At 61.1% G+C, this 49755-nt stretch carries 42 protein-coding genes; 35 read left to right on the top strand and 7 right to left on the bottom strand.

The genetic code is table 11. The features are described from left to right. On the bottom strand, positions 1-10446 hold a 10446-nt coding region (locus Q0K43_RS01860; RefSeq protein WP_297288868.1), incomplete at its 3' end, for an InlB B-repeat-containing protein. A gap of 921 nt (positions 10447-11367) precedes the next feature. Between Q0K43_RS01860 and Q0K43_RS01855 the strand changes: the two genes are divergently transcribed. From Q0K43_RS01855 to Q0K43_RS01810, 10 genes are all read left to right on the top strand, one after another. Then, on the top strand, positions 11368-11757 hold the full coding sequence (locus Q0K43_RS01855) for a GntR family transcriptional regulator (RefSeq protein ID WP_297288867.1): 390 nt from the start codon (positions 11368-11370) through the stop codon (positions 11755-11757). Continuing rightward, on the top strand, positions 11754-12656 hold the full coding sequence (locus Q0K43_RS01850; RefSeq protein WP_297288866.1) for an ABC transporter ATP-binding protein: 903 nt from the start codon (positions 11754-11756) through the stop codon (positions 12654-12656). The genes Q0K43_RS01855 and Q0K43_RS01850 overlap by 4 nt, the downstream gene beginning before the upstream one ends. Continuing rightward, positions 12631-14532, top strand: coding sequence for a hypothetical protein (locus tag Q0K43_RS01845; RefSeq protein ID WP_297288865.1), 1902 nt, complete (start codon positions 12631-12633; stop codon positions 14530-14532). The genes Q0K43_RS01850 and Q0K43_RS01845 overlap by 26 nt, the downstream gene beginning before the upstream one ends. Positions 14533-14698: 166 nt before the next feature. Next, on the top strand, positions 14699-16165 hold the full coding sequence (locus Q0K43_RS01840) for a pyridoxal-phosphate dependent enzyme (protein WP_297288864.1): 1467 nt from the start codon (positions 14699-14701) through the stop codon (positions 16163-16165). A gap of 14 nt (positions 16166-16179) precedes the next feature. Continuing rightward, the gene (locus Q0K43_RS01835; protein ID WP_297288863.1) at positions 16180-17418 is read left to right on the top strand and encodes a threonine synthase; all 1239 of its coding nucleotides are present in this window, start codon (positions 16180-16182) and stop codon (positions 17416-17418) included. Between the two features lie 29 nt (positions 17419-17447). Then, the gene (locus Q0K43_RS01830; RefSeq protein WP_297288862.1) at positions 17448-17786 is read left to right on the top strand and encodes a hypothetical protein; all 339 of its coding nucleotides are present in this window, start codon (positions 17448-17450) and stop codon (positions 17784-17786) included. Between the two features lie 19 nt (positions 17787-17805). Beyond that, on the top strand, positions 17806-19188 hold the full coding sequence (gene hydA, locus Q0K43_RS01825; RefSeq protein ID WP_297288861.1) for a dihydropyrimidinase: 1383 nt from the start codon (positions 17806-17808) through the stop codon (positions 19186-19188). After that, entirely contained in the window at positions 19185-19751 is a 567-nt protein-coding gene (locus Q0K43_RS01820; RefSeq protein WP_297288860.1) for a nucleotidyltransferase family protein, read from the top strand. The genes hydA and Q0K43_RS01820 overlap by 4 nt, the downstream gene beginning before the upstream one ends. Positions 19752-19914: 163 nt before the next feature. Beyond that, entirely contained in the window at positions 19915-20292 is a 378-nt protein-coding gene (locus Q0K43_RS01815) for a lipocalin family protein (RefSeq protein WP_297288859.1), read from the top strand. Between the two features lie 99 nt (positions 20293-20391). Further along, positions 20392-20766, top strand: a complete 375-nt coding sequence (locus Q0K43_RS01810; protein WP_297288858.1) for a hypothetical protein — start codon at positions 20392-20394, stop codon at positions 20764-20766. 413 nt (positions 20767-21179) lie between these two features. On the opposite strand, the gene Q0K43_RS01805 is transcribed toward Q0K43_RS01810, so the two are convergent. Then, positions 21180-21623 carry a nucleoside deaminase gene (locus tag Q0K43_RS01805; RefSeq protein WP_297288857.1) on the bottom strand — a complete coding sequence of 148 codons (444 nt, stop codon included), beginning with the start codon at positions 21621-21623 and terminating at the stop codon, positions 21180-21182. Between the two features lie 88 nt (positions 21624-21711). On the opposite strand from Q0K43_RS01805, the gene Q0K43_RS01800 reads away from it, so the two are divergent. The 6 genes from Q0K43_RS01800 to Q0K43_RS01775 all read left to right on the top strand — a co-directional run bounded on the left by Q0K43_RS01800 (position 21712) and on the right by Q0K43_RS01775 (position 26517). Further along, positions 21712-22281, top strand: a complete 570-nt coding sequence (locus Q0K43_RS01800) for a manganese efflux pump MntP (RefSeq protein WP_297288856.1) — start codon at positions 21712-21714, stop codon at positions 22279-22281. A 2-nt stretch (positions 22282-22283) separates the two neighbouring features. After that, positions 22284-23000 carry a selenium cofactor biosynthesis protein YqeC gene (gene yqeC / locus Q0K43_RS01795; RefSeq protein ID WP_297288855.1) on the top strand — a complete coding sequence of 239 codons (717 nt, stop codon included), beginning with the start codon at positions 22284-22286 and terminating at the stop codon, positions 22998-23000. Then, positions 22988-23791, top strand: coding sequence for a selenium-dependent molybdenum cofactor biosynthesis protein YqeB (yqeB, locus tag Q0K43_RS01790; RefSeq protein WP_297288854.1), 804 nt, complete (start codon positions 22988-22990; stop codon positions 23789-23791). Before yqeC ends, yqeB begins: the two co-directional genes overlap by 13 nt. Beyond that, complete coding sequence (locus Q0K43_RS01785; protein WP_297288853.1) at positions 23779-24534, top strand: XdhC family protein; 756 nt, start codon at positions 23779-23781, stop codon at positions 24532-24534. The genes yqeB and Q0K43_RS01785 overlap by 13 nt, the downstream gene beginning before the upstream one ends. 121 nt (positions 24535-24655) lie before the next feature. Then, the gene (locus Q0K43_RS01780) at positions 24656-25033 is read left to right on the top strand and encodes a BlaI/MecI/CopY family transcriptional regulator (protein ID WP_297288852.1); all 378 of its coding nucleotides are present in this window, start codon (positions 24656-24658) and stop codon (positions 25031-25033) included. Further along, positions 25030-26517: a M56 family metallopeptidase gene (locus tag Q0K43_RS01775; RefSeq protein ID WP_297288851.1), complete on the top strand. Its 1488-nt coding sequence runs from the start codon at positions 25030-25032 to the stop codon at positions 26515-26517. Before Q0K43_RS01780 ends, Q0K43_RS01775 begins: the two co-directional genes overlap by 4 nt. Before the next feature lie 105 nt (positions 26518-26622). Here the strand turns inward: Q0K43_RS01775 and Q0K43_RS01770 are convergent, their stop codons facing one another. The 5 genes from Q0K43_RS01770 to Q0K43_RS01750 form a co-directional block, all read right to left on the bottom strand. Beyond that, positions 26623-27612: an ABC transporter permease gene (locus tag Q0K43_RS01770; RefSeq protein ID WP_297288850.1), complete on the bottom strand. Its 990-nt coding sequence runs from the start codon at positions 27610-27612 to the stop codon at positions 26623-26625. Continuing rightward, entirely contained in the window at positions 27609-28697 is a 1089-nt protein-coding gene (locus tag Q0K43_RS01765; RefSeq protein ID WP_297288849.1) for an ABC transporter permease, read from the bottom strand. The genes Q0K43_RS01770 and Q0K43_RS01765 overlap by 4 nt, the downstream gene beginning before the upstream one ends. Beyond that, the gene (locus Q0K43_RS01760) at positions 28690-30279 is read right to left on the bottom strand and encodes an ABC transporter ATP-binding protein (protein WP_366086121.1); all 1590 of its coding nucleotides are present in this window, start codon (positions 30277-30279) and stop codon (positions 28690-28692) included. Before Q0K43_RS01760 ends, Q0K43_RS01765 begins: the two co-directional genes overlap by 8 nt. 97 nt (positions 30280-30376) lie before the next feature. Further along, entirely contained in the window at positions 30377-31642 is a 1266-nt protein-coding gene (locus Q0K43_RS01755; RefSeq protein ID WP_297288847.1) for a BMP family ABC transporter substrate-binding protein, read from the bottom strand. 102 nt (positions 31643-31744) lie between these two features. Further along, complete coding sequence (locus tag Q0K43_RS01750) at positions 31745-32317, bottom strand: xanthine phosphoribosyltransferase (protein ID WP_297288846.1); 573 nt, start codon at positions 32315-32317, stop codon at positions 31745-31747. A 258-nt stretch (positions 32318-32575) separates the two neighbouring features. On the opposite strand from Q0K43_RS01750, the gene Q0K43_RS01745 reads away from it, so the two are divergent. The 19 genes from Q0K43_RS01745 to Q0K43_RS01655 all read left to right on the top strand — a co-directional run. Beyond that, positions 32576-34231, top strand: coding sequence for an S-layer homology domain-containing protein (locus Q0K43_RS01745; RefSeq protein ID WP_297288845.1), 1656 nt, complete (start codon positions 32576-32578; stop codon positions 34229-34231). A gap of 33 nt (positions 34232-34264) precedes the next feature. Next, a complete protein-coding gene (locus Q0K43_RS01740) occupies positions 34265-35122 on the top strand; it encodes a YitT family protein (RefSeq protein WP_297288844.1) in 858 nt (285 codons plus the stop codon). Between the two features lie 132 nt (positions 35123-35254). Continuing rightward, positions 35255-36490, top strand: a complete 1236-nt coding sequence (locus Q0K43_RS01735; protein ID WP_297288843.1) for a peptidylprolyl isomerase — start codon at positions 35255-35257, stop codon at positions 36488-36490. Between the two features lie 182 nt (positions 36491-36672). After that, the gene (locus tag Q0K43_RS01730; protein WP_297288842.1) at positions 36673-37362 is read left to right on the top strand and encodes a response regulator; all 690 of its coding nucleotides are present in this window, start codon (positions 36673-36675) and stop codon (positions 37360-37362) included. 100 nt (positions 37363-37462) lie between these two features. Then, on the top strand, positions 37463-38269 hold the full coding sequence (locus tag Q0K43_RS01725) for a ParB/RepB/Spo0J family partition protein (protein WP_297288841.1): 807 nt from the start codon (positions 37463-37465) through the stop codon (positions 38267-38269). Positions 38270-38434: 165 nt separating this feature from the next. Then, a complete protein-coding gene (locus Q0K43_RS01720) occupies positions 38435-39220 on the top strand; it encodes a ParA family protein (RefSeq protein WP_297288840.1) in 786 nt (261 codons plus the stop codon). A gap of 2 nt (positions 39221-39222) precedes the next feature. Continuing rightward, a complete protein-coding gene (locus tag Q0K43_RS01715; RefSeq protein WP_297288839.1) occupies positions 39223-40113 on the top strand; it encodes a ParB/RepB/Spo0J family partition protein in 891 nt (296 codons plus the stop codon). Continuing rightward, positions 40110-40661 (top strand): hypothetical protein, encoded by a 552-nt coding sequence (locus Q0K43_RS01710; protein WP_297288838.1) that lies wholly within the window; start codon positions 40110-40112, stop codon positions 40659-40661. Before Q0K43_RS01715 ends, Q0K43_RS01710 begins: the two co-directional genes overlap by 4 nt. An 83-nt stretch (positions 40662-40744) precedes the next feature. Continuing rightward, positions 40745-42046 (top strand): serine--tRNA ligase, encoded by a 1302-nt coding sequence (serS, locus tag Q0K43_RS01705; RefSeq protein WP_297288837.1) that lies wholly within the window; start codon positions 40745-40747, stop codon positions 42044-42046. Positions 42047-42056: 10 nt separating this feature from the next. Beyond that, on the top strand, positions 42057-42476 hold the full coding sequence (mscL, locus tag Q0K43_RS01700) for a large-conductance mechanosensitive channel protein MscL (protein ID WP_297288836.1): 420 nt from the start codon (positions 42057-42059) through the stop codon (positions 42474-42476). Then, positions 42469-42822, top strand: coding sequence for a hypothetical protein (locus Q0K43_RS01695; RefSeq protein ID WP_297288835.1), 354 nt, complete (start codon positions 42469-42471; stop codon positions 42820-42822). Before mscL ends, Q0K43_RS01695 begins: the two co-directional genes overlap by 8 nt. Positions 42823-42882: 60 nt before the next feature. Next, a complete protein-coding gene (locus Q0K43_RS01690) occupies positions 42883-43338 on the top strand; it encodes an S-layer homology domain-containing protein (protein ID WP_297288834.1) in 456 nt (151 codons plus the stop codon). Continuing rightward, entirely contained in the window at positions 43235-44152 is a 918-nt protein-coding gene (locus Q0K43_RS01685; protein WP_297288833.1) for a WG repeat-containing protein, read from the top strand. Before Q0K43_RS01690 ends, Q0K43_RS01685 begins: the two co-directional genes overlap by 104 nt. 60 nt (positions 44153-44212) lie before the next feature. Continuing rightward, positions 44213-44974 carry a 16S rRNA (guanine(527)-N(7))-methyltransferase RsmG gene (gene rsmG, locus Q0K43_RS01680; RefSeq protein ID WP_297288832.1) on the top strand — a complete coding sequence of 254 codons (762 nt, stop codon included), beginning with the start codon at positions 44213-44215 and terminating at the stop codon, positions 44972-44974. 88 nt (positions 44975-45062) lie between these two features. Beyond that, entirely contained in the window at positions 45063-45806 is a 744-nt protein-coding gene (gene minD, locus Q0K43_RS01675) for a septum site-determining protein MinD (RefSeq protein WP_297288831.1), read from the top strand. 31 nt (positions 45807-45837) lie between these two features. Then, entirely contained in the window at positions 45838-46254 is a 417-nt protein-coding gene (locus tag Q0K43_RS01670) for a methylglyoxal synthase (protein ID WP_087187280.1), read from the top strand. 307 nt (positions 46255-46561) lie between these two features. Then, the gene (gene hisS / locus Q0K43_RS01665; RefSeq protein WP_297288830.1) at positions 46562-47911 is read left to right on the top strand and encodes a histidine--tRNA ligase; all 1350 of its coding nucleotides are present in this window, start codon (positions 46562-46564) and stop codon (positions 47909-47911) included. Between the two features lie 70 nt (positions 47912-47981). Beyond that, positions 47982-48911 (top strand): S-layer homology domain-containing protein, encoded by a 930-nt coding sequence (locus tag Q0K43_RS01660; protein ID WP_297288829.1) that lies wholly within the window; start codon positions 47982-47984, stop codon positions 48909-48911. 125 nt (positions 48912-49036) lie between these two features. After that, the coding region (locus tag Q0K43_RS01655; protein ID WP_297288828.1) for an amino acid--tRNA ligase-related protein at positions 49037-49755 on the top strand (719 nt) is incomplete at its 3' end.

Below are 49755 nucleotides of genomic sequence, written 5' to 3'. Positions count from 1 at the left end.
GGTCACCAGGGTGGCCTCGTCGCCGGACTTGTACATGGTGCTGTCGGTGGGGGCCGCCACATCACCGCCGTTGATGTCGTAGGTCAGGCGGAACTGGGCGCCCTCCATAATGTCGGGGATTCCGCCGCCGTCACTGTCGTAGCCCCAGACGGCGTACACGGTGATGCTTCTGTCGGTAAAGGTCACATTGTCCGCCAGGTTCGCATCCAGCGCCGCCCAGTCGTCGGTGCCGGAGTAAATCTTGCTGGTTGCCGTGGCCTCATCCTTGGTCCAGCCAATGAACACCACGTCGGTGCCGTCGCCGGGATGGGTGGGCTTGGGCTCGGTGACCAAGGTCACGACCTGATTGGCCACATACTTGTTGGTATCGGTGGGTACGCTGTCGGCATTGCCGCCGTTGGCGTTGTAGGTCAGGGTGTACTTGCTGCCTTCAGGCTTTTCCACGTCGGCATCGCCGTCGCCGTTGCGGTCATAGCCCCAGACGGCGTACACGGTGATGTCATCGTCCACAAAGTCCACTTCGGTCAGGACCGCAGGCTTGCTATCCTTGGCCTCGTAGATCTTGGTGTCCTTGGTTGCGGTCCAGCCGATGAAGGCCACCTTGGCGCCGTCCTGATCGGCATGGGAGATGAGTGCGGCCACCTCGCCCTTGGTCTTGAGGTCGACATTGCTGCCCGCCACATACTGGTTGTTGTCGGTGACGGAACCGATGCCGCCGTTGACGTCATAGGTCAGGGTATACTTGCCGGCGTTCACGTCGGGGTCGGTGCCGTTGGTACTCTCGCCCCAGACAGCAAACACTTCGATGTTGCTGTTGGAGAAGGAGACCTTATCCGTCACACTGGGCGCGGGATCGTTGGCGGTCAGCACATCGTACTTGGTCAGGCTCCAGCCGATGAACACAACCTTCTTGCCGTTGGCGGCGTTGGTGTGGGTCAGGCCGGTGCCGTCCTTCAGGGTGACCTCGTCGCCGGACTTGTACATGGTGCCGTCGGTAACGGAACCGCTGCCGCCGTTGACGTTATAGGTCAGAGTGAACTGGGCGCCCTCCATAATGTCGGGGATTCCGCCGCCGTCACTGTCGTAGCCCCAGACGGCGTACACATCCGTATCGGCGGTGATTACCACCTCGGTGGACATCTGGCGGTTCAGTTCATCCAGATCGTCAGTACCGGAATACACCTTGTTCAGCTGGGTGGTGCTCCAGCCCACGAACAGGATCTTCTTGCCGTCCACCTCGGTGTGGGTGGGCTTCTGGGTACTGAGCGTCACCTTCTGCCCCTCAACATACTTGTTGCTGTCGGTGGGCATGCCGCTGACGATGCCGCCCTGGGCATTGTCGTGGTAGGTGATGCTGAACTTGTTGTCCTCGCCCTCGTCCACGTCGGGAGTTTTGTTGCCGTTGGCGTCCAGGCCCCAGACGGCATACACCGTCTCGTTGCCCTCGCCGAAGGTCAGGGTGGGGATGATGTCGCCAGGCATGCTGTCGTTGGCGGTCAGCACATCGTACTTGGTCTTGCTCCAACCCATGAACAGCACCTTGGCGCCGTCCTGGTCGGGGTGAGAGAGCAGGTTGGTTACCTCATCCTTGGTCTTGAGGGTGGCCACACTGCCGTTGACGTACTTGTTGCCGTCGGTGACAGAACCCACGCCGCCGTTGGGATCGTAGGTCAGGGTGTACTTGGTCTCGTCCACATCCGGGGTGGTGTTGTCCTTGTCGGTATCCAGGCCCCAGACCGCATATACGACAATATTACCGTTGGAGAAGGAGACCTCGGTCACGATATCAGGCTTGGAATCGTTGGCAGTGAGTACACCGCACTGGGTCAGGCTCCAGCCGATAAAGAGTACAGGGATCTCACCCACAGGATCATGGGTCATGCTGCCCTGGCCCGCCAGCGTAGCGGTAGCGCCCGCGCTGTACTTGAAGGAATCGGTGGGCGGGTTGCTGCCGGTGTTGGCATTGTAGGTCAGGGTGAACTGGCCCTTCTCCAGCACGTCGGGGATGTCGTTCTTGTTCTCGTCGTAGCCCCAGGCCGCATACACGGTCTTGTCGCCCGCGCCGAAGGTAATCTCGGTAGCCACAGTGGGAGCGGACTCGCCGCTGGCATAGATCGTGCTGTTCTGGCTCTCAGTCCAGCCGATGAACAGAACCCTCTTGCCGCCCACATCCTCATGGGTGGGCTCCTGGGTGCTGAGGGTCACCTTCTGGTTGACCACATACTTGTTGCTGTCGGTGGGCATGCCGCTTACGGTACCCTCAATGGCGTTTTGGTCGTAGATCAGGTCATACTTGCTTCCTTCAGGCTCCTGCACGTCGGGCTTGCCGTCGCCGTTGCGGTCGTAGCCCCAGACGGCGTACACGGTAATGTTGGCCCCGTTAAACGTCACCTCGGTGACGATGGTGTCGGGCAGGGTATCCTTGGCCTCGTAAATGGTGTCGTAGGCCTTGTCGCTGGTCCAGCCCACGAATTCCACCGGCACGCCGCCCACAGGCAGGTGGGCCAGAGAACCCTGAATGCCTTTCTTGTCCAGCAGGGTCACTGTGTTGCCGTCCACATAGGCCTTGGTGTCTGTTACCGTACCTACGCCGCCGTTGGAATCGTAGGTCAGGGTGCGCTTGTCACCATCAATATCCGGGGTGTTTCCGTCGCTGCTCTCCGCCCAGACGGCAAACACCTCGATGTCGCCGTTGGAGAAGGCCACCTTATTCGCCATGTCGCTGGGTACGGTGTCGTTGGCGGTGAGAATGTCCACATGCTGGGACCGGCTCCAGCCGTAGAACAGGACCTTCTTGCCGTTGGAATCGCTGTGGGTCAGGCCTGCGCCCTCGTCCAGCGTCACCTCGTCGCCGGCCTTGTACAGCTTGCTGTCGGTGACGGAACCGCTGCCGCCGTTGACGTTATAGGTCAGGCGGTACTGGGCGCCCTCCAGGATATCGGCGATCTCGTTGTCGTTGGTGTCGTAGCCCCACAGGGCGTAGACCGTGATGTCGTTGTCTGTAAAGGTCACGTCGGCCTTGATCTTGGCCTGCACCTCCTGGGCATTGTCAACGGTGCTGTCCCAGATCTTTTCATCGGTGTCCTCAGTACTCCAGCCGATAAAGACAACCTTTTTCCCATCCGCTTTCGCATGGGTGGGCTTGCTTTCGCTCAGAGTCACCGTCTGTTTGGACACATATTTGTTGCTGTCGGTGGGTGCCCCGGAACCGCCGTTGGCATCATAGGTCAGCCTATACTTGTCGGTCTCCTGGACGTCGGCGGTACCGTCGCCATCGGTATCCAGGCCCCAAACCGCATACACCGTGATGCTGCTGCCAGTGAAGGACACTCTGGTTTTCAGCTCGGGCAGGGTGTCGTTGGCAGTCAGGACCTTGTCCTGCTGGTCGGTCAGGGTCCAGCCGATGAGTGCCACTTTGACGCCGTTTACCTCATCGTGGAAGATCTGTTCCTTAGCGGCCTCCGTGTCCACCAGGGTGGCGGTGCTGCCGCTGACATAGTTGTTGCTGTCGGTCACGGTGCCTCTGCCGCCGCTGGAGTCATAGGTCAGGGTGAATTTCTTGGGTTCCTTGACGTCGGGGGTGCCGTTGCCGTCGGTATCCAGGCCCCAGACCGCATACACGGTGATGTTGTTGTTGGTGAAGGTGACCTTATCCGTCACACTGGGCGCGGGATCGTTGGCAGTCAGCACGCCGTACTGGGTCCGACTCCAGCCCATCCAGACCACGTTTTTGCCATCCTGCGGGGCATGGGTCAGAGTGCCCTTACCCTTCAGGGTAGCGGTGGCACCTGTGCTGTACTTGAAGGAATCGGTGGGTACATCGCCAGTGCCGCCGTTGGCGTCGTAGGTCAGGGTGAACTGGCCCTTCTCCAGCACGTCGGGGATGTCGTTCGTGTTTTCGTCATAGCCCCAAGCGGCGTACACGGTGTTGCCGCCGGCCACCATAGTGACCTTGTCCTTGGTCTCAGGCATGGCGTCGCTGTCGGCGCTGGTGTAGATCTTGCTGTTCTGGGTCTCGGTCCAGCCCACGAAGAGGACGGTCTTGCCGCTGACAGAATCGTGGGTGGGCTTCTCGGTGCTGAGGGTTACCTCCTGGCCGACCACATAGGTATCGCCGGCAGGCATACCGCCTACGGTACCATCAATGGCGTTTTTGTCGTAGCTCAGAGTGACCTTCTTGTCATCCTCCGTAACGTCAGCCTGGCCGTTGTTGTTGCGGTCGTAGCCCCAGACGGCATAGACCTTGATGTCCGCATCGGCAAACGTCACTTCGGGGATGGTGGTGGGCTTGCTGTCCTTGGCCTCGTAGATCTTGGTGTCCCTGGTTGCGGTCCAGCCGATGAACACCACGGCGGTGCCGCCGTCGGCAGCGTGGGTGGGCACCGTCTTGGTATCCAGGGTCACCTTCTGGTTTTTCACATACTTGTTGGAGTCGGTGGGCCCGTTGATACCGCCGTTGGTGTCGTAGTTCAGGCTGTAGCTCTTTTCGTTCACGTCGGCCACGTTGTCACCGTTCAGGTCGTAGCCCCAGACCGCGTACACGGTCTTGTCGCTGTTGGACATGGTCACCTGATCTCTGAGCATGGCGGTGCTGTCACCGGAAGAGAGGATCTTACCATCATCACCGATATTCTCGCTCCAGCCGGCAAACACGATTTTGCCGGTGCCGTCCGGATCGTGGCTCATGCCCTCGCCGTCATGCAGTTCCATGACGGTACCGGACAGGGCCTTTACAGCAGAAGGCGTGGCGCCGGTATTGCCCGTGGCCTGATAGGTCAGGGTATACACGCTGCCTTTTTCGTTGACGTCGGGGATGCCGTTGTTGTTGGTGTCGTAACTCCAGACAGCATAGACTTCCTTGTGCTGATCCATGACAATCTCAGTGATGAGATCGGGATCGGTTTCGCTGTCAAAGGCGTAGATGGTTTCATCCTTGGTAGCGCTCCAACCCACGAACACGATGGCGGTTCCATCCTCAGGATCGTGGGTGGGTGCGGTGACGGTTCCCAGATAAGCTGTGGTGCCCTTGCTGTAGGTCTTCTCGCTGGGCGGATTCTTACCGCCGTTGGCATTGAAGGTCAGCGTGAAGGTCTCCACGCCCACAGTGATGGTGACACGATCGGAGTCGACGGTCACAGCGTGGGACACGCCGTCCACGGTGCGGGTGCTGGTGATCTTGACATAGTAGTAGGTGGTGCCAGCACTGTTCGTGGGGGGCGTATAGGTGGCGTCTTTGGCGCTGCCGATGCTGTTGTAGCTCTCGAAATCAGCATTGGGATCGGTGCTGGAATACCACTGATAGGTGATGGTGGTGTTGTCTTCCACCGCACTGACGGTAGCATCCAGGGCCGTCGCAGCTGCGCCAACGTTGTAACTGGCATCGCTCAGTGTCGGCTTTGCGGGGGCGGTGTGGATCAGCCACTGGACAGGAACCTCGCCCACGGCGGTGGCGGTGGCGGTGCCGGAGGCGCCGGTCTTGGTATTGGTGACCTTGACGTAGTAGTACACCGTCGTGTCGGCGTTCTGACTGTCGGACCGGGTCACCTGATAGCTTTCGCTGGTGGCAGAATCGATCTTGGTGGCGCCGTTACCCTCCAGGTCATCCAGCTGCTCACCAGACAGCTTGGTATCGCTCTTGTACCACTGATAGGTCAGGGTGCCGTTGTCGCTGACTCTGGCATCCACCGTCAGGGTGGGCTCGCCGGAGGTGGCAAAGAACTGGGTCACCTTTTCGGGGTTCATGGTGAGCATAGGAGTCTCGGCGCTCGTCTTCGGGTTGATCCGCACCTTGACAGAGGTGTTGACCGTGTCGAAGGTACCGTCGGACTCGCGGATCAGATACACCGTTACAGGCCCGGTGGTGCCGTCCTCGCTGTCCTGGGAATAGACCCAGCTGGCAGTCTGTCCCTTGGTGGCGTTTTCGGAACCAGCAGTAATGGTGCCGGACAGGCCGTCCTCGGGATTCACCGTATAGGCCCACTGGCCGGACACGGTGGCGTCGGAGTCGGTGGCTACAAACCTGAGTTCCTGGTTATAGTTAATGGTGTAGGTATCGCCCATGGGGCTCAGAAGTTGCCAGGCTTCGTCACCCTGGCCCTTGTCCCGATAATATACCTGGGCGGTAATGTTGTGGGTCCGCTCAGTGGGCTGGAAGGCCTGGGCGGGGGAGTTGGTGGTCTCGTAGAGGGCCACCTGGGAATCATCGGGTACATACTTGGTGAGGCAGATGTTGTCGCTGATGTACTCGTAGGTAATGGCCAGGCCGAAGCTGGAGTTTGCCATGTTCCAGAACTTCTTTGAGGGATCCGTGCTGTTCAACCGATTGAGGATCTCCTGCTTGATGTTGGAGAAGTCGGCCTCATAGCTTACGCCGGCCTGGGGATCATTCACGTTGCCGATGTTATAACCGTTATCGGTAGTGATGGACTTCCAGGTGCCGTCACCCTGCTTCTCATACACTTCCACGTCGGAGTAGGTCATGGTGCCGCCGTACTTACAGTTGTCGTCCAGAAGTTCACCCAAGGTCACGGCAGTGCTGCTGCCGTTCTTCAGGGTGGTGTACTCATAGGTGCGGACCACCTTGTACTTGGCGGAGCTGGCGTCAGGCACCGCATTCTCCGGTGTAAAGTTGCCCAGCGCGCTGTCATTATAATAGGTGGTAATGTCGTTGCCGATGGCGATACGCACGGGCAGGGCCAGCAGCTCGGCGGGAATGCTGACAAACTCACCCTCGCTCTTGTAACTATCCTCGTTGGCGAAGGTAATGTCGGCGGGGATCAGGTCGGCATAGCCGTTGAAGTATTGGGACGGATTTTGGGCCTTCTCTTCCGTCCAGGCCTCGCTGCTGTCCATAACCCGGGTAATGGTGGCAGCATACCTATCCACTTCCGCCTGGTCGTCCAGATCTACGCTGCTGCCAGTCAGATCGCCGCTGAACATGAAGAACACGTCGCCCACAGGTACCTCGTCGTTGCCGGTGACGGTACCGATGACGAGCAGGGGGTCGTTGTTCTTGGTGGTGGTCTTGCCGGAAGCCTGCTCGTAGGTAACGCTTACTTTGCCCGCTTCGCTGACGGCGGTATAGGTTATGTCGCTGTTTGCAACGGTAGCCATCAGCGCATCCGTAGTCATGACGGGTCCGTCGCCGGTTTTCCATCCGCTGTGGAAGTAGCCGGTGTTCGTGGCAACCACGGGAGCGGAATCCTTCAGCGCGGCGCCAATGGTCTGTCCCTTAAACACCTTGGTGCTGGTGGGGTCAACAGAAGTGACGTTGGCGTCGTGATCAAACTGGACTGTGAGCGGGGGCATCAGGCCTACATGGGCGTAACCCTTGCCGCCCACGATACCGCTCAGAGAATAAATGGTGATAACGCCGGTCGCCTGATCCTCGCTGGGTACAGCGTCGCTGTTTACGCTTGGTGAACCCGCCGGAGTGGCCTTATAGGGGCTGAACCAATAGGGCGTTTTATCGGTGGCATTGGGATCCGTGCTGCCGGGGTTGGTCACCGTAATCTCCACCTGGCTCTTGCCGGGCAGATTGTCAAACTCATAGGTGCCGTCCGGCCCGGTGGTCACGGTGTAGATACGGCCAAACTGGTCCTCGGCCTCCAGGGTAACGCCGGCCATGCCGCTTTCGCCGTCGTCTTTCTGGCTGTTGCGGTTGGTATCCTCGTAGACAGTACCGGTGAGAATACCATTCTGTACGATAGTACCAAAGTTGTAGATCTTGGAAGAATCATACATACTAACGGTCCCCTGGGCGGAGAAGGACCACCAGCTCTTGAAGAGGTTGCGCTGATCCATCTGCTCCTCAATGTCGGAGGCGCGGAACTTCAGCACGAACTCCTCGCTGGTCGCGTTGGGCATGGTGGCATTTGAGTCGGTATTCAGGGACAGCTTGATCATATTGTCGGTGTTGCTGGGTGTGGTCTCCCAGGCGTCGACATTAAATGTCAGTCCCGTTGATGGATCGCCGGAGATGCTGCTGACGGTGGCATACTCCACCTTCCAGCCATCAGGCACGGCACCCTCGACGCCTTCCGCGTACATATCGAAGCCAAAGTCTCCGGATTTGAAGGCGTCACTAAAGATACCGTTATCCTTTACCTTGGGGACGGGGATATAGACCTCAACATGGTCAGCACTATATCCGCTGTAGTTGGTCACCGTCACCTTGATGTTGGCCGTGTCGTTTCTGGCAAAAACAGCACTGGTACCGTTGGGATTCTCGGGGTCAAACGCATAGTAATCGTCCTCGCCCTCGATCTGAATAGCGGAGGAGATCTCAAAGGCGGCAGCCTGCTGGATGGAAATGGTGCCAGGCACCGTCAGCATTGGTTTTCCACCGTTGAGATTATACGTGTCAGCTGCCAGTCGATTGGCGGCATCGCTGGTGGCCATATACTTCATACCCAGGCTCGATTTACAGAATACCAGCTCTGAAAGATTGTGGCTAACACTGGAGATAGACGACAGCACCGTCAAGTCATAGTTGACGACGATATTATCCGTATTCCAGTCTTTATCATAGCAACCAACCAGGAGCTTCCCGCCTTCAGCATCCGTCAGATGATATTCCCACATTTTAGCGCCTGCTGGCAGCCCGGACGGAGAGATTTCTTTATTCTCCGAAACAGTGAGAGGCTCGCCACGCAGAGTAAACGTAACATTTTCCATCAGGATATTAGCCGGCTGCACAAGGTAAATTACAGGATCATAAAGTATCGTTTCACTGGCGTGGTAACCAGCATTGTAATTACCTGCGCCCAACTCATACTCTACATTAATAACATCACCGGCGGAAGCAGTCACGGTAGTACCGCTGACCGGAACATCATCCACCTTAAATTTGACAGCAGACGCACTTACCATGATTTGGGCTTTATTCGTATCGGTGGAAATCGTCGTTGTGGCAACTTGAGTTACATTTCCGCCATCCCACGTCACGGAATAGGTGTTGTTCGCAACAGTCTTATCAGGGGCAGTATCGCGAATGCGGCCCCAGGCCGCCGCCCGGTCAGTATCCGAGACATTGCCCTGCTTAAAGTCATACCCGGCGGTGGACGCATAGCCAGCAGGGTATCCAGGCAGGGATACTTCCACGGCTTTGATACTCTTTGAGGTATCAAAGCCAGGAATGTCCGAAGCGCAAATGGCAAAACCGCGCTGCTCAAATGGAATGGACAACACCGCCCGGATGTTGTCTACGCCGTCAATAGTATACTGTTTACCGTCCTCGTCGGTTACCACAATTTTGGTGGGCATCCAGGTGTCGTCGGTCTCGCTATAATAGCAGGGGACAGAGACCCGGGTCACAAACTGATAGGTCGTATCCGCCTCCAGCTTATAAGTAAGAGGGATATCAATATCAGTGATGTTTTCGTTTACAATTCGGACAGAACCAAACTGGGTCTGGTAATTGTCAGTATCGTATTTGAAGACGTTAACCGCGCTTCTGTCAATCAGATTCAGATGAATCACATCAGGGTCCATCGCAATAATGTTCAACCTTACTCTGCTAATTGGATAATCATAGCTCTGAGTTGAACCGTATGGCGCAACGGTGACTTTAGTAATACTTATCTGGTAGGTGGCTCCATCACTTGCGTCGGCAGGAATCCCAACGCGAAAATCACCGAGTTCTGCACTACTGGAAAAATAATTTTGTTTGACCGCAGTCCAAGTCGTCGTGCTTCCGGAGGTGCTGCCTTTTGTTACCGTCCAGCCGCTGCTCTCTATACCTTCAATTTTTGTAATTGTGCTGGGCGCAGTAAATGTAAGAGTCAGCTCCTTCATTGCTCGGCCAGGCGAGTTCTCGGTAATTCTGCCCAGCAAAAAATTGCCGCTCAGTCTAACCGTATCGCCAATCACACCCGATCTGCTTTCCGGGACATTTACAGCAGTTAAATTTGAGGCTACGGAAGCAATGCTTGCCACTGCATTCATGGTCCGAACCGTGCCGTCTAGCTCCACTTTGATGGCAGTATTGATTGCATATCCGTCCTCTACTTCTTCATAAGGAATAAGCCCCTCGTCTGGCTGAACCAGCACACTGAACGGGGTAGACTCCGTACCAGGGTCAAACTGAACCGTCAGCGTCCCGTTGTTAGGCCGATAACCATAGACCGAGGCGCCCTTCTGCCAGGTCACATCTGTGACGGCAGAATAGCTGTCCTTCAGAGTCTCCTCATCCAGGCTGACAAACTTCATGCCCTCAGGCAGCGTAATTGTCAGCGTTGAGGGATGATCCAGCTGCATACTTAATGTATACGTTGTCGCAACATCCAGGTTTGCCGTACCGCCGCTACTGGCCAGCATGTCCAGCGTTACAGAATCGCCCTGCATGAGCTTCAGTTCCGTAATGCTGCCAGCCGCGAACGCAGTTGTCGGCAGCAAGGATATAATCATCATCACAGCCAACAATATAGCCAACATCCGTTTTCGCATTTCTCTTCCTCCAAACTTTGTTTTGCCGTATGCTGTAATTTACTCTTACCGTCTCTGGATTGCTTTGTTCTGCATCACCGCCTGAACGCCGCCCTCCAGAGCCGGACACACGTCCTACAGCAGTGTGAGACCTCCGCCGGCCGCCGGCCGGGCGGCCTCGTTGGGATCTCTCGCCCGGGCTGGGAATTCAGGTCCCGCCCTGGCCCCATTCGCCATTCTCATAGCCGATAAAATCCCCTCCCTTTTGCATTGAGAGGCCGCAGCCACGCTCGCGCGGGGCCCGGCCTTTCCTGCTTGTTTTGCTACTCGCCATTGTGTTTTTGGGCAACTTGTTGTATTTGTACCCGTTGTTTCACTATTTTATCATTCACCTTACTAAATTTCAAGGGCAACATCGCCAAATATACGTCCATTCTCATAAAATTTTACATGTATGTATTTGTATTTGCTGTGTTTTTACATCCAGTTCTGCATTGTTTTGCATTATTTTATTCATGCGTAATTTTATTGAGTCGCATTTTTATCATTAACCTCGTTATTCCTCTTGCAGCGCACAAATTTATTTTGATTGTCCTCTCTTTGCGCACAAAAAAGTTTCTTTAGGCAACATTTTTTATTTCTCGATATTTTTGCAGGGACAACTTGCATTTAAAAAATTTTTATTTTTACTCCGTCACACGCTTAAAGTTTCGCCGATCATCCATTATCAGTAAAATTATTTCATAATCTTACAGTTTTTTGCCTATTTTTTGCTTTTCCTACCACTTTACTTTGGTGAATTTAAACAATTTTAAACAAAAGGCCATCTTTTTACCAAAGGGCCGGAAAATCGTCAGACTTTTTTAAAGATTTTCTTTTCAGAGATAGGTATACTGACTGTACTAATGCAAGTGATACACTTCCCGGAAAGGAGATGCCAGGATGATCCAACTGAATTACCGGGACGCCCGGCCCATCTACGAACAGGTAAAGGATGGGCTGCGGCACCTGGTGGTCACGGGGGCCCTCCAGGAGGGGGACAAACTACCCTCGGTACGGGCGCTGGCCACTTCGCTGGCCATCAATCCCAACACCATCCAGCGGGCCTATGAGTCCCTGGAGCAGGAGGGTTATCTGTATACGGTGGCGGGCAAGGGTTCCTTTGCCGCCCCCCAGGCCGACGTGAAGTCCGCCCGGCGGGAGCTGCTGCTCAGGGACTTTGATTCCTCCGCGGCAGAACTGCTCTTTCTGGGCATGACGGCGGGGGAACTGGCCCGCCGCCTGGACGAGGCCGCCGCCCGTCAGGCTGCCAGAGAGGAGGGCAACCCATGATCGAAGCCAAAAATGTGATCAAGACCTTCGACGGCTTTCGCGCCCTGGACGGGCTGACCATGACGGTACCCCAGGGTTCCATCTACGGCCTGGTGGGCCCCAACGGGGCGGGCAAGTCCACCCTGCTGCGCCATGTCACCGGAGTGTACCGGCAGGACTCCGGCTCGGTGCTGCTGGACGGCAACCCCATCTACGAAAACCCCGCCGCCAAGGCCCGCATTGCCGACATCCCTGACGAGCTGTACTATTTCCTGTCCGCCTCCACCCGGGACATGATGCGTTTTTACAAGGGTTTTTACCCACGGTTCGACATGGCTCGATACAAGGCCCTCAAGGACGTGTTTACCAATGTGGACGAGCGCCAGCCCATCCGCCGCCTGTCCAAGGGCATGCAGAAGCAGTCCGCCTTCTGGCTGGCCCTGTGCTGCCGGCCGGAGGTGTTGGTACTGGACGAACCGGTGGACGGCCTGGACCCGGTGATGCGCCGGCAAGTGTGGTCCCTGCTCATGGGGGACGTGGCCGAGCAGGGCACCACGGTGCTGGTGTCCTCCCACAACCTGCGGGAGCTGGAGGATGTGTGCGACCATGTGGGTATCCTGTCCCACGGCAAGGTACTCATTGAGCGTTCCCTGTCCGACCTGCAGGAGAACGTGGTGAAAATGCAGATCGTGTTTCAGGAGCGGGAGATGCCCCAGATGCCGGAGGATCTGGAGGTTCTTCACGTCTCTCAGGTGGGCCGCATCCACACCCTCATTGTCCGCGGCAACGCCACCGACGTTACCAACCGGCTGGCCGCCTATGCCCCCATCCTGATGGATGCCCTGCCTCTGACCTTGGAGGAGATCTTTATTTACGAGTTGGGAGGTGAGGACTATGGGATCCGGGAAATCGTACTTTAATCCTACCCTGTTTGGAAAGAATCTGGCCCGGTTCTGGCCCATTTGGGGATTGTACGCCCTGATCTGGGTGGTGCTGCTGCCGGCGGGAGTGCTGCTGCGCCGGGACGTCTGGAACAAGGGGAACGCCTGGGAATTCCCCCTGACCCTGCTGGACGGCAGCCGGAACATGGCCCTGGTGCTGGCCTTCCTCTTTGGTATCCTGTGCGCCATGGCGGTGTTCTCCTACCTCTACTCCGTCCGCTCGGTGGGGATGCTCCACGCCCTGCCCATGCGGCGGGAGGGCCTGTTCCTCACCAACTATCTGTCCGGACTGGCCTTTCTGTGGGTGCCCAACTTCGGGGTCTTTCTGCTGGCCCTGGTGGCGGAGGCCCTCAACGGCTCGGTGGTGTTCAGTTCCCTGTTCACCTGGCTGGTGGTCACCTGCCTTCTGTGCCTGTTCTTCTACTCCTTCGCCGTGTTCTGCGCCATGTTTACCGGCCACATCCTGGCCCTGCCCGCCTTCTATCTGATCCTCAACTTCCTGGCCGCCGTTATCACCTATCTGTTAGAGAACATTGCACGGGAATTTCTCTTCGGCTTTAACGGCGCGGAGTGGGCCGAGAAGTGGGCCATGTGGTTTACCCCCGCTCTCAAGCTGCTTCGAGCCACCGGCCTGGACTACATGAGCAGCACCCCCCGCTACTGCGGCCTGGGTCTGGTGGTCCTCTACGCCCTCATCGGCCTGGTGCTGGCGGGGATCGCCCTGGCGGTCTATAACCGCCGCCAGCTGGAGCGGGCGGGCGACGTGATCACCGTGGGCTGGGTGCGCCCGGTGTTCCGCTACGGCATGGCCCTGTGCTGCGCCATTACCCTGGGGGCCTTCTTCTACTCCATCTTCTACACCCTGCTGCCCCAGGGGGCCTGGACCCTGCTGGGCTGGATGCTGCTGTGGGGCGCCGTGGGCTGCTTCATCGCGGAAATGCTGCTGAAAAAGCGGCTGTGGGTATTCAAAACCAGCTGGAAGGGCTGCGTGATCTTTCTGGTGTGTCTGGTGGCCGCCATGGCCACCCTGGAGCTGGACCTGCTGGGCTTTGAGCGGAAGGTGCCCGACGCCGCTCAGGTCAAGTCGGTGCAGATCAGCGGTATGAACAGCGCGCCCTATGACACCGGCAGCTACCCCAGCTTCACCGCCACCGACCCCCAGACCATTGGGGAGATTACCGCCCTTCATTCCGCCATCACCGACCGCAAGGATGAACTGGAGGCGGTGCAGGCCAGCGGAATCAGCACCGAGTCCTGGATCACCCAGTCCAACGGCCTGGACCTGCAGGTGGAGACCAACACCTCCGTCCGCCTGTGGTATGAGCTGACCGACGGCACTGTGCTGGAGCGGAGGTATGATCTGCCCATCCGGGCGGAGGATCTGGAGGACCCCTCCACCCCCGCCGCCCGGCTGTCCCAGCTCATCAACCAGCCCCAGGTGACCAGCGAGATCTATTTCGGCTCCATTGGGGAGACCGCCCGGCTGGTGGACGCCTGCCTGATGAACCTGTACAACCCGGAGGACGACAGCTACGGCTTCGAGTACCTGCCCGCCGACCTGCTGGAGCCTCTGCTGGAGGCGGTGCAGACCGACCTGGCCCAGGGCAATCTGGGCCGCCGCTACCTGCTGGAGGACCAGGAGCGGATGGATAACTGCTGCTATACCGACCTGGAGCTGACCTTCCGGCTGGACCAGACCGGCGTCTCCGGCGGCACCGCTTCCTCCTCCGCAGCCACCACCTACACCGTCACCATCACCCTGCAAAAGAGCGCCGTCCACACCATGCAGGTGCTGAGCGACTACCCTCATGCCTTCCTCTCCCAGACAGAGGTGCATCAGATGAGCAACCAGTGATCCCCCCATCCCCCTTCAAGGACGGGCTGCTGTTTTTGCAGCCCGTCCTTTTGATTGCTTTGACACCATATCCCCACTTTTTCCCTTTTCTGCGGGATACTTTTCCTTGATTTCTCAGCGTCATGTGCTATCATGTTGGTAAGTATCTCTGTAAGGAGGCGTGTACATGATTGACCTGACCGTTCATCGCCAGACCCTGGAGCATAACATCCGCATTGCCCGGGAAAACGGCGTGGTGATCCCCACTTTTGAGAATATGATCCATCCTGAGACGGTGCCTCAGCCCATCCAGGACCGGCTGACCCATGTGGGCCTGTGGGACGTGGACCCGGCCAACCTCTTCCGCATTACCTGGAAGAACCAGCCGGTTGCCAGCGGCGGGTTGTACCGCTCCGCCCCCAACTATATCGAGCTGCCTCCCGCCCTCACCGGCGTGCCCGCCCGCATCCTGTGCCTGGTGGGCAAGTGGTTCCCCACCGGCTGCCACAAGGTGGGCGCCTCCTTCGGCTGCCTGGCGCCCCGGCTGGTCACCGGCCAGTTCGACGCCGCCGCCCAAAAGGCGGTATGGCCCTCCACCGGCAACTACTGCCGGGGCGGCGCCTTCAACTCCCGGCTGCTGGGAGTCCACGGGGTGGCCATTCTCCCCGCCGGCATGAGTCAGGAGCGGTTTGACTGGCTGGCCTCCATCGACGCCGAGGTCATCAAGACCCCCGGCTGCGAGTCCAACGTGAAGGAGATCTTCGACAAGACCAATGAGCTGAGCCGGGACCCCAGCTGCATGATTTTTAACCAGTTTGCCGAGATGGGCAACCATCTGTGGCACTACAAGGTCACCGGCGCGGCGGTGGCCGAGGCCTTTGAGGACGCCAAGCGGCCAGGCGACCGGCTGGCGGGCGCCTGCTTCACCTCCGGCTCCGCCGGCACCATCGGCTGCGGCGACTACCTGAAGGAGGTCTACCCCGCCATGAAGCTGGCGGTGGGCGAGGCCGTCCAGTGCCCCACCATCCTGAACAACGGCTTCGGCGACCACCGGGTGGAGGGCATCGGCGACAAGCATGTGCCCTGGATCCACAATGTGAAAAACACCGATATGGTCATCGACGTGGACGACGCCGACGCTATGGCTCTGCTGCGGCTGTTCAACGAACCGGCGGGCAAGGCCCAGCTGGCCGAGGCGGGCGTGGACCCGGCGGTGGTGGAGGTTCTGTCCTTCATGGGCATTTCGGGCATCGCCAACGTGCTGTGCTGCATCAAGCTGGCCAAGTATTACGAGCTGACCGAGCATGACGTGGTGTGTACCGTGCTGACCGACTCGGCGGATATGTACCGCTCCCGCCTGGCGGAGCTGACCGAGCAGCTGGGCGAATACGACGCCAAGACGGCCGCTTTTGACTTCGCCCTGCACCTGATGGGCCTGAAGACCGACTGCATGGCGGAGCTGGGCTACTACGACCGCAAGCGGGTCCACAACCTGAAGTATTACACCTGGGTGGAGCAGCAGGGCAAGACCGCCCAGCAGCTCAACGACCTGTGGTACGGCTCCGAATGGGCCGACGTCCACAGCCAGGCCGACGCGCTGGATGAGCTGATCCGGGCCTTTAACGAGGAGACCGGGGTGCTGAAGGGCCTGTAAAAGGAGGCTGCTTCATGAAATACGTTCTGGGCGCCAAGTGCGTCAAATGCGGCAGGGAATACGCCGCCGTCCCCAACCTCACCACCTGCTCCTGCGGGGGCATCCTGGATATCCGGTACGACTACGCCGCCCTCCGCCGGGATCTTTCCCGGGAAAAGCTGGCCCAAAACCCGGATCGCTCCATGTGGCGGTACCGGTCTCTGCTGCCCATCGAGGAGGACTCCGCTCCCCCGCCCCTGCGGGTGGGCTGGTCCCCCCTCTACGAGGCCGGCCGGCTGGGGGCGGAACTGGGGCTGAAACAGCTGTACATCAAGGATGACGGCCAGAACCCCACCGCCTCCCTGAAGGACCGGGCCTCCGCCCTGGCGGTGGTCAAGGCAAAGGAGGCGGGGGCGGATACCATCGCCTGCTCCTCCACCGGCAACGCCGCCTCCTCCCTGGCGGGCAACGCCGCGGCGGCGGGGCTGTCCACCTACATCTTCGTACCCAGCCGGGCCCCCAAGGGCAAGGTGGCCCAGCTGCGGATCTTCGGCTCCACCGTCATCAGCGTGGACGGCTCCTATGAGGACACCTTCGAGCTGTCCAAGGCCGCCATCGACAAGTGGGGCTGGTACAACCGCAACGCCGCCATCAACCCCTACCTGTCCGAGGGCAAAAAGACGGTGACCCTGGAGATCATGGAGCAGCTGAACTGGCAGGTGCCCGACTACATCGCCCTGTCCGTGGGGGACGGCTGCACCATCGCCGGGGCCTGGAAGGGCCTTGTGGACCTCTACGAGGTGGGCCTCATTGACAGGCTGCCCAGGCTTATCGCCGTCCAGGCCGAGGGCTGCTGCCCCCTGAACCGGGCTATCCAGACCGGACAGCCCTGGTCGCCCATGGAGGAGAACACCCTGGCCGACTCCATCGCCGTGGGGGTGCCCCGCAACCCGGATAAGGCCCTGGGCGCCATCCGGGCCTCCCACGGTGTGGCCGTCAACGTATCCGACGAGGAGATTTTGGCCGCCATGCGCCTGCTGGGCCGCACCCAGGGCGTGTTTGGGGAACCCGCCGGGGTCGCCGGCACCGCCGGGGTGAAGAAGGCCCTGGAGCTGGGCCTCATCTCCCCCGACAGCACGGTGGTGAGCATTGTCACCGGCAACGGCCTCAAGGACGTGCAAAACGGCATCAAGGCTGCCGGGGAACCCATGCTGGTGAAACCGGACATGGACGCCCTTCTGGACGCCTTTGACCGGGCGGGCATCCGTCCCTGAAACCAACCAAAGAAAGGAAATCTATCACCATGAATGAACGCGCCGCCAAAATGGGGGTCTGGGCCCACTTTATCCTGACCCTGGCCAGCTTTATCCTCTCCCTCTATCTTCTGCTGTTCTGGCGCCATGACGGTACCCTCACCTTCGTACTCATCGCCGTGTGGCTGGGCTATCTGGCCTACACCCTGTTCCGGGGCATGGCCGACCTGCTGGGCCCCCAGCGCCGGATGGCCAATTTCACCCGTATGCTGGACCGCTGGCAGGACGCTTTCGGCAAGCGGTTCAGCGCCCTGGCCCTGCTCACCTTTATGACCCTGATCGTAGGCGCTATAAAAATCGTTGTTCCCATCCTGATCATGCAGCTGTAAAGGAAAGGAGGTCCCTCTCATGTCCATCCTTATTCAACACGGCACTTTGATCTGTCCCCAGGGCCCCGTTCAGGCCGACCTGCGGGTGGAGGGGGACAAAATTACCGAGATCGGCCCCGGCCTGCCGGTGGGAGACAGCCAGGTCATCGATGCCGCGGGCAAGCTGGTGTTCCCCGGCTTTATCGACACCCACACCCACTTTGAAATGAACAAGGGCACCATCCGGGAGACCGCCGATAACTGGGAAAGCGGCACCAAAGCCGCCCTGGCCGGCGGCACCACCTGCGTGCTGGACTTTGCCGAGCCGGAGCGGGGGGCCTCCCTCCAGTCCGCCCTGGACGAGTGGCATGCCCGGGCCGACGGCCACGCCAGCTGCCACTACGGCTTCCACATGACCATCAAGGACTGGGACAGCCGCATCATCGCGGAGATCCCCCGGATGACCGCCCAGGGCGTCACCTCCTACAAGGTGTACCTGGCCTACGCCAACATCCGCATCTCCGACGGCGTGGCCTACGAGGTCATCAAGGCCGTGGGCAAGGAGGGCGGCGTGGTGGGCTGCCACTGCGAGAACGGCGACCTCATTGACCGGGCCATCGCCGAGCTGAAGGCCGCCGGCAAGCTCTCCCCCGCCAGCCATCCCCTGTCCCACACCGCCGTCATGGAGGCGGAGGCGGTGGACCGCTGGCTGGCTCTGGCCGAGCAGGCGGGCTACCCCGTCAATGTGGTCCACCTGTCCACCCAGCGGGGCCTGGAGGCGGCCCGTGCCGCCCGGAACCGGGGCCAGAAGGTCTACCTGGAGTCCTGTCCCCAGTACTTCACCCTCACCGAGGACAAGTACCACCTGCCCGGCTTCGAGAGCGCCAAGTATGTGTGCGCCCCTCCCGCCCGGCCCCAGTCCGATGTGGACGCCCTGTGGGAGGCCCTGGAGAACGGAGAGATCGACACCATCGGTACCGACCACTGCTCCTTCAACTTCAACCCCACCAAGATGCTGGGCAAGGATGACTTCTCCGCCATCCCCGGCGGCATCCCCGGCACCGAGCACCGCCCCCCCATTATGTACACCTGCGGCGTGAAGTCCGGCCGCATCACCCCCCACCAGATGATGCTGGCTCTGGCCCAGCACCCCGCCCAGCTCTTCGGCATGTTCCCCCAGAAGGGCGCTCTGGCGGTGGGCAGCGACGCCGATATCGTAATCTTTGATCCTGATTATACCTGGCGTATTACCGCCGAGGCCCAATATCAGCGGGTGGACTACACCCCCTACGAGGGCATGGAGATGGCGGGGCGCACCGACACGGTGCTGCTGGACGGCCAGGTGGCAGTAAAGGACGGCAAGGTGGTTCAGGAGGGTCTGGGCCGCTATGTGTCCCGTGGCCCCGCCCAGTTCTGGCGATGAAACGGATCGGGGCGGTACTGTTGGCCTCCGGTCAGGGCCGGCGGTTCGGCTCCAATAAACTGTTGAGGTTGGTAGAGGGCGTCCCCCTCTACCGCCGCGCTATGACCACCCTGGCCGGGGCGGGTCTGGACCGACTGGCGGTCTGCTCCCCCTATCAGGAGGTGCTGCACGCCGGGGAGGAACTGGGCTTCCTCCCGCTCCACAACCCGGACGGGGCGGAGGGTATCTCCGCCTCCATTCGTCTGGGCCTGTCCCGAATGGAGGGCATGGATGGGGTGCTGTTTTCGGTGTGCGACCAGCCTTTTTTGACCACAAATAGTATTATACGTCTAAAAGATACCTTTAAGGAATCAGAAAACGCCATCTGCGCCCTGTCCTGGATGGGGCAACGGGGCAACCCGGTGATCTTCCCAGCCGATCTTTTCGGAGAATTGGCCGTCCTTACCGGGGACACCGGCGGCGGAGCTGTGGTGAAACGCCACCGGGAGCGGCTGTTGCTGGTGGAGGCGGACAGCCCCCGGGAACTCTTCGACGTGGACACGCCGGCGGACCTGAACTTGTGAATGGGCTGATCTTTGCACTTCTTTTCAAGAGCCAGATTGATTTAAGGTTTATTTCATGTTGCCTCTTTTTCCATTCTATGCTATAATCCTATTTGCGAAATGAACGTATTTCGTTTATTTCGACCTCCGCCGCATTGCGGCTGAAGAAGAAAGGAAGAATGTTATGAAGAAGCGTGCATTGACTCTGTTTCTGGCTCTTGCGATGATCGTCAGCCTGGCTGCCTGCGGCGGCGGCGGCAGCGGTCCTGCCGGTTCCTACAAGATGACCAAGATGAACGCCGGCGGCATTGAGATGAACATCGACGACATCGCCGCTATGGCCGGCGTGGATGTCAGCGTGACCCTGGAACTCAAGGAAGACGGCAACTTTAGCCTGGACATGAGCGCCCTGGGCACCGGCGAGAGCGTCTCCGGCACCTGGACTGCCGACGGCAACAACCTGACCCTCACCTCCGAAGGCTCCGACGTCTCCGCCACCCTGAACGGCAAGACTCTGGTCATGGAGCAGGACGGCCAGTCCCTCACCTTTGAGAAGCAGTAAATCGATTACATCGCCTGTCAACCGGGCCGCCGCAGAAGCGGCGGCCCGGTTTTGATCTTGCCAGACCGATCTGAAACCGAAGGAGAAAGGAAGGATGCCATGAAAAAGCGCACCTTGGCTCTGTTCCTGGCCCTTGCAATGATGTTTAGCCTGGCCGCCTGCGGCAGCAGCGGTCCTGTGGGCGTCTATAGTTTGTCTTCGGCAAAAGTGCCGGGCATGAATGAAATGAGCGTTGCGGATCTGAGCGCCCTGATCGGCACCACGGTCAGCGGTACCCTGGCGTTGAAAGCGGACGGCAGCTTCACCCTGGAAATGAACGCTGGGGGCCTTGAGAGCGAAACGGTGGAGGGCACCTGGACTGCCGAGGGCAGCGAGCTGACCCTCAGCTCGGACGGCTCCGACGTCTCCGCCACCCTGACCGGCAACGCAGTGGTCATGGAGGAGGACGGGATCTCCATGACCTTCAAACGCTGAGGCTCTCTTTCCCTGCTTACATCTTCCGGCCGGGCCGCCGTTTTCACGGCGGCCCGGCCTTTTTGCGGCCAAAACAGCAGGGGCCGGACGCCCGCTCCTGGCGTCCGGCCCCTGCTGAAGGAAAGAGGATACAATGAAATGAAAAGAAACTGTCTCTTGCAGATTCTATGTTACCCAAAAGATGTTAACGAAAAAAACGGAAGGTGTTACAAATCCATTAAATCCGCCACTTTTTGTGTAAACATCCTGTAAACACGAAAAAAGCGAAACGGACAGCGTTGCGCTCGCTGTCCGTTCCTGAATGATTGGAGGATAGAATGAAAAGAAGCTTTGTCTCTTGCAAGTGTTATCCTAACAGCGGGTTGTTAAAAAAGGTAGGGCGGATTGTTACAATTCGATTAAATATGCGCCGGCTACCGCAGGTTCTGGAAAAATTCCTGGAGCAGCGCGCCGCACTCCTCCTCCAGCACGCCGCCGTAGATGCGGGGATGGTGGTTGAACCGCTCCTCAAACAGGTTCAGCACCGAACCGCAGCACCCGGCCTTGTCGTCCCTGGCCCCATAGTACAGGGCTGGAATGCGGGCGTTGACAATGGCTCCGGCGCACATGGGGCAGGGTTCCAGGGTAACGTAGAGAGCGCAGCCCCCCAGCCGCCAGCCTCCCAGGGTGCGGCAGGCCTGGTGGATGGCCTCGATCTCGGCATGGCCCAGAGCGGTGCGGGCGGTCTCCCGCCGGTTGCGGCCGCTGCCCACCACCACCCCGTCCTTTACAATCACGCACCCCACAGGCACCTCGCCCTCCGCCATCGCCTGCCGTGCCAGCGTCAGCGCCTGGGCCATATAAACCTCGTGTTCCACGCAGACCCCTCCTTCTTATCATTTGTTATAGCATAGTTCCCACTCCTATGCTATACTCTTTTAAGGAAACCTTACATTCTCGCAGGTGATGGATTTGATCGAGATCGTTCTCATTGCCGTCAGTCTGGCTCTGGACGCCTTTGCCGTATCGGTGTCCAGCGGCATCTCCATCCCCGGCTTCGGTGGCCGGCAGGCCGTGAAGATGGGGATATGGTTTGCCCTCTTCCAGTTTGCCATGCCCCTCATGGGCTGGGCGCTGGGCAGCAGCGTCAGCCGCTACATCGAGGCGGTGGACCACTGGGTGGCCTTCGCCCTGCTGGCCCTCATCGGCGGGCGGATGGCGTGGGGCGCTCTGCGTCACGGCGCCGGCGAGGAGGAGGAAGCCCCCTCCGACCTGTCCGCCCGGCGGCTATGCCTGCTGGCCATCGCCACCAGCATCGACGCGCTGGCCGTAGGGGTGTCCATGGCCTTTATGAACGTGCCGGTGTTCCTCTCCGCCGTTATTATCGGCGTGGTGGCCTTTGTCCTGTCGGTGGCGGGCGGCCTGGCGGGCCGGCGTCTGGGGAAGCTATTTCAGCGCCGGGCGGAGCTGGTGGGCGGCCTGGTCCTCATCGGCATCGGCCTCAAGATCCTGGCCGAGCATACCCTGGGAGGCTGAGCATGGGAATCTGGGAACGGCTGAATCTGGATATGGACGCGCACCGCCTGGTGGCGCTGGTGGGCGGGGGCGGGAAATCCTCCACCATGTACGCTATGGCCAAACAGGCCTCAGACAGCGGCCGCAAGGCGGTGGTCACCACCACCACCCACATTCTGCCCCATCCCGGCCTGCCCCTGGCAGGCGGTCTTGGGGAGCTGGCCGCCCTGCTGGGGCGGTATCCGGTAGCCACCCTGGGCGCCTACGACGCCCGGGGCAAGCTGACCGGGGCGGGCGATCCCGGGGCCTGCCTGGCGCTGGCCGACGTGGTGCTGGCGGAGGCGGACGGAGCCAAGCTGCGCCCCCTGAAAGCCCCGGCAGACCATGAACCGGTGATCCCGCCCGGCGCCCACGCCGTCATCGCCTCGGCGGGCCTGGACTGCGTGGGACAAGCCATTGAGGTTGTCTGCCACCGGCCGGAACGGGTATGTGCCCTGCTGGGGACAGGCCCGGATCTCATCCTGACCCCCGCCGACGTGGCGGCGGTACTGGCTAGTCCCCAGGGGGGACGGAAGGGCGTCGGCCCCAACATGGCCTTCCGCTGCCTGCTGAACAAGGCGGACGATCCTCTCCGGCGGCGTTGGGGATACGAGATACAGGCGCTGCTGGCCCGGCAGGGCATCCACAGCGCCGTCACTTACTACAGAGAAGAGGAGCGGGGTGGACAATGCTTATTTTAGTGAAAGGCGCGGGAGATCTGGCCACCGGCACCGCCATCCGGCTGTACCGGGCCGGGTTCCAGGTGGTCATGACCGAAGTGGCCCAGCCCACGGCGGTACGCCGTACCGTGGCCTTCTCCCAGTGCATGTATGACGGTTCCGCCACCGTGGAGGACATTACCGCCCGGCAGGCGGAGGGCAGGCTCCAGGCCAAGTCTTTGCTGGAACAGGGCGTGATCCCGGTCCTGTGCGATCCTCAGGGCGAGATCTTGTCCCAGCTGCCCTTTATGGCGGTGGTAGACGCCATCCTGGCCAAAAAGAATCTGGGCACCAGCATCAGCGACGCCCCCATTGTGCTGGCCCTTGGCCCCGGCTTTACCGCGGGGGTGGACTGCCACGGCGTCATTGAGACCATGCGGGGCCACGATCTGGGCCGCCTGATCCTGGAGGGGACCGCCATTCCCAACACCGGCGTGCCCGGCGATGTGGGGGGCTATACCAAGGAGCGCATCATCCGCGCTCCCGCCGACGGGCCCTTTGAACCGCTGGCCGTCATCGGCCAACAGGTGGGGGCAGGGGACGTGGTGGCAAGGGTCAACGGCATCCCCGTGGCCGCCCAGCTCACCGGCATCGTCCGGGGCATGCTGCCCGCCGGCATCCCGGTGACCGCCGGTATGAAGGCCGGGGACATTGATCCCCGGTGCCAGTCCCACCACTGCTTTACCGTGTCGGACAAGTCCCGGGCCATTGCCGGCGGCGTGCTGGAGGGCATTTTGTACTTCGGAAGGAGATTGAACCTGTGGAACGACTGATCCTGTGCGGCGGCGGCCATGTGTCCCTGGAGCTGGCCCATATCGCCGCCCGGCTGGAATTCGAGGTGATCGTCCTGGACGACCGGCCGGAGTTTGCCAACCAGGACCGCTTCCCCATGGCTCATCAGGTGCTGTGCATGCCCTTTGAGGCGGCCCTCAACCAGCTGGGCAGCCGGGACAGCGACTATTTTGCCATCCTCACCCGGGGCCACGCCTTTGACAAGGACTGCCTGGCCCATGTGCTGCGGGGCAAATACGCCTATGTGGGCATGATCGGCAGCCGCACCAAGGTGGCCGCCGTGTATAAGGCCCTCCGGGAGGAGGGTTTTCCCCAGGAAACTCTGGACGGGGTACACTCCCCCATCGGCCTGTCCATCGGGGGCCAGACCCCGGCGGAGATTGCCGTGTCCATTGCCGCCCAGCTGGTGCAGGTGCGCGCCGCCCTGGGTCCCGGCGCGGTCAGGCCGCCGGAGGGGCCGGGAGTGCTGTGTACCATTGTGGAGAAGCACGGCTCCGCCCCCCGGGGGGTGGGCGCCTGGATGCTGGTACGCCCCGACGGCAGCTGCACCGGTACCATCGGCGGCGGCGCCGTGGAGTATGAGGCCAAAACCCACGCCCTGGCCCTGTGGCAGTCCGGCGGATCGGAGGAGGTGGTGGAGTACGACCTGTCCCACGCCGCCGCCGAGCTGGGCATGGTGTGCGGCGGCCGGGTGAAGGTACGCTTTACGCCGAGAAAAATCTGACTGCAAAAAAGCCGCCGGGCGTTGCCCGGCGGCTTTTTGACGCCCTTGACATCCCGCCCCTTCTCCGCTATAATCTTCTACAGAAGAAGAAGTTCTACGGATGAAGAAGGAGGTGCAAGCCATGAAGCAGGACATTCGCCGCCTGCCCGACAGCGAGTTGGAGCTGATGCAGATCATCTGGGACAAGGAGCCGCCGGTGACCCGGTCGGAGATCGAGGAGGCGCTGGGCAAAACTCATCCCCTGGCCCCCACCACCATCCTCACCTTCCTTACCCGGCTGTGCGACAAGGGCTTTCTTAAGCTGGAGCGCCGGGGGAAGGTCAACTATTACACCCCTCTGGTCACCAGGAAGGCCTATCTGGCCCAGGCCAGCCGTGGGGTGCTGGACCAGCTCTTCGGCGGCTCGGTGGCCGCCCTGGCCACCTCCCTGGTGGACGCCGGGGTGAGCCGGGAGGAACTGGAGGAACTGCGCAGGATGCTGGAGGAGGGGCGGCTGTGAACCTTGTACTTATCTGGGGCTACCGTCTGTTTGTGGCCGCCCTGCTGGCCGGCGGCATCGCCTACGCCTTCCATCGGGAGTGGAGCTACGAACAGCAGGTGGCCCTCACCGGCTGCACCAGCCGGAACAGCAGCACACGCAGCACTGTGGTTTGGCTTACCCCCTGGTCTCTTCCCATCGTGGTAGCCGTGCTGTGGCTGATCACCCTGGTCTTTGCCGGTCCGGCGGTGGGGGCCGCCGTACTGACGGAGTTCTCCCTCCAGCTGATGGTGCTGCTCACCTTTTATTTCGGCGCGCTGCTGCTCCTGCTCCCCCTGCTGCGGCGGAAGATCTCCGCCCGGGCCTGCGCCACCCTGTGGCTGCTGCCCGTCTTTCTCTATTACAACTTGACGGTCTGGCGGATGAGTTACCTGCCGCCCCTGGTGGTCCTGCGGGTGCCGTCCGGTGTGGTCCCATCGCTGCTGGGACTGTGGGCGGCGGGCTTTGTGGCGGTGGTGCTGTGGCATATGTTCTCCCACTTCCGGTTCCGCCGGGCTCTTCTGAGAGACGCCAGGCCGCTGGAGGAGCCGGACGTGATCAATCTATGGTGGGAGGAACAGCGCCAGGTCTTGCTGAAGCGGCACATTCCCCTGCTCATCAGCCCCGCCACTACCTCCCCCCTGACCATCGGACTGTCTCACTCCACCATGTGCCTGGTGCTGCCGGAGCGGGCCTATACACTGGATCAGTACCGGCTCATCTTCCGCCATGAACTGCGCCACGTCCAGCGCCGGGACGTGGACACCAAATGTTTTTACATCCTGTGTAAGGCCTTGTGCTGGTTCAATCCCCTGATGTGGCTGGCCGCCCGGAGGGCCTCCGCCGATCTGGAGCTGTCCTGCGACGAGATGGTGGTATACGGCGCGGATGACCAGACCCGCCGGGAATATGCCTCCCTCCTGCTGGAATCCGCCGGGGACGACCGGGGGCTGTCCACCTGCCTGTCCGCCTCCGCCTCCAGCCTGCGCCATCGGCTGCGGGGGGTGGTCAACCCCGGGGAACACACCTCGGGAACCAAGTTGCTGGCCCTTATGATGGCGACCCTGGTGCTGTGCTCCGGCCTGGTGGGGGTGAGCGGCAGCTACGGCACGCTGGGAGAGGTGGCTTTGGCCTCCTACGGGCCGGACTACAGGGTGTCCTCGGTATCCATCGATGGGAGAACCCGCTACCATTCTCAGCGGGATATGGACCCCCAGATCAGTGGGACCCTGCTGGACTACCTGTCCGCTCTGCCGGTGACCAAGCTGGCCACCGGTCAGACGGTCAGTGACAGCGAGGGCAGCCACCTGAGCGCCTTTGTGTCCGCAGGGGACGCATATCTCTTCCTGAACCTCACCGACCAGCTGTGCTCCGTCCAGGACGTGAACAGCGACCAGATCTCTGCGGTGCTCTGCCGGGTGGATGGCCCGGTAGACTGGGACTATCTTGAGTCCCTGCTGCAATGACATGGCAGACGGGCCGATGTGGACATTGGCCCCTACGATACGCCATAAATGCCACAAAGAAGAGCGGCCCCGGCGCAAATGCGCCGGGGCCGCTTACTGGTTTTATTACCGCTCCTCCCGGAAGTAGGGCAGGCCCAAAGAATTGGGCGGCTGCTTGTCTTTGCTGTTGCGCAGGGAGGTAAAGATCAGCACGATGACGGTGACCACATAGGGCAGGATCTTGTACAGCTCGTCGGGGATGAAGCCCAGGTGGAGCCGCTGGTACAGGATCATCAGCGCGCCGAAGAGGATGGAGCCCCAGATGGCGTTGAGGGGCCGCCACAGGCAGAAGATGACCAGGGCAACCGCCAGCCAGCCCTCGCCGGACAGGGCCTCATGGTTCCACACACAGCTGGCGATGGTCATAATGTACACCATGCCGCCGATGGCCGAAATACCGCCGCCGATGACGGTAGCCAGGTATTTGTACCGGGTGACGTTGACGCCGGCGGCGTCGGCGGTGGCGGGGGACTCGCCCACCGCCCGCAGGGACAATCCCGCCTTGCTCTTATTGAGGAACAGGTGCATCCCCACCGTCAGCACGATGCCCAGGTAGAGGAAGATACTGTGACCGAAGAGCAGGGGTCCCACCACCGGCAGCTCCTGCAGGGCCGCCGGGAAGGGGGAGTTGAGGAACACCGCCTTCAGGTTGTTGCTCACCGCCACATAGCCGCCGGAGGTCACCCGCATGTACTCGCCAATGAACTGGCCGGCGCCGGTGCCGAAGATGGCCAGGGCCAGGCCCGTGACGTTCTGGTTGGCCCGGAGGGTGATGGTGAGGAAGGAGTAGATGAGGGCTCCGATGGCGCCGCCCAGGAAGGCGAAGAACAAAGCCAGGATGACGGCCAGCACGCCGCTGGTGCCGCCGGCCCCCTCGAAGTAGAAGGCAGCGCCCAGGCCCATGGCTCCGCCCATGAACATCATGCCCTCCACGCCCAGGTTCAGGTTGCCCGCCTTTTCCGACAGGATCTCACCCAGGGTGCCGTAGAGCAGGGGCACGCCGTTGAGGACAGCAGCCATAATGAGAAGCAGCACCGCGTTGCTGTTGACACTCATGATTCGGCCACCTCCTTATGGCCGCCCCGGAGGATGAGGCGGTAGTTGATGAAGAACTCGCAGCCCAGCATACAGAACAGGAAGATGCCGGTGATGATATCCGAGATAGAGGCGGGCACGGACAGCTGGGTCTGGAGGGTGTCGGCGCCCTTGTCCAGCACCGCCAGCAGTACCGAGATGCCCACCATGGCGAAGGGATTGAGCTGGGCCAGCCAGGCCACGGTGATGGCGGTAAAGCCCACACCGGCGGCCACGCCGGAGTACAGGGTGTTGTCCGCGCCGGAGGCCACGATGAAGCCCACCAGGCCGGCGATGGCGCCGGACAGGAACATGGTACGCATGATGATCCTGCCCACGTTCATACCGGCGTACCGGGCGGTGTTCTCACTCTCGCCGATGACGGCGATCTCATAGCCCTGCTTGGTGTACTTCATGTAGAAGAACATGGCCACCGTCAGGATGAGGACGATGATCCAGCCGCAGTGGACCCCCAGCACCTTGGGCAGCACGGCGGCGGAGTCGAACTGGGGAATGATCTGGGAGCCGGGACGGCCCTCCCAGGGGCCGCCCTGGAGCCATTTCACCACGCCGATCATGATATAGTTCATCATCAGGGTGAACAGGGTCTCGTTGGTGCCCCACTTGGCCTTGAAGAAGGCGGGCACCAGGGCCCACAGGCCGCCGCAGATGGCGCCGGCCACGGCCATGACCACCAGCAGCATGGGGCCTGGCAGCTTATCCGCCCAGAACAGGGCGAAGTAGGAGGCGCCCACGGCGCCCGCGGTGATCTGGCCCTCGGCGCCGATGTTCCAGAAGCGCATCTTGAAGCAGGGGGCGATGGCCAGTGCGGTGCCCAGCAGGGGCACGGCAATCTTCACGGTCTGGCGGATGGCGGTGGGCTTGCCCAGAGAGCCGCCCACCATGGTGCCGAAGGCCCCAAAGGGGTTGTGGCCCATCAGCAGGAAGATGAGGGCGCTGATGAGGATGGCCGCCAGGAAGGAGGCGCCCCGGATAGCCCACACCTGGCCCTTGGGCATCCCGTCCCGCTTGGCCAGACGGATCAGGGGAGTATGAGATTCATGCATCCGATCCAGCCTCCTTTCCGCCGCCCACATGGGTCATAAGCAGGCCCACCTGCTCCTTGGTGGCGGCCGGTCCGTCCACAATGCCGGACACCTGGCCGCCGCACAGCACCAGAATACGATCGCACAGCTCCAGCAGCACGTCCAGGTCCTCGCCCACCAGCAGCACCGCCACGCCCTTCATCTTCTGCTCGTTGAGCAGCCGGTAGATGGTGTAGGAGGAGTTGATATCCAGGCCCCGGACGGGGTAGGCGGTCATGAGTACGGTGGGGGTGGAGGCGATCTCACGGCCCACCAGCACCTTCTGCACGTTGCCGCCGGACAGCCGCCGGACGGGGGTAGCCACCCCGGGGGTGACGATCTCCAGCTCGTCGATGAGCTTTTCCGCCAGGGCCTTGGGGGCCTTCCGATCCACCAGAGGGCCGGGGGTGTCCTTATAGGTCTTGAGCATCATGTTGTCCACCATGCCCATGCCCCCCACCAGGCCCATGCCCAGCCGGTCCTCAGGCACAAAGGCCAGAGAGACGCCCACCTTGCGGATCTGGCCGGGGGTCTTGCCCACCAGCTCCTCCCCCGCCTTGTCCACCGGCACATGGTGGCCGGCGATGTCACTGTTGGGGTGGGGCGGATAGTAGAAGATGTGGCCGGACTCGGCCTTCTGAAGGCCGGCCACGGCCTCCAGCAGCTCCTTCTGGCCGGAGCCGGCAATACCGGCAATGCCCAGGATCTCACCGCCGAAAGCCTGGAAGGAGATATCCTTCAGGACGCTGACCCCCTCCCCGCTGCGGCAGTTGAGGCCCTTCACCTCCAACCGCAGGTCCTTGTACTTGGCCTGGGGCCGGTCGATGTTCAGGGTGACGGCGTGACCCACCATCATCTCGGTGAGCTTCTGGGGGTTGGTGTCACAGGTGTTGACGGTACCGATGTACTTGCCCTTGCGGAGGACCGCCACCTTGTCGGACAGGGCCATCACCTCATGGAGTTTGTGGGTGATGATGACGATGGCCTTGCCGTCGGCCTTCATGGCCCGGAGGATGTCAAAGAGCCGCTCGGTCTCCTGGGGGGTGAGGACGGCGGTGGGCTCGTCCAGAATCAGGATCTCGGCCCCCCGGTAGAGTACCTTGACGATCTCCACCGTCTGCTTCTCGGACACCGACATGTCGTATACCTTCTTGTTGGGGTCGATGCCGAAACCGTACTTGTCGCTGATGGCCTGGACCTGGGCAGCCACCGCCTTGCGGTCATGATCCTTCCCTTTCAGACCCAGGGCGATGTTCTCGGCGGCGGTGAACACCTCCACCAGTTTGTAGTGCTGGTGGATCATGCCGATGCCGTGGGCAAAGGCGTCCTTGGGGGAGCGGATGGTCACCGGCTTGCCGTCGGCCAGGATCTCCCCCTCGTCGGGCAGATAAATGCCGGAGAGCATGTTCATCAGGGTGGTCTTGCCGCTGCCGTTCTCCCCCAGCAGGGAGAGGATCTCCCCCCGGTCGATGGCCAGGTCAATGCCGTCGTTGGCCACCACCTTGCCGAAGCGTTTGGTGATGTGTTTGAGTTCAATTGCGTGGACAGTTTCCAAGGCTGTCATCCTTCCTGTGATGAGACGTGGGTGGGTGTTTCACGGGATTTCCCGGGAAAGGACAGAAAAGAGGGCTGCGTGTGCAGCCCTCTTTTGGGTCAGGTCATCAATAGGCGGAGTTGAGCCACTCGATGCCGTCGATCTGCACGGTAAAGTAAGGCGCAGACTGGAAGGCGGACTCATGGAAAGCACCGTTAAACACGGCCTCCTCGGAGTCGGCCACGAAGTCGCCGTCGGTATCCAGGGCCATGCAGGTGGTGAGGGGCTCGCCCTTCACGGTGAAGGTGGAGGTGTCGAACACCTGCAGCTCACCGGAGCGGATCTGCTCCTCCACCTCGGCCAGCTTCTCAGCGGTACCCTCGGCGGCGATGTCCTCGTTCAGGGGAGTCATAACCACGGCGCCCTCGTCCATGCCGTGGCACCAATCCTGGGCAAACTCCTCGCCGTTGGCCACGGCCTCGATGGCGTACTCAAAGTACACGGACCAGTCGATGCGGGTGCCGATGAGGGAGGCGTCGGGGGCCACGGAGATCATGTCGTTGTTGTAGCCGGTGTGGAAGGCGCCGTTGTTCTGAGCAGCGGTGGCGGGGGTGGTGTTGTCGGAGTGCTGGGAGATCATGACGCAGCCGGCGTCGCACAGGGCCTGGGCGGCGTTGCCCTCCTCAGAGGCGTCGGACCAGGAACCCACGAACTGGACCTTCATGGTCACGCTGGGGCACACGCTCTTGGCGCCCAGGTAGTAGGCGGTAAAGCCGGAGATCACTTCGGCAAAGGAGTAGGCGCCCACATAGCCGATGACGGCCTCTTCGGCGGTAATCTCGCCGTTGTCGATCATCTCCTGGAGCTTCATGCCGGCCACCACGCCGGCCAGGTAACGGCCCTCATAGATATTGGCGAAGGCGTTGTGGGTGTTGTCCAGGCCGTCGTTCCAGGAAGCCTGGTTGGTGCAGGCGATGAACTCGATCTCGGGATAGTCGGGAGCCACCTTCAGCATGAAGGGCTCAAAGCCGTAGGAGTTGTTGATGATCAGGTCGCAGCCGGCCTCGGCCAGCTCGATGTTGGCCTCCTCACAGGAGGAGTCCTCGCCGATGTTCCACTTGACCTGCCAGTCCACGGTGATGCCCTTGGCGGCCAGCTTCTCGGTGACGGCCTCCTTGCCGCGGATGAAGTTGTAGGTATAGCCCTGGTCGTTCTCGTCGCCGATGCAGATCAGGCCCACCTTGACGGTCTTGCCCTCGCCGGAGGGGGTCTCGCTGTTGCCGGAGACAGTCTCGCCGCCGGAGGGGGTCTCGGTGCTGCCGCCGCCGCAGGCGGCCAGGCCCAGCATCATGGCGCCGGCCAACAGCATTGCCAGGAATCTTTTCTTGTTCATGTCCAGTTTTCCTCCTTTAGATCCAATATGACTTCCAACTTTCCTTCAAAACAGCCCGCTTCCCCACAGGCTGGTCTGAACACACCTATGACGGCCGGTCGCTCAGCAGAACTCCACGCCGTTCTCAACACTCATACTCTTGATCCGTGCCAGGGATTCCACCCTCACGCCCATGCCCCGGATCATGTCGCCGCCGGGCTGGAAGGCCTTCTCCACCGCGATGCCGGCGCCCACCAGGGTAGCCCCGGCGTCCCGCACCAGCTTGATGAGGCCCTGGAGGGCGGAGCCGTTGGCCAAAAAGTCGTCGATGATCAGCACCCGATCCTGCGGCAGCAGGAATTCCTTGGACACAATGATGTCATATACCCTGCCGTGGGTAAAAGACTCCACCTTGGAGGTATATACGTCGCCGGCAATGTTCTTGGTCTTGTTCTTTTTCGCAAAAATCACCGGACAATCAAAAAACTGCGCAGCCACACATGCGATCCCGATCCCCGATGCTTCGATGGTCAAAATCTTCGTGACTCCGCAGTCCTGATATAAGCGCAAAAACTCCTTACCCATCTCCTGAAACAGCTTGACGTCCATCTGATGGTTGAGGAAACTGTCTACCTTCAGCACACCGCCCTCCCGGATCTTCCCGTGGGTGCGGATGCGCTCTTCCAGCAATTTCATACCGCCGTCTCCTTAATCAAATAGTTATCTTCATTGTATCGAATTTTCTCCCCTGCTGCAACCGACCATATTCTATCAAAAAACCCGCTCGCCGTCACGCCTTTTTATCAATTTTGTCTGATATGCCGAGGTATTTTTCTTAAGTCCGCTCCTCCGCCCGTCCCTTTTCTCGTTGTACTTTGCATCCGCCTTTGATAAAATAGGAGGTACCAGACCAAACTTCCTGTTTCACCCATGACAAAGGAGGTCTTTTCCCCTATGAAGCGCCGTATCTGCGCGGCGGCTCTTACCGCCGTTTTACTGCTTTGCGCCGCCCCCCTCTCCCCCGCCGCCCGGGCCTTTTCCGACACCGGCGGCCACTGGGCCCAGGCCGACATTGACAAGGCCCGGGATTACGGTCTGATGGAGGGCTACCCCGACGGCCGGTTCGGCATCAGGGTCAACATCACCCGGGCGGAATTTGTCACCATTTTGTGCCGCATGTTCGGCTGGGACATGATCTCCCCGTCCTCCCCCTCCTACATAGACTGCGGTACCGGCGAGTGGTATTACTCCGCCGTGGAGACCGCCCGGGCCCACGACGTGATGGACCCCAACGGCGCCTTCCGCCCCCTGGACTACATCAGCCGGGAGGAGATGGCGGTGATGCTGGTGCGGGCCCTGGGGTACGACACCCTGGCCCAGGACCTGTCTCAGCTGTCCCTCCCCTTTGACGATGTAAAGAGCAACGCGGGCTACATTGCCATCGCCTATGACATCGGCATGATCCGCGGCGTGGCCGGGCCGGGCGGTCAGCTGAAGTTCCTGCCCTCCCACTCCGCCACCCGGGAGGAGGCCGCCACCATGCTGGTGCGGGTGTATGAGCGGTATCTCTCCAAGGTGGACTGGCTCCACGGCTTTTACGCCTTCTCCTCTTACTCCCAGATCAACCTGACCGCCGATATGGACGCCGTCAGCGTGGGCTGGGCCCGGCTGGAGTACGGCGAAAACGGCCCCACCCTCAACTCCACCAGCACAAACGGCAACGACTGGGTGAAACCCTCCGACCCCACCCCCGCCACCGACTACTTTACCAGCCACGGGGTAGACTACAACCTGTGCGTCTTTGGCTCTGCCACCGACTCGGTGACCCTGGCCGACGGCTCCACCACCTCCACCGTGGCCGCTGTGGTCAACAACTCCAACGCCCGGGCCCAGGCCATTGACGCCCTGGTGGCCGCCGCCGGAGACTACGCCGGCCTGACCATCGACTTTGAGGGGCTGAAGGGAGATACCATAAAGAAAAATTATGTCACCTTTATGCAGGAGCTGCGGGCCGCTCTGCCCGACAGCAAGACCCTGTATGTGTGCGTCCAGCCCGACACCTGGTACACCGGCTTTGACTACCGGGGCCTGGGGGATGTGTGCGACAAGGTGATCCTCATGGCCCACGACTACCAGTGGACCTCCATCCCGGAGTCCTATGTGGGCACCGGCAACACCGACTCCCCCGTCACCCCCATTGCCAGCGTGTATGAGGCCCTGCGGGACATCACCGATCCGGATACCGGCGTCCGGGATGTGAGCAAGATCGCCCTGGCCATCTCCTTCGGCACCGCCGGGTTCCATATTGACGAGGACGGAAAGCTGCTGGACACCACCATCTACCACCCCGGCGCCTCCACCCTGGCCGCCCGGCTGGCCCAGCCGGACACGGTGGTGACCTACAGCGATAAGTACCGCAATCCCTACGCCATCTACACCAATGAGGAGGGCGAGAGATACAAAGTGTGGTATGAGGACGCCCGCAGCGTGGCGGACAAGCTCCAGCTGGCCAAGATGTTCGGCATCACCGGAGTATCCCTGTGGCGGGTAGGCACCATCCCCGCCAGCAGCGGCTACGACGTGTGGAGCGCCGTCCAGGCCGCCCGATGACAGGCCTCCCCCTGACGAAAAGGAGAGATGGACATGATATCGGACAAAAAGCGATTCTGGAAGGAATTTTTCTGGATGAACCTTGCCACGGTCATGATCTCCGTGGGCGTCTACTGCTTCAAATTCCCCAACAACTTCTCCATGGGCGGTGTGTCCGGCCTGTCCATCCTGCTGGGCAAGGTGCTGCCCGTGCTGTCGGCCTCCTCCTACAACACCATCATCAATGTACTCTTCCTCATCCTGGGCTTTCTGATGCTGGACAAGAGCTTTGGGTTCCGTACGGTGTACTGTTCCCTGCTGTCGGCGGGGCTGATCCAGGTATTTTCCTGGGTGTGGCCGCTCACCGCTCCTCTCACCGACCAGCTGATGCTGGAGCTCTTCTTCGCCGTCATCCTGCCCGCCCTGGGGGCCGCCATCCTGTTCAATATCGACGCCTCCTCCGGCGGCACCGATATTGCCGCCATGATCCTGAAAAAGTACACCGGCCTGGACGTGGGCACCGCCCTGCTCATCTCGGACGTGGCCATTGCCGCTGCCGCTCTCTTCGTCTTTGACGTCAAGGCCGGCCTGTGTTCCCTGCTGGGCCTGGCCCTCAAGTCGGTACTGGTGGACGGCGCTATCGAGTCTCTCAACCGCCGGAAGGCTTTCTTTGTCATCACCTCCGACCCGGAACACGTCTGCGACTATGTGACCCACACCCTGGTGCGGGGCGCCACCGTGTGGACCGCCCAGGGCGCCTACACCCACGACGTACACCATGTGGTCCTCACCGTCCTCTCCCGGAGCCAGGCGGTGGCCCTGCGCCGCCACCTGAAGCAGGTGGACCCCCACGCCTTTATGATTGTGGCCAACTCCAGCGAGATCTTTGGGAAGGGGTTTTTGCGGGCATAGCCTTCCCCACTCCCCGTCACCTTTGTGAACTTTCGGTAAACGCCGCTCCGGCCCGGTTGCCGGGGAGAAGAAAAAGGTGTAAACTAGTTCTGTTTCGCCGGGATTCCGGCAACCGTAAGGAGGAACGAAACAATGAATTGGAAAAAAACACTGTGCGCCGGCCTCAGCGGCGCGCTGCTGCTGGGCGCCATGGCTGGGTGCGGCACCTCTGACGCCCAGCCCACCGCCACTCCCGCTGCCGACGACGTGGCCTATCAGGCCATCGGCCTGCCCCGTGACACCGTACTCTTTACCGTGGACGGCAGGGACGTGACCGCCGACCAGTATCTCTACTGGCTGCTGACCAGTATCTCCACCGCCAAGAACGCCGGCTACCTGGCCGACGACGACGCCTGGGAGGAGGAGATCGAGGGCCAGCCCACCGCCGACTACCTGAAGGAGCAGGCCCTGGAGATCAGTAAGCTGTACGCCACGGTGGCCAGCCACGCCGAAGCGGCGGGCGCCCTTGTCACCGAGGAGCAGCGGGCCGAAGCCGAGACCCAGCTGGAGCAGATGGGCAGCTTCTATGAGCAGTATTACGGCCTTACCCTCCAGGAGTGGCTGGATCAGCAGTGCATCAGCCGGGATGCCTACCTCTCCCTCAACGACGCCTATTATCAGGTCCAGAACCTCCAGGCCTCCATGGAGGAGGCCGGGGAGCTGACGCCTACCGACGAGCAGATCCAGGCCATGATTGAGGCGGAGGACATCTATAACTGTAAGCACATCCTGCTGGCCTTCCCCCAGCACGACGACGGTTCCGATCCCACCGATGAGGAGAAGGCGGCCACCAAGGCGGAGGCCGACGCTCTGTATGCCGAGATTACCGGTTCCGCCGACCCCATCGCCGCCTTTGACACGGCCATGAACGAAAAGAGCGACGACGGCCGGGATGAGACCACCGGCGAACTCTACAAGCCCGAGGGCTACACCTTCCTGTCCTCCGGCGCTCTGGTGGACGGCACCTCCTCCCTGGTGAGCGAGTTTGTTACCGCCGGCACCGCCCTGTCCGTGGGTGAGATCAGCCAGCCGGTGGAGACCAGCTACGGCTACCATATCCTCCTGCGGCAGGACGCCGACAACGAGGATACCCGCTCGGCCTACTCGGCTTACGCCATGAACCAGCTGCTGGACCAGTGGACGGCGGAGGCCAAGGTGGAGACCACCCAGGCCTATGACGATTTGGACCCCAAAAAGCTCTACGACTTCATGAAGGACATGGCCCTCCAGTGGCAGGCAGAGCAGGAGGCGGAAGCCGCCGCCTCGGCCAGCCCCGCCGTGGAAACCGAAAGCCCGGCGGCGGAGCCTACCGCCTCTCCGGCAGCTTGATTCCATTTCCATTTGTTTTTCCGCAGCAGCGGCGGCGCAAGCCCCGCTGCTGCTTTTATTTCCATCCGTCTCCAAAGTGACCGTTTACTTCCGGCTGGCTTTCGTTTATCATAGAATTACATGAAACTCGAACCTTGTCTGATTTTCTGAAACAGGCCATTTGGAAAGGGGGCGCTGGTTCCATGGGAATGGAGATCCGGGTTCTGGTGGCGGAGGATGACCCCGCCGCCAGGCGTCTGCTGACCGCCACCCTCCCTCACCTGCCCGGCCTGAGTCTGTGCGGCGCGGCGGAAAACGGCCTGGAGTGTCTGGAACTGGTGGACCGGCTGCGCCCCGACGCTCTGTTGCTGGATTTGGTGATGCCTTGCCTGGACGGTCTGTCCGTGCTGCGGGCTCTGTCCCGGTTACCTGCCCCGCCGGTGACGATAGTCACATCACAGATCGCCCATCAAGGTGTGGTGAAGTGTTCCCTCTCCCTGGGGGCCAGCTACTACCTGGTTAAGCCCATCAACTGCCAGGCCCTGCCGCAGCTGCTTCAGTTCCTCTGTCTGGCACCCCTCAAGCGCGCCGCCTTGGCCCTGTTGGAGGAGATGGGCGCCTCCGGCATGGGGATGGAGGCCGCCGCCCAGGCCGCCGTGGTACTCTGCCAGGATCCCACCGCCTTGCTGAAACAGGCCTACGCCCCCACTATTTCCGATCAACACACCTGCTACGCCAGTGTGGAGAAGAATATCCGGGCCATGGTGGACAAGCTCCATACCGCCGCCTCCCCCGCCTATCGCTCCCTCATGGGCGGCCTCCCTCTCCAGCGGCCCAGCAACCTGGTTTTTCTGCGCCGCCTGGCTCAGGCCCTGGACCAGGCAGGCGCTTAAATGGAAAATATTTCCCATTCGACGTCCTTCCGCTTTTTTTGCGAAAAAATGTGATAATCTATAGATATCCATTATTTACCATCGCAAAGGAGGGGCTACTATGCCGCTGTTGCGTCGAAAGGGCCTTTTTGAGAGCAATCGTGTCCAGTTTCTGCCCGTCGCTTCCATTTCCCCCAATCCGGGACAACCCCGGACCTACTTTGCCCAGGACTCTTTGGAGGAACTGGCCGCCAGTATTAAAGAGCATGGGGTGCTTCAACCCCTGTCAGTCCGCCGGACAAGCGGCGGATATGAACTGGTCTCCGGGGAACGCCGGCTGCGGGCCTCCAAGCTGGCGGGGCTGTCCGAGGTTCCCTGTATTATTGTCACCGTGGACGGGCAGGAGTCCTCTCTGCTGGCGCTGGTGGAAAATCTCCAGCGGCGGGATCTGGACTTTGTGGAGGAGGCTGCCGCCCTGTCCGCACTGATTCAGACCTATCACCTCTCCCAGGAGGAGGCCGCTAAGCGGATTGGCAAATCACAGTCCGCTGTGGCCAACAAGCTGCGGCTGCTGCGGCTCTCCCCTGCCACGCTGTCCATCCTGCGGCAGCACGGCTGTACCGAGCGCCACGCCCGGGCCCTGCTCAAGCTGGAGGACCCCGCCGTCCAGACGGAGGCGGCCCGTTATGTAGTGGAGCAGGGATTGACGGTGGCCAAAACCGAGCAATATGTGGAGGAGCTGCTCCATCCCCTTCCGGACAAGCCCCAGCGGAAGAAACCCGCCTTTATTATTAAGGATGTGCGGCTCTTCCTCAACACCATTACCAGGGGGCTGTCCATCATGAAGAGCGCGGGGGTCAATGCCAACTGCCGGCGGCAGGAGACGGCGGACGCCATTCAGCTGACCATTACCATTCCCAAGTCCTAGGCTTCTCTTTTTGGAGTGTTTCACGTGAAACAGTGAAACACTCCCTCTTTTTTTCATAGTGCCCGTTGGGCCGGGCAAGGAATTTTCTTTTTCAGTTGAATTGCGTCGGGTAAGGGGATATAATAATGCTCGGTACCTTTGAAGAGATATAAAGGCAGGTGCGCTATGGCAAAAACCATTGCTATTGTCAACCAGAAGGGCGGCGTGGGTAAGACCACGACCTGCGTCAACCTGGCAGCCGCCCTAAAAAATTTGGATCAGCGGGTGCTGGTCTGCGACTTTGATCCCCAGGCCAATACCACCTCCGGTTTTGGCGTGGACAAGACCATTTCCCCCAACATTTATGATGTGCTGCTTAACGGCGCGGAGGTGCGCAAGGCGGTGGTATCCACCCCCTATGCCGACGTCATTCCCGCCAACAAGTCCCTGGCCGGCGCCACGGTGGAAATGATCACCGCTGACCACCGGGAGTATTTGCTGAAAAACGCGCTGGCGGCCCTGAGCCAGGACTACGACTACTTGTTTATTGACTGCCCTCCCTCCCTGGAGCTGTTGACCCTGAACGCGCTGTGCGCCGCTGATTCGGTGCTGGTGCCCGTCCAGTGCGAGTATTACGCCCTGGAAGGTCTCAGCGATCTGCTCTCCACCATCCGCATTGTAAAGCGGTCGCTGAATCCCAAAGTGGCGCTGGAGGGCGTCATCCTTACCATGTACGATGGGCGGACCAATCTGTCCATGCAGGTGGCTGAAGAGGTCAAACGGCACTTCCCCGGCCAGGTGTACGCCTCGGTGATCCCCCGCAACGTACGTCTGTCGGAAGCCCCCAGCTTTGGTAAGCCCGTGCAGGCCTACGACCCCTATTCCCGGGGGGCCGAGGCCTATGGCGCCCTGGCTGCCGAGCTGCTGGAGCATAATCGCTATAACATCACCCGGGAAGAAAGGAGCAAATGAGTATGGCATTGGAACGGGGTCTGGGCAAAGGGCTGGGCGCACTGTTGGGCGACGCCGCCCTCCAATCCCAGGAGGGTGGATCCCTCTCCCTTCCTATTTCACAGGTAGAACCGGGTCTGAAACAGCCCCGGAAGCGGTTTGACGAGGAGGCCCTCCAGGATCTGGCCGATTCCATCCGCACCCACGGGGTGATTCAGCCGCTGACGGTACGGCGGCTGTCCTCCGGCTATTACCAGATTATTGCCGGCGAGCGCCGGTGGCGGGCGGCCAAACTGGCCGGCCTCACCGAGGTGCCTGCCGTGATTATCGAGGCCGACGACCGCAAAGTCATGGAGCTGGGCCTTATCGAAAACCTCCAGCGAGAGGACCTGAATCCCATTGAAGAGGCCAACGGATACAAGGTATTGATGGAGGAGTACGGCCTGACCCAAGAAGAAGTGGCCCAGCGGGTAGGCAAATCCCGCCCGGCCATTGCCAACGCCCTGCGGCTGCTGGCCCTGCCCGATGCGGTGCATATGCTGCTGGAGGAGGGCAAACTGTCCGCCGGCCATGCCCGGGCCATCCTCTCCGTACCCAGCGGCCAGCTGCAAAAGAAGCTGGCCCAGAAGGTCATTGCGGAAGATCTCAGCGTCCGTCAGACCGAGGCCCTGGCCAAGCGGCTGTCCAACGGCGAGAAAGAGCCCCCCGCTCCTCCCTCAGGCCCCGACCTGTCCATCTATCTGCGGGCGGCGGAGAAATCCCTGGCCGCCCGGTTTGGCCGCAAGGTCAATATTATTAGCGGCAAGAAGAAGGGCAAGGTAGAACTGGAGTATTATAATCAGGAAGACCTGAACACCTTGCTGGATCTGCTGGAGCAGCTCCCCTCCTCCGACAAGGGAGGTGCCCAGCCTTGAGCAATCCCGACACGGAGAAGCAAAATCAGGCCCGTCCCCAGCATGAGGCGGACCGGAAAAAGCCCGCCAAAGGCAATCCGGTCCTGTTCTATCTGATGATCCTCTTTGCCGCCGCCTTCCTGCTGCTGCTCATGTCCTTCCTGATGCAGCGCCGGGCCAACGAAGAGGCCATCAACAACCTGCAGCACACCTCCGACTCGGCCACCCAGTCTCTGGCCAACACCATTGCCCAGAACGAAAGCCTGACCAAACAGGTGGAAGAGTTGCAAACCACCCTTTCCCAACAGGAAGAGACCATTCAGGAGCAGGAACAGTCCCTGGCGGAGCTGGAGCAGCAGGTATCCGACCTGACCAAGGCCTCCCAGGCGCTGGACTGGTTCTGGCAGATCAACGAAGCCTATACCCGGGGCCGCTACACCCAGGCCCGCAGCCTCATTGAGGATATGGGCGACGAACTGCCCCAGTATCTGCCCAAGGAAAGCGTCACCGACAACGGCCGCTTCTCCCCCTACGACCGCTATCAGGAGATCTACGAGGCGCTGTATTAAGCGGTATTGTTTCACGTGAAACAACGTCGGAGCAAGCCCACGGGCCGCTCCCCTATCACACATTAGAAAGGTTGTATCACACCATGCTGGATATCAAATTTGTCCGGGAAAACCCCGAGATTGTCAAGGAAAACATCAAAAAGAAGTTCCAGGAGGAGAAACTGCCCCTGGTGGATCAGGTCATTGCCCTGGACGCTGAGAACCGCAAGACCATCCAGGAGGCCCAGGATCTGCGTACCGCCCGCAACGCCAAGAGCAAGCAGGTGGGCGTGCTGATGGGCCAGTCCAAGAAGGACCCCTCCAAGCTGGCCGAGGCCGAGGCGCTCAAGGCCGAGGTCAAGGCGGACGCCGACCGGCTGGCCTTCCTGGAGGGCCGGGAGACCGAGCTGGCCGAGGAGATCCGCAAGATCATGCTGGTCATCCCCAACATCATCGACCCCTCCGTGCCCATCGGCCCCGACGACTCCTGCAATGTGGAGGTTCAGCGGTTCGGCGAGCCCGTCACCCCCGACTTTGAGATCCCCTACCACACCCAGATCATGGAGTCCTTTGACGGCATTGACATGGACGCCGCCGGCCGGGTGTCCGGCAACGGCTTCTACTACCTGATGGGCGACATCGCCCGCCTCCACGAGGCGGTGCTGGCCTACGCCCGGGACTTTATGATCAACAAGGGCTTTACCTTCTGCGTGCCTCCCTTCATGATCCACGGCAACGTGGTGGAGGGCGTCATGAGCCAGACCGAGATGGACGCCATGATGTATAAGATCGAGGGTGAGGATCTCTACCTGATCGGCACCTCCGAACACTCCATGATCGGCAAATTCATTGACCAGATTATCCCCGAGGACAAGCTGCCCCAGACCCTCACCTCCTACTCCCCCTGCTTCCGCAAGGAGAAGGGCGCCCACGGCATCGAGGAGCGGGGCGTCTACCGCATCCACCAGTTTGAGAAGCAGGAGATGGTGGTGGTCTGCAAGCCCGAGGACTCCATGAAGTGGTACGAGCAGATGTGGCGCTACTCTGTGGAACTGTTCCGCAGCATGGATATCCCGGTGCGTCAGCTGGAGTGCTGCTCCGGCGACCTGGCCGACCTGAAGGTCAAGTCCTGCGACATTGAGGCCTGGTCCCCCCGTCAGCAGAAGTACTTTGAGGTCTGCTCCTGTTCCAACCTGGGGGACGCCCAGGCCCGCCGCCTGAAAATGCGCGTCAAGGGCGAGAAGGGCACCTACCTGCCCCACACCCTGAACAACACCGTGGTGGCTCCTCCCCGTATGCTCATTGCCTTCCTGGAGAACAACCTCCAGGCCGACGGCAGCGTGAAGATTCCCGCTCCCCTGCGTCCCTATATGGGCGGCAAGGAAGTGCTGGTACCCAAGGCATAAGGAGAAACAGATGTCCGCAAAAGAGAAAACCAAAGGCTTTATGGCCGAGTTCCGCAAGTTCATTGCCCGGGGCAACGTGATGGATCTGGCTGTGGGCGTCATTATCGGCGGCGCCTTCAAAACCATCGTGGATTCCCTGACCAACGACATTCTCATGCCCTTCGTGGGCCTGTTCATCGGCGAGAGTACCTTCGCCGCCCTCACCTTCCAGGTGGGAAATGCCACCATTGCATTTGGAAGTTTTATCCAGTCCGTGGTCAACTTCCTTATCATGGCCTTTGTCATCTTCCTGCTGGTAAAAGCCATCAACCGCTTCCACCGCAAGAAGGAGGAGGCCGCTGAGACCGTCCCGGCGGAGCCGGCCCTCTCCACCCAGGAGCAGCTGCTCACCGAGATCCGGGACCTGCTGAAGGAGCAACGCCATGACTGAGCGTCCGGAAAACAACGACCGCCGGGAGGAGCAGGAACCCTTTGTTCCTGCCTCCCCCGTCAAACGCATCATGGCCTGGGTGGGCATCGTCTACATGGTGGGCCTTGTGATCCTCAACATCTACCCCTTCTTCAACCAGGGGAACTACCTCACCGGCATTGCCCCCCTCTTTGCCTGCCCCGGCATTGCCGGTATATTCGCCATCTCCCTCTATCTGGCCCGCCATCCGGACAGCACCTATTCCCGAAAGGTGTCTATGGCCATTCTGGCGGTACTCTGCGCCGTAGGGTTTGTGGTCAGCCTGATTCTGGGTGTGCCGCCCCTGCTGGCCAACTTCGGCATCTGAACAAACAAAAGCCCGGAACTGCGCATCCCGCCGTCCCACCGTGAAACGGAGGTACGCACGATGAAACGACTGCTTTCCCTGCTGGTGACCGGCGCGCTGCTGATCACACCTGTCCTGGCCGCCCAGACCGATGTGGTGGCCTCCTTCCCCGCCCTGCGGGAACCCGCCGCCTTCGGGGATGTGGCCGACGACATCTGGTACGCCGACGCCGCCGGGCTGTGCTACGTCACCGGCCTGCTCAACGGTACCGGCAACGGCAACTTCTCCCCCAGCCGCTCCGTCACCATTGGCGAGGCGGCCACTCTGGCCGGGCGCATCCACCATATCCTCAGCGGCGGGGACGGCACTCTGCCTGAAGCGCCTGAAGAGTGGGGCCAGGTGGTCCTCACCCGGGCCGACGGAGATGGCCACCATGGCGGCCCGGCTCATCCGGCCGGAGCTGCGCCAGGAATTTACCCTCAAGACGGTGGACGACAGCCGCTATACCCTCACCCCCCTGGATCTGAAGGGCGGTAAGGCCGACGGCGACTGGGCCACCTCCTCCCTGCTCCCTGTGACCTATGAGGACCACTGGGCCCTGTACCGTGCCGACGGCACCTGGTACACCCCGGAGGAGGGCATGGTGTTCCTGGACGCCAATGAGGACGGTCTGGTGATGATGCAGGCCGCCGACGACACCTACGCCGTGGTGGACAGCTCCCGCGACTGGACCGCCGTTCCCTTTACCCCCAACTGGTCCTGCAAGCTGCTGGGGGACGGCAACTTTATCAGCCAGGCCTCTTATGACGCCGATCCCATCCTCCACGACCGGACCGGGGCAGCCATTGCAACCCTCACCGGCGACGGCCATTGGGACGTACTCAGCGACGGCCTGGCCCCCTGCCTGGACGAGAGCGCCCGGCTGTACGGCTTTGTGGACACCAAAGGTGAGTGGGTCATCCCGGCCCAGTATATCGAGGTCAAATACTTCCGTGACGGCTATGCCGCCCTCAAGCAGGAGGGCGGCTGGGGCGTCATCGACACCACCGGCAAGCTGGTCATCCCCTGCGCCCAGCCCAGTCTGGAACACCGGGGTGGCCCCTGGTTCTACAGCAGCTCCGGCCAGTGGCTTGCCGCCGACGGCTCCGCCGTGCCTGCCGCGGCCTCTTCCTACAACGGCCAGAACATCACCCTCACCGGCGACTACTTCCTCTGCGGCACCTATTACCTGGACCGGAACTTCCAGCCCGTCACCCCCCAGATCTTTGATTGGACCGGGCCGGTGGATGAAAACGGCTGCGCCTTTGTGGGGCTGGACGGCGCCACCTATCGCATTACCCTCAAGGCCTGAGTGTTTTCCACCTCCCGTTCCCTCTTTGGGGAAAGGTATCTGAAAAAAGGAGTCAAATCCATGCCCCACGAAACAAACACCCCCCAGGCTTCCACACCCGTCAGCCTGACCCCTCAGATCCCCCGGATCCAGAGGGGGCTGGAGGCCCTGGGCATCCACACCGACGGCGGGGCTGAGACCCTGGCCCGATACGGCGCCATGCTGCTGGCGCAGAATCAGGTTATGAACCTGACCGCCATTACCGACCCCGACCAGGTGGTGGATCTCCACTTCCTGGACAGCGCCGCCCTGCTCACCGTTGGCGAGGACTTCAAACACAAGACCCTCATCGACGTGGGCACCGGCGCCGGGTTCCCCGGTATGCCCCTGAAAATCCTGGAGCCCGCTCTCAACGTCACCCTGCTGGACAGCCTGGGCAAACGCATTACCTGGCTGGAGGAGGTGTGCAGGGCGCTTCAGCTGGACAACATCACCTGTCTCCACGCCCGGGGTGAGGAGCAGGCCCATCAGGAGGGCTTCCGGGACAGCTTTGACTATGCGGTGTCCCGTGCGGTGGCCTCCCTGGAGGTGCTGAGCGAGCTGTGCCTGCCCTATGTGAAGGTGGGGGGCAAATTCCTGGCCATGAAGAGCGTGGACAGCGGCGACGAGGTGGATCGGGCGGCCCGTGCGGTGGCCAAACTGGGGGGCCTGCTGCTGCCCCGGGTGGACTATGAGATCCCGGGCGCCGGAGTGACTCACCGGGTAGTGGTGGTGGAGAAGATCGCCCCCACCCCCAAGGGGTATCCCCGCCGGTGGGCGAGGATACAAAAATCACCCCTTTAAGCCGGTTTCCGCCTGCCAATTACAAAGTTAAGCATTGCGTCTGGCAAAAGAATGTGATATTCTAATCTTGTATGTCGGGAGTGAATCTATGTCCACAGCAATTATTATCACCTCAGGGAAAGGCGGCACGGGGAAAACCTCCCTCACCAGTGGTGTGGGTTCCTGCCTGGCCGCCCTGGGGCACCAGGTCCTGTGCATTGACATGGACATCGGCCTGCGGAACCTGGATTTGAACCTGGGTCTCAGCGATCGGGCCCTGATGGATTTTACCGACGTGCTTTCCGGACGCTGCACGCTGGAGCGGGCGGCGGTCCCCCACCCGGTGATCCAGGGGCTGAGTTTGATCACCGCGCCGGTGACCCTGCCCCAGGAACCGCTGAGCGAACAGGCCATGCGGGAAATGATCCGGCAGGCCCGAAAGAAGTACGACTACATCCTGATGGACTCCCCCGCCGGGCTGGGCGAAGGCTTTCGCCTGGCCAGCTGCGCGGCGGAGCGGGCCGTGGTGGTCGCCACCACCGACGCCTCCGCCCTGCGGGACGCCCAGCGCACGGTGACCATACTGCGGGGGCGTATCCCTCAGATCCACCTGGTGGTCAACCGGGTACAGCCCAAACTCATGCGGCGGCTACGCACCACCATTGACGACGCAATGGATACCGCCGGACTCCCCCTGCTGGGCATCATACCGGAGGACGCTCAGGTCATCCTCAGCGGCAATCAGGGAGAACCCCTGATTCTGCGGGCCAGCCGCGGGGCCGCCATCGCCTATCTGAATATCGCCAAGCGGCTTCTGGGCCAAAAGGTTCCGCTGATGAAGCTGCGGGCATGACCCTATCTGGAAAAGGAAGAGAAGGTGTAGTATGAATATCGCGTTGATGAGCCACGATCGAAAGAAAGAGCTGATGGTGCAATTCTGCATTGCGTACTGCGGCATCCTGTCCAAGCACACGATCTGCGCCACCAACACCACGGGCCGTCTGGTGGCCGAAGCCACCGGTCTGCCGGTCCAGCTCTTCCTGTCCCATGAGCATGGCGGCAGCCAGCAGATCGGCGCCCGTATTGCCTACAACGAGATCGACATGGTGCTGTTTTTCTCCGATCCCCAGTCCAGCGACCTGGACGCGGACCTGAAGTATATCACCCGCCTGTGCGACCAGTACAACATCCCGGTGGCCACCAATGTGGCAACCGCCGAGATGCTCATCCACGGCCTGGAGCGGGGGGATTTGGACTGGAGAGACATCATCAATCCCAAGACCAAACCCTTTACTGCTTGACGGCAATAAGCAGCATGATACCGCAATGACGGAGCAAGTACCGCTCACACCGCCGCACCAGAGAAAGGTCCCCTGGCTGGAAGGACCTGCGGCAGGCGATCGGGAGACGGCTTTATCAGCGGGCCCGGAGACGGGCGCGGTCCCCTTCCCGCACCAGAAGGCCAGAGGGCGCTTTTTAAGCGCCGAACATGGGTGGCACCACGAAAGCAGGCGCTTTCGTCCCGTGACAAGGGACGAGAGCGCCTTTTTGCGGATATCCCCCCACCGAGCCAAAATTCCAAATGTTACGATACAAAGGAGCATCACTATGGCCCAGATCAAACCCCGTACCCTGTCCGGCTTTATGGAATTGCTGCCTGCCCGTCAGGTGCAGTTCGACCGGATGGTGGACATCCTGCGCAAAAGCTACTCCCTCTACGGCTTTACCCCCCTGGACACCCCGGCCATCGAGGCCAGCGAGGTGCTGCTGGCCAAGGGCGGCGGCGAGACCGAGAAGCAGATCTACCGCTTTACCAAGGGCGACAGCGACCTGTCCCTCCGCTTTGACCTGACGGTACCGCTGGCCAAGTATGTGGCCCTCCACCAGAACGAGCTGACCTTCCCCTTCCGCCGGTTCCAGATCGGCAAGGTCTACCGTGGGGAGCGGGCCCAGAAGGGCCGCTACCGGGAGTTCTATCAGGCCGACATCGACGTCATCGGCGACGGCTCTCTGGACATCACCAACGAGGCCGAGATCCCCTCCATCATCTACAAGACCTTCACCGCCCTGGGCCTGAAACGCTTCAAGATCCGGGTAAACAACCGGAAGGTGCTGAACGGCCTCTTCGCCGTCCTGGGTCTGGAGGAGCAGGCCGGTGACGTGATGCGCACCATCGACAAGCTGGAGAAAATCGGCCCCGAGAAAGTGAAGGCCATCCTGGTGGACGACTTTGCCGTCTCCCCCGACACCGCCGACACCCTGCTGGGCCTGCTGGCCGCTCCCGATCCCATGGCCGCCCTGGAGCCCTTCAAGGGCAGGAACGAGCTGTTCGACCTGGGCGTGGCCGAGCTGGAGACCGTGGTGAAGTATATGTCCGCCTTTGGCGTGCCTGAGGACCACTTTATGGTGGATCTCACTATCGCCCGGGGCCTGGACTACTACACCGGCACCGTGTACGAGACCATCATGCTGGACCATCCCGAGGTGGGTTCCATCTGCTCCGGCGGGCGATATGATAACTTGGCGGAATATTATACCGACAAACAACTCCCCGGAGTAGGTATTTCCATTGGTCTGACCCGCCTGTTCTCGGTGCTGGAGGCCCAGGGCTACCTGAACGAGGAGATGAACACCGCTCCCGCAGACGTGCTGATCCTGCCCATGACGGAGGACCTCTCCCCCGCCATCTCCTTCGCCACCACCCTGCGGGAGGCGGGGGTGCGGGCCCAGCTTCACTGTGAGAAGAAGAAATTCAAGCAGAAGCTGTCCTACGCCGACAAGCTGTCCATCCCCTACGCCGCCTTCCTGGGCGAGGACGAGATCGCTCAGGGCAAGGTGACGGTGAAGGATCTGACCACCGGCGAGCAGCAGACCGTGACCCCCGCTGAGGCGGCGGCGCTGATCCAGGCCGGTCTGGCCGCCCGGGCGGTTGGCACCCCCATCCGGGACCAGGACTGAATGGAACTTTCCCCCTTTCAAGCCGTCTATAGAAGGCAAACCTGTGAGATTTGACAAGGAGGATTTTTCCATGAAAAAACTTTCCGCTCTGATTCTGTCCGCCGCCCTGCTGATGGGCTCCGCCGCCGCAGTCGCCCCTGAGGAGGCCTTCCCCAAGGTCAACGAGTACCCCGGCTTCATTGATGTGGAGGCCGGTTCCTGGTATGAAGATCCCGCCCGCATCTGCGCCGAGGTGGGGCTGATGCAGGGCACGGGCCACGCCTTTGCCCCCTTCCAGATCCTCACCGTGGGCGAGGTGGCCACCATCGCCGCCCGCATGAACGAGGCCATCACCGGGGAGGCTATTCCCGTGGCCACCCCCAAGCCCGGCGAGACCCTGCCCTGGTATTTCTCCTATGTGAAGTACCTGGAGGACCGGGGCATCGACGTACCCGACCCGGAAAAGCAGGCCACCCGTCAGGAGTTTGTGTCCATTCTGGCCGCCGTGGTGCCGGAGGACATGCTCGCCCCCATCAACACCATCACCACCCTGCCCGACACCCAGGATGAGGACGTGCTGCGCTTCTACAACGCGGGCATCCTCACCGGCGTGGACAACTGGGGCACCTTTGCCGCCGGCAACAGCCTGACCCGGGCGGAGACCGCCGCTATGGTGGCCCGTGTGGCCCGCACCGACCTGCGCCAGACCTTCACCCCGGCGGACTACACCCCCTTCACCGCCGCCGCTCTCAAGCCCTCTGACGTACTGTTTACCAACGGTACCACCGCCGGGGCCTACCTGCCCTATTTGCAGGAGCTGATCGACGGCCTGGAGGCCGACTGCGCCGCCCAGGGCATGGAATTCAACTGGTTCAACACCGTGGACGGGGTTACCTTCCTGGACTATGTGAAGAACACCGCCCTCACCCACTTCGGCGTCACCGCCAAGGACGGCACCGAGCTGTATAAGAACTTCGACGTGCAGGTGTATTACAGCCGTTACCTGGACCTGAAAGCGTAAAAAGCGGGCGGGTGTGGGCACCCGCCCCTACAATTGATTTGTTGCCCAGTAGGGGCCGATGCCCACATCGGCCCGTCCCATTTGTATTTTTACAACCATATATTACAATTTGGAGTTGATTTTACATGGCGAATGTGAAAACCGCCTACCGCACCCACAGCTGTGGGGAGCTGCGTATGGAGCAGGTAGGCCAGCGCGTCACCCTGGCGGGCTTCCTGGAGAACTTCCGGGAGGTGGGCGCCAACCTGGGCTTTGCGGTGCTGCGGGACTTCTACGGCACCACCCAGGTGGTGGCCGAGACCGAAGAGATGGTCAAGACCATCAAGGCCCTGAACAAGGAGTCCACCATCGCCGTCACCGGCGTGGTGCAGGAGCGTGACTCCAAGAACCCCAAGCTGCCCACCGGCGACATTGAGGTGGTGCCTGAGAAGATCGAGGTGCTGGGCCGCTGCCGCCACAACGAGCTGCCCTTCCAGGTCAACCGCAGCCGGGAGGCCGACGAGACCCAGCGGCTGAAATACCGCTACCTGGACCTGCGCAACCCGGAGGTAAAAAACAACATTATCCTCCGCTGCCAGGTGGTGGCCGCCCTGCGCAAGGCCATGATCGACCACGGCTTTTTGGAGATCACCACCCCCATCCTCACCGCCTCCTCCCCCGAGGGGGCGCGGGACTACCTGGTGCCCAGCCGGAAGCACCCGGGCAAGTTCTACGCCCTGCCCCAGGCCCCCCAGCAGTTCAAGCAGCTGCTGATGGCCTCGGGCTTTGACAAGTACTTCCAGATCGCCCCCTGCTTCCGGGACGAGGACGCCCGGGGGGACCGCTCCCCCGGCGAGTTCTACCA

The organism is uncultured Flavonifractor sp. (assembly GCF_944383115.1).
Lineage (GTDB): Bacteria > Bacillota > Clostridia > Oscillospirales > Oscillospiraceae > Flavonifractor.
The sequence above is the reverse complement of the archived record's forward strand: the minus strand, read 5'-3'. Positions and strand labels throughout refer to the sequence as shown.

Coding starts and splice junctions, on each gene's coding strand:
- Q0K43_RS01855 (WP_297288867.1), top strand. CDS start 11,368: ATGATCCAACTGAATTACCGGGACGCCCGGCCCATCTACGAACAGGTA.
- Q0K43_RS01850 (WP_297288866.1), top strand. CDS start 11,754: ATGATCGAAGCCAAAAATGTGATCAAGACCTTCGACGGCTTTCGCGCC.
- Q0K43_RS01845 (WP_297288865.1), top strand. CDS start 12,631: ATGGGATCCGGGAAATCGTACTTTAATCCTACCCTGTTTGGAAAGAAT.
- Q0K43_RS01840 (WP_297288864.1), top strand. CDS start 14,699: ATGATTGACCTGACCGTTCATCGCCAGACCCTGGAGCATAACATCCGC.
- Q0K43_RS01835 (WP_297288863.1), top strand. CDS start 16,180: ATGAAATACGTTCTGGGCGCCAAGTGCGTCAAATGCGGCAGGGAATAC.
- Q0K43_RS01830 (WP_297288862.1), top strand. CDS start 17,448: ATGAATGAACGCGCCGCCAAAATGGGGGTCTGGGCCCACTTTATCCTG.
- hydA (WP_297288861.1), top strand. CDS start 17,806: ATGTCCATCCTTATTCAACACGGCACTTTGATCTGTCCCCAGGGCCCC.
- Q0K43_RS01820 (WP_297288860.1), top strand. CDS start 19,185: ATGAAACGGATCGGGGCGGTACTGTTGGCCTCCGGTCAGGGCCGGCGG.
- Q0K43_RS01815 (WP_297288859.1), top strand. CDS start 19,915: ATGAAGAAGCGTGCATTGACTCTGTTTCTGGCTCTTGCGATGATCGTC.
- Q0K43_RS01810 (WP_297288858.1), top strand. CDS start 20,392: ATGAAAAAGCGCACCTTGGCTCTGTTCCTGGCCCTTGCAATGATGTTT.
- Q0K43_RS01800 (WP_297288856.1), top strand. CDS start 21,712: ATGGATTTGATCGAGATCGTTCTCATTGCCGTCAGTCTGGCTCTGGAC.
- yqeC (WP_297288855.1), top strand. CDS start 22,284: ATGGGAATCTGGGAACGGCTGAATCTGGATATGGACGCGCACCGCCTG.
- yqeB (WP_297288854.1), top strand. CDS start 22,988: ATGCTTATTTTAGTGAAAGGCGCGGGAGATCTGGCCACCGGCACCGCC.
- Q0K43_RS01780 (WP_297288852.1), top strand. CDS start 24,656: ATGAAGCAGGACATTCGCCGCCTGCCCGACAGCGAGTTGGAGCTGATG.
- Q0K43_RS01770 (WP_297288850.1), bottom strand. CDS start 27,612: ATGAGTGTCAACAGCAACGCGGTGCTGCTTCTCATTATGGCTGCTGTC.
- Q0K43_RS01765 (WP_297288849.1), bottom strand. CDS start 28,697: ATGCATGAATCTCATACTCCCCTGATCCGTCTGGCCAAGCGGGACGGG.
- Q0K43_RS01760 (WP_366086121.1), bottom strand. CDS start 30,279: ATGACAGCCTTGGAAACTGTCCACGCAATTGAACTCAAACACATCACC.
- Q0K43_RS01755 (WP_297288847.1), bottom strand. CDS start 31,642: ATGAACAAGAAAAGATTCCTGGCAATGCTGTTGGCCGGCGCCATGATG.
- Q0K43_RS01750 (WP_297288846.1), bottom strand. CDS start 32,317: ATGAAATTGCTGGAAGAGCGCATCCGCACCCACGGGAAGATCCGGGAG.
- Q0K43_RS01745 (WP_297288845.1), top strand. CDS start 32,576: ATGAAGCGCCGTATCTGCGCGGCGGCTCTTACCGCCGTTTTACTGCTT.
- Q0K43_RS01740 (WP_297288844.1), top strand. CDS start 34,265: ATGATATCGGACAAAAAGCGATTCTGGAAGGAATTTTTCTGGATGAAC.
- Q0K43_RS01735 (WP_297288843.1), top strand. CDS start 35,255: ATGAATTGGAAAAAAACACTGTGCGCCGGCCTCAGCGGCGCGCTGCTG.
- Q0K43_RS01730 (WP_297288842.1), top strand. CDS start 36,673: ATGGGAATGGAGATCCGGGTTCTGGTGGCGGAGGATGACCCCGCCGCC.
- Q0K43_RS01725 (WP_297288841.1), top strand. CDS start 37,463: ATGCCGCTGTTGCGTCGAAAGGGCCTTTTTGAGAGCAATCGTGTCCAG.
- Q0K43_RS01720 (WP_297288840.1), top strand. CDS start 38,435: ATGGCAAAAACCATTGCTATTGTCAACCAGAAGGGCGGCGTGGGTAAG.
- Q0K43_RS01715 (WP_297288839.1), top strand. CDS start 39,223: ATGGCATTGGAACGGGGTCTGGGCAAAGGGCTGGGCGCACTGTTGGGC.
- serS (WP_297288837.1), top strand. CDS start 40,745: ATGCTGGATATCAAATTTGTCCGGGAAAACCCCGAGATTGTCAAGGAA.
- mscL (WP_297288836.1), top strand. CDS start 42,057: ATGTCCGCAAAAGAGAAAACCAAAGGCTTTATGGCCGAGTTCCGCAAG.
- Q0K43_RS01695 (WP_297288835.1), top strand. CDS start 42,469: ATGACTGAGCGTCCGGAAAACAACGACCGCCGGGAGGAGCAGGAACCC.
- Q0K43_RS01690 (WP_297288834.1), top strand. CDS start 42,883: ATGAAACGACTGCTTTCCCTGCTGGTGACCGGCGCGCTGCTGATCACA.
- Q0K43_RS01685 (WP_297288833.1), top strand. CDS start 43,235: ATGGCGGCCCGGCTCATCCGGCCGGAGCTGCGCCAGGAATTTACCCTC.
- rsmG (WP_297288832.1), top strand. CDS start 44,213: ATGCCCCACGAAACAAACACCCCCCAGGCTTCCACACCCGTCAGCCTG.
- minD (WP_297288831.1), top strand. CDS start 45,063: ATGTCCACAGCAATTATTATCACCTCAGGGAAAGGCGGCACGGGGAAA.
- Q0K43_RS01670 (WP_087187280.1), top strand. CDS start 45,838: ATGAATATCGCGTTGATGAGCCACGATCGAAAGAAAGAGCTGATGGTG.
- hisS (WP_297288830.1), top strand. CDS start 46,562: ATGGCCCAGATCAAACCCCGTACCCTGTCCGGCTTTATGGAATTGCTG.
- Q0K43_RS01660 (WP_297288829.1), top strand. CDS start 47,982: ATGAAAAAACTTTCCGCTCTGATTCTGTCCGCCGCCCTGCTGATGGGC.